The sequence below is a fragment of the Exiguobacterium sp. J17977 genome, from assembly GCF_018616375.1.
GTDB lineage: Bacteria > Bacillota > Bacilli > Exiguobacteriales > Exiguobacteriaceae > Exiguobacterium > Exiguobacterium mexicanum.
Genome location: NZ_JAEQBB010000008.1, coordinates 1 through 57,512 on the forward strand (window position 1 = coordinate 1; position 57,512 = coordinate 57,512).

Annotated in this window: 59 protein-coding genes and 2 riboswitches (1 of these 61 running past the window's edge); of the genes, 19 read left to right on the forward strand and 40 right to left on the reverse strand. The window is 50.4% G+C overall.

All coding sequences use genetic code 11. The features are described from left to right. Window positions 1-400 precede the first annotated feature (400 nt). The gene (locus KNO58_RS13050; protein WP_214754578.1) at window positions 401-1,234 is read left to right on the forward strand and encodes a VanW family protein; all 834 of its coding nucleotides are present in this window, start codon (window positions 401-403) and stop codon (window positions 1,232-1,234) included. A 20-nt stretch (window positions 1,235-1,254) separates the two neighbouring features. On the opposite strand, the gene KNO58_RS13055 is transcribed toward KNO58_RS13050, so the two are convergent. From KNO58_RS13055 to KNO58_RS13080, 6 genes are all read right to left on the reverse strand, one after another. Beyond that, on the reverse strand, window positions 1,255-2,616 hold the full coding sequence (locus KNO58_RS13055) for an NCS2 family permease (protein ID WP_251026253.1): 1,362 nt from the start codon (window positions 2,614-2,616) through the stop codon (window positions 1,255-1,257). 88 nt (window positions 2,617-2,704) lie between these two features. Further along, window positions 2,705-2,806, reverse strand: a riboswitch (purine riboswitch). A 137-nt stretch (window positions 2,807-2,943) separates the two neighbouring features. After that, window positions 2,944-4,467, reverse strand: coding sequence for a glutamine-hydrolyzing GMP synthase (guaA, locus tag KNO58_RS13060; protein WP_251026263.1), 1,524 nt, complete (start codon window positions 4,465-4,467; stop codon window positions 2,944-2,946). Window positions 4,468-4,578: 111 nt separating this feature from the next. After that, a riboswitch (purine riboswitch) is annotated at window positions 4,579-4,679 on the reverse strand. Window positions 4,680-4,718: 39 nt separating this feature from the next. Then, window positions 4,719-6,815, reverse strand: a complete 2,097-nt coding sequence (locus KNO58_RS13065) for a transglutaminase domain-containing protein (protein ID WP_214754582.1) — start codon at window positions 6,813-6,815, stop codon at window positions 4,719-4,721. Beyond that, entirely contained in the window at window positions 6,812-7,879 is a 1,068-nt protein-coding gene (locus tag KNO58_RS13070) for a DUF58 domain-containing protein (protein WP_214754584.1), read from the reverse strand. Before KNO58_RS13070 ends, KNO58_RS13065 begins: the two co-directional genes overlap by 4 nt. Then, window positions 7,876-8,829, reverse strand: a complete 954-nt coding sequence (locus tag KNO58_RS13075) for an AAA family ATPase (protein ID WP_214754586.1) — start codon at window positions 8,827-8,829, stop codon at window positions 7,876-7,878. The genes KNO58_RS13070 and KNO58_RS13075 overlap by 4 nt, the downstream gene beginning before the upstream one ends. A gap of 172 nt (window positions 8,830-9,001) precedes the next feature. Continuing rightward, window positions 9,002-9,607, reverse strand: a complete 606-nt coding sequence (locus tag KNO58_RS13080) for a flavin reductase family protein (protein ID WP_214754588.1) — start codon at window positions 9,605-9,607, stop codon at window positions 9,002-9,004. 262 nt (window positions 9,608-9,869) lie between these two features. Here KNO58_RS13080 and KNO58_RS13085 point away from each other — a divergent pair, with 262 nt between their 5' ends. Then, window positions 9,870-11,708 (forward strand): ATP-binding protein, encoded by a 1,839-nt coding sequence (locus KNO58_RS13085; RefSeq protein WP_251026254.1) that lies wholly within the window; start codon window positions 9,870-9,872, stop codon window positions 11,706-11,708. Between the two features lie 202 nt (window positions 11,709-11,910). After that, a complete protein-coding gene (locus tag KNO58_RS13090) occupies window positions 11,911-12,228 on the forward strand; it encodes a hypothetical protein (protein ID WP_214754590.1) in 318 nt (105 codons plus the stop codon). Window positions 12,229-12,289: 61 nt separating this feature from the next. Here KNO58_RS13090 and KNO58_RS13095 read toward each other — a convergent pair whose 3' ends face one another. Then, complete coding sequence (locus KNO58_RS13095) at window positions 12,290-13,552, reverse strand: tetratricopeptide repeat protein (RefSeq protein ID WP_214754592.1); 1,263 nt, start codon at window positions 13,550-13,552, stop codon at window positions 12,290-12,292. 274 nt (window positions 13,553-13,826) lie between these two features. On the opposite strand from KNO58_RS13095, the gene KNO58_RS13100 reads away from it, so the two are divergent. From KNO58_RS13100 to KNO58_RS13110, 3 genes are all read left to right on the forward strand, one after another. Further along, complete coding sequence (locus KNO58_RS13100; RefSeq protein WP_214754594.1) at window positions 13,827-14,501, forward strand: hypothetical protein; 675 nt, start codon at window positions 13,827-13,829, stop codon at window positions 14,499-14,501. A gap of 57 nt (window positions 14,502-14,558) precedes the next feature. Then, complete coding sequence (locus tag KNO58_RS13105; protein WP_058765666.1) at window positions 14,559-14,810, forward strand: hypothetical protein; 252 nt, start codon at window positions 14,559-14,561, stop codon at window positions 14,808-14,810. Between the two features lie 204 nt (window positions 14,811-15,014). Continuing rightward, on the forward strand, window positions 15,015-16,343 hold the full coding sequence (locus KNO58_RS13110; protein ID WP_214754596.1) for an N-acetylmuramoyl-L-alanine amidase family protein: 1,329 nt from the start codon (window positions 15,015-15,017) through the stop codon (window positions 16,341-16,343). 23 nt (window positions 16,344-16,366) lie between these two features. Here the strand turns inward: KNO58_RS13110 and KNO58_RS13115 are convergent, their stop codons facing one another. Both KNO58_RS13115 and KNO58_RS13120 read right to left on the reverse strand, forming a co-directional pair. Continuing rightward, a complete protein-coding gene (locus tag KNO58_RS13115) occupies window positions 16,367-16,900 on the reverse strand; it encodes a GNAT family N-acetyltransferase (RefSeq protein ID WP_260570892.1) in 534 nt (177 codons plus the stop codon). 26 nt (window positions 16,901-16,926) lie between these two features. Beyond that, complete coding sequence (locus KNO58_RS13120) at window positions 16,927-17,769, reverse strand: CPBP family intramembrane glutamic endopeptidase (RefSeq protein WP_214754598.1); 843 nt, start codon at window positions 17,767-17,769, stop codon at window positions 16,927-16,929. 161 nt (window positions 17,770-17,930) lie between these two features. On the opposite strand from KNO58_RS13120, the gene KNO58_RS13125 reads away from it, so the two are divergent. Continuing rightward, a complete protein-coding gene (locus tag KNO58_RS13125) occupies window positions 17,931-20,288 on the forward strand; it encodes a bifunctional diguanylate cyclase/phosphodiesterase (RefSeq protein WP_251026255.1) in 2,358 nt (785 codons plus the stop codon). A gap of 76 nt (window positions 20,289-20,364) precedes the next feature. On the opposite strand, the gene KNO58_RS13130 is transcribed toward KNO58_RS13125, so the two are convergent. From KNO58_RS13130 to glmS, 6 genes are all read right to left on the reverse strand, one after another. Further along, window positions 20,365-21,510 (reverse strand): mannitol-1-phosphate 5-dehydrogenase, encoded by a 1,146-nt coding sequence (locus tag KNO58_RS13130; RefSeq protein ID WP_214754600.1) that lies wholly within the window; start codon window positions 21,508-21,510, stop codon window positions 20,365-20,367. After that, entirely contained in the window at window positions 21,510-21,941 is a 432-nt protein-coding gene (locus KNO58_RS13135; RefSeq protein WP_114167330.1) for a PTS mannitol transporter subunit IIA, read from the reverse strand. Before KNO58_RS13135 ends, KNO58_RS13130 begins: the two co-directional genes overlap by 1 nt. A 44-nt stretch (window positions 21,942-21,985) precedes the next feature. Continuing rightward, window positions 21,986-23,407, reverse strand: a complete 1,422-nt coding sequence (locus KNO58_RS13140; protein WP_214754602.1) for a PTS mannitol transporter subunit IIBC — start codon at window positions 23,405-23,407, stop codon at window positions 21,986-21,988. Window positions 23,408-23,573: 166 nt separating this feature from the next. Beyond that, window positions 23,574-25,607 (reverse strand): BglG family transcription antiterminator, encoded by a 2,034-nt coding sequence (locus KNO58_RS13145; protein WP_214754605.1) that lies wholly within the window; start codon window positions 25,605-25,607, stop codon window positions 23,574-23,576. Continuing rightward, window positions 25,591-25,860 carry a PTS sugar transporter subunit IIB gene (locus KNO58_RS13150; RefSeq protein ID WP_214754607.1) on the reverse strand — a complete coding sequence of 90 codons (270 nt, stop codon included), beginning with the start codon at window positions 25,858-25,860 and terminating at the stop codon, window positions 25,591-25,593. Before KNO58_RS13150 ends, KNO58_RS13145 begins: the two co-directional genes overlap by 17 nt. A 144-nt stretch (window positions 25,861-26,004) precedes the next feature. Then, window positions 26,005-27,801, reverse strand: a complete 1,797-nt coding sequence (glmS, locus tag KNO58_RS13155; RefSeq protein WP_214754609.1) for a glutamine--fructose-6-phosphate transaminase (isomerizing) — start codon at window positions 27,799-27,801, stop codon at window positions 26,005-26,007. A gap of 413 nt (window positions 27,802-28,214) precedes the next feature. Here glmS and KNO58_RS13160 point away from each other — a divergent pair, with 413 nt between their 5' ends. Next, window positions 28,215-28,550, forward strand: coding sequence for a hypothetical protein (locus tag KNO58_RS13160; RefSeq protein ID WP_214754611.1), 336 nt, complete (start codon window positions 28,215-28,217; stop codon window positions 28,548-28,550). Between the two features lie 31 nt (window positions 28,551-28,581). Here the strand turns inward: KNO58_RS13160 and KNO58_RS13165 are convergent, their stop codons facing one another. From KNO58_RS13165 to KNO58_RS13195, 7 genes are read right to left on the reverse strand one after another with little or no spacing between them, the layout of a single operon-like run. Then, window positions 28,582-29,340, reverse strand: coding sequence for an endonuclease/exonuclease/phosphatase family protein (locus KNO58_RS13165; protein ID WP_214754613.1), 759 nt, complete (start codon window positions 29,338-29,340; stop codon window positions 28,582-28,584). Continuing rightward, complete coding sequence (locus tag KNO58_RS13170) at window positions 29,337-29,882, reverse strand: P-loop nucleotide/nucleoside kinase family protein (protein WP_214754615.1); 546 nt, start codon at window positions 29,880-29,882, stop codon at window positions 29,337-29,339. Before KNO58_RS13170 ends, KNO58_RS13165 begins: the two co-directional genes overlap by 4 nt. Before the next feature lie 34 nt (window positions 29,883-29,916). Next, entirely contained in the window at window positions 29,917-30,387 is a 471-nt protein-coding gene (locus KNO58_RS13175) for a hypothetical protein (RefSeq protein ID WP_214754617.1), read from the reverse strand. Next, window positions 30,380-30,889 carry a hypothetical protein gene (locus KNO58_RS13180; RefSeq protein WP_214754619.1) on the reverse strand — a complete coding sequence of 170 codons (510 nt, stop codon included), beginning with the start codon at window positions 30,887-30,889 and terminating at the stop codon, window positions 30,380-30,382. Before KNO58_RS13180 ends, KNO58_RS13175 begins: the two co-directional genes overlap by 8 nt. Beyond that, on the reverse strand, window positions 30,890-31,333 hold the full coding sequence (locus KNO58_RS13185) for a hypothetical protein (protein ID WP_214754621.1): 444 nt from the start codon (window positions 31,331-31,333) through the stop codon (window positions 30,890-30,892). Between the two features lie 4 nt (window positions 31,334-31,337). Then, complete coding sequence (locus tag KNO58_RS13190; protein WP_214754623.1) at window positions 31,338-31,766, reverse strand: hypothetical protein; 429 nt, start codon at window positions 31,764-31,766, stop codon at window positions 31,338-31,340. Continuing rightward, on the reverse strand, window positions 31,763-32,206 hold the full coding sequence (locus KNO58_RS13195; RefSeq protein ID WP_214754625.1) for a hypothetical protein: 444 nt from the start codon (window positions 32,204-32,206) through the stop codon (window positions 31,763-31,765). Before KNO58_RS13195 ends, KNO58_RS13190 begins: the two co-directional genes overlap by 4 nt. A 199-nt stretch (window positions 32,207-32,405) precedes the next feature. Here KNO58_RS13195 and KNO58_RS13200 point away from each other — a divergent pair, with 199 nt between their 5' ends. The 7 genes from KNO58_RS13200 to KNO58_RS13230 all read left to right on the forward strand — a co-directional run bounded on the left by KNO58_RS13200 (window position 32,406) and on the right by KNO58_RS13230 (window position 37,929). After that, a complete protein-coding gene (locus KNO58_RS13200; RefSeq protein ID WP_214754627.1) occupies window positions 32,406-33,116 on the forward strand; it encodes a GntR family transcriptional regulator in 711 nt (236 codons plus the stop codon). Window positions 33,117-33,266: 150 nt separating this feature from the next. Beyond that, complete coding sequence (locus KNO58_RS13205; RefSeq protein WP_021065301.1) at window positions 33,267-33,614, forward strand: PTS lactose/cellobiose transporter subunit IIA; 348 nt, start codon at window positions 33,267-33,269, stop codon at window positions 33,612-33,614. Then, the gene (locus tag KNO58_RS13210; RefSeq protein ID WP_021065302.1) at window positions 33,611-33,919 is read left to right on the forward strand and encodes a PTS sugar transporter subunit IIB; all 309 of its coding nucleotides are present in this window, start codon (window positions 33,611-33,613) and stop codon (window positions 33,917-33,919) included. The genes KNO58_RS13205 and KNO58_RS13210 overlap by 4 nt, the downstream gene beginning before the upstream one ends. Window positions 33,920-33,934: 15 nt before the next feature. Continuing rightward, window positions 33,935-35,341: a GH1 family beta-glucosidase gene (locus KNO58_RS13215; protein WP_058765650.1), complete on the forward strand. Its 1,407-nt coding sequence runs from the start codon at window positions 33,935-33,937 to the stop codon at window positions 35,339-35,341. A gap of 11 nt (window positions 35,342-35,352) precedes the next feature. After that, a complete protein-coding gene (locus KNO58_RS13220; protein ID WP_214754629.1) occupies window positions 35,353-36,681 on the forward strand; it encodes a PTS sugar transporter subunit IIC in 1,329 nt (442 codons plus the stop codon). A 77-nt stretch (window positions 36,682-36,758) separates the two neighbouring features. Continuing rightward, window positions 36,759-36,905: a hypothetical protein gene (locus tag KNO58_RS13225; RefSeq protein WP_214754631.1), complete on the forward strand. Its 147-nt coding sequence runs from the start codon at window positions 36,759-36,761 to the stop codon at window positions 36,903-36,905. A 58-nt stretch (window positions 36,906-36,963) separates the two neighbouring features. Continuing rightward, window positions 36,964-37,929: a quinone oxidoreductase family protein gene (locus KNO58_RS13230; protein ID WP_214754633.1), complete on the forward strand. Its 966-nt coding sequence runs from the start codon at window positions 36,964-36,966 to the stop codon at window positions 37,927-37,929. 39 nt (window positions 37,930-37,968) lie between these two features. Here KNO58_RS13230 and KNO58_RS13235 read toward each other — a convergent pair whose 3' ends face one another. The 9 genes from KNO58_RS13235 to KNO58_RS13275 form a co-directional block, all read right to left on the reverse strand. Continuing rightward, complete coding sequence (locus KNO58_RS13235; RefSeq protein WP_214754635.1) at window positions 37,969-38,109, reverse strand: hypothetical protein; 141 nt, start codon at window positions 38,107-38,109, stop codon at window positions 37,969-37,971. Beyond that, window positions 38,106-38,423 (reverse strand): WapI family immunity protein, encoded by a 318-nt coding sequence (locus KNO58_RS13240; RefSeq protein WP_214754637.1) that lies wholly within the window; start codon window positions 38,421-38,423, stop codon window positions 38,106-38,108. The genes KNO58_RS13235 and KNO58_RS13240 overlap by 4 nt, the downstream gene beginning before the upstream one ends. 2 nt (window positions 38,424-38,425) lie before the next feature. After that, complete coding sequence (locus tag KNO58_RS13245; protein ID WP_071398941.1) at window positions 38,426-38,686, reverse strand: hypothetical protein; 261 nt, start codon at window positions 38,684-38,686, stop codon at window positions 38,426-38,428. An 84-nt stretch (window positions 38,687-38,770) separates the two neighbouring features. Further along, the gene (locus KNO58_RS13250; RefSeq protein WP_214754639.1) at window positions 38,771-40,123 is read right to left on the reverse strand and encodes a GH1 family beta-glucosidase; all 1,353 of its coding nucleotides are present in this window, start codon (window positions 40,121-40,123) and stop codon (window positions 38,771-38,773) included. 24 nt (window positions 40,124-40,147) lie between these two features. Next, the gene (locus KNO58_RS13255) at window positions 40,148-41,074 is read right to left on the reverse strand and encodes a carbohydrate ABC transporter permease (RefSeq protein ID WP_021065309.1); all 927 of its coding nucleotides are present in this window, start codon (window positions 41,072-41,074) and stop codon (window positions 40,148-40,150) included. A 3-nt stretch (window positions 41,075-41,077) separates the two neighbouring features. Beyond that, window positions 41,078-41,977, reverse strand: coding sequence for a carbohydrate ABC transporter permease (locus KNO58_RS13260; protein WP_021065310.1), 900 nt, complete (start codon window positions 41,975-41,977; stop codon window positions 41,078-41,080). A gap of 62 nt (window positions 41,978-42,039) precedes the next feature. Continuing rightward, window positions 42,040-43,350 carry an ABC transporter substrate-binding protein gene (locus KNO58_RS13265; protein WP_214754641.1) on the reverse strand — a complete coding sequence of 437 codons (1,311 nt, stop codon included), beginning with the start codon at window positions 43,348-43,350 and terminating at the stop codon, window positions 42,040-42,042. Between the two features lie 199 nt (window positions 43,351-43,549). Continuing rightward, window positions 43,550-44,563, reverse strand: a complete 1,014-nt coding sequence (locus KNO58_RS13270) for a LacI family DNA-binding transcriptional regulator (protein WP_214754643.1) — start codon at window positions 44,561-44,563, stop codon at window positions 43,550-43,552. A gap of 146 nt (window positions 44,564-44,709) precedes the next feature. Further along, entirely contained in the window at window positions 44,710-45,582 is an 873-nt protein-coding gene (locus tag KNO58_RS13275) for a TetR/AcrR family transcriptional regulator (protein WP_214754645.1), read from the reverse strand. 155 nt (window positions 45,583-45,737) lie between these two features. Here KNO58_RS13275 and KNO58_RS13280 point away from each other — a divergent pair, with 155 nt between their 5' ends. Next, window positions 45,738-47,237, forward strand: coding sequence for an MDR family MFS transporter (locus KNO58_RS13280; RefSeq protein ID WP_214754647.1), 1,500 nt, complete (start codon window positions 45,738-45,740; stop codon window positions 47,235-47,237). Window positions 47,238-47,281: 44 nt separating this feature from the next. Here KNO58_RS13280 and KNO58_RS13285 read toward each other — a convergent pair whose 3' ends face one another. Further along, entirely contained in the window at window positions 47,282-47,740 is a 459-nt protein-coding gene (locus KNO58_RS13285) for a hypothetical protein (RefSeq protein ID WP_214754649.1), read from the reverse strand. Window positions 47,741-48,029: 289 nt separating this feature from the next. Here KNO58_RS13285 and KNO58_RS13290 point away from each other — a divergent pair, with 289 nt between their 5' ends. Beyond that, the gene (locus KNO58_RS13290) at window positions 48,030-48,539 is read left to right on the forward strand and encodes a glucosaminidase domain-containing protein (RefSeq protein ID WP_251026257.1); all 510 of its coding nucleotides are present in this window, start codon (window positions 48,030-48,032) and stop codon (window positions 48,537-48,539) included. A gap of 244 nt (window positions 48,540-48,783) precedes the next feature. Here KNO58_RS13290 and KNO58_RS13295 read toward each other — a convergent pair whose 3' ends face one another. Both KNO58_RS13295 and KNO58_RS13300 read right to left on the reverse strand, forming a co-directional pair. After that, a complete protein-coding gene (locus KNO58_RS13295; protein WP_214754653.1) occupies window positions 48,784-49,878 on the reverse strand; it encodes a HAMP domain-containing sensor histidine kinase in 1,095 nt (364 codons plus the stop codon). Continuing rightward, window positions 49,875-50,567, reverse strand: coding sequence for a response regulator transcription factor (locus KNO58_RS13300; protein WP_214754655.1), 693 nt, complete (start codon window positions 50,565-50,567; stop codon window positions 49,875-49,877). The genes KNO58_RS13295 and KNO58_RS13300 overlap by 4 nt, the downstream gene beginning before the upstream one ends. A gap of 243 nt (window positions 50,568-50,810) precedes the next feature. On the opposite strand from KNO58_RS13300, the gene KNO58_RS13305 reads away from it, so the two are divergent. Next, complete coding sequence (locus KNO58_RS13305) at window positions 50,811-51,275, forward strand: DedA family protein (RefSeq protein ID WP_214754657.1); 465 nt, start codon at window positions 50,811-50,813, stop codon at window positions 51,273-51,275. 1 nt (window position 51,276) lies between these two features. Here the strand turns inward: KNO58_RS13305 and KNO58_RS13310 are convergent, their stop codons facing one another. Together KNO58_RS13310 and KNO58_RS13315 are read right to left on the reverse strand one after the other, a co-directional pair. Next, a complete protein-coding gene (locus tag KNO58_RS13310; protein ID WP_214754659.1) occupies window positions 51,277-52,290 on the reverse strand; it encodes an ABC transporter permease in 1,014 nt (337 codons plus the stop codon). Beyond that, complete coding sequence (locus KNO58_RS13315) at window positions 52,283-53,011, reverse strand: ABC transporter ATP-binding protein (protein ID WP_214754661.1); 729 nt, start codon at window positions 53,009-53,011, stop codon at window positions 52,283-52,285. The genes KNO58_RS13310 and KNO58_RS13315 overlap by 8 nt, the downstream gene beginning before the upstream one ends. 172 nt (window positions 53,012-53,183) lie before the next feature. Between KNO58_RS13315 and KNO58_RS13320 the strand changes: the two genes are divergently transcribed. Further along, window positions 53,184-53,783, forward strand: coding sequence for a TetR/AcrR family transcriptional regulator (locus KNO58_RS13320; protein WP_214754663.1), 600 nt, complete (start codon window positions 53,184-53,186; stop codon window positions 53,781-53,783). A 17-nt stretch (window positions 53,784-53,800) separates the two neighbouring features. On the opposite strand, the gene KNO58_RS13325 is transcribed toward KNO58_RS13320, so the two are convergent. The 4 genes in view from KNO58_RS13325 to KNO58_RS13340 are tightly spaced (at most 18 nt apart) and all read right to left on the reverse strand, a layout consistent with a single transcriptional unit that may run on beyond the window. Next, window positions 53,801-55,108, reverse strand: coding sequence for a HAMP domain-containing sensor histidine kinase (locus KNO58_RS13325; protein ID WP_214754665.1), 1,308 nt, complete (start codon window positions 55,106-55,108; stop codon window positions 53,801-53,803). Then, the gene (locus KNO58_RS13330) at window positions 55,105-55,779 is read right to left on the reverse strand and encodes a response regulator transcription factor (RefSeq protein ID WP_214754667.1); all 675 of its coding nucleotides are present in this window, start codon (window positions 55,777-55,779) and stop codon (window positions 55,105-55,107) included. The genes KNO58_RS13325 and KNO58_RS13330 overlap by 4 nt, the downstream gene beginning before the upstream one ends. Before the next feature lie 18 nt (window positions 55,780-55,797). Continuing rightward, the gene (locus KNO58_RS13335; RefSeq protein WP_214754669.1) at window positions 55,798-56,949 is read right to left on the reverse strand and encodes an ABC transporter permease; all 1,152 of its coding nucleotides are present in this window, start codon (window positions 56,947-56,949) and stop codon (window positions 55,798-55,800) included. Further along, window positions 56,946-57,512, reverse strand: partial view of an ABC transporter ATP-binding protein gene (locus KNO58_RS13340; protein WP_214754671.1) — the 3' portion only. Its footprint extends 117 nt past the window's final position; 567 of the gene's 684 nt are visible here — the last part of the coding sequence; its start codon lies beyond the right edge, outside the window; its stop codon occupies window positions 56,946-56,948. Before KNO58_RS13340 ends, KNO58_RS13335 begins: the two co-directional genes overlap by 4 nt.

Sequence of the window (57,512 nt, forward strand, 5' to 3'; positions counted from 1 at the left end):
ATGTATTAGGCACGCCGCCAGCGTTCGTCCTGAGCCAGGATCAAACTCTCCAAAGAATTTGATATAGCTCTTTAAAACATGACGAAGCTTGCGCTTCATTCAAAAATTGTAAATCATTTTTGCCTCATCGTTCAGTTTTCAAAGTTCGTCTGTCGCTCTTGGCGACTAAATGATAATAACATTTATCATTATTGTGTGTCAACCAGTTTGTTTACTAAGTTGTAAGCATCGCTGGCAACAGAGATAACTATAGCATCCCCTTCTACCACATGGCAAGCATTATTCTAAAAAAACTTTAAAAGTTTTTTATCCTCTTCATTTTAACTCCTTGATTTCGAGAAGGGCATTATCCCCTGTTGGCGAATACACACCAATACCAACTTAAAGAAGGTGACACTCAATGCTTCAACTGCAGCCAAAGAAACGATCGAACCTGCGCATATGGGCAGGAACCCAGTATTACACATTAAAACGCCAGGCTCAATGGATGACGGACGGGAAACGGTATACCGCTCAACGAAACACTATACCGTTGCCTTATCTTATCCACGAGCATCGCACCCCACTCTACCGAAGATTACGCGACGTCGATCTCGAGATGCAACAGAACAAAGTCATCAATCTCAATATCGCCATCAAACAGTTAAATGGCATCATCGTCTCTCCGAACGAAGTGCTCTCGTATTGGAAAACCATCGGGCGACCTACCAAACGAAAAGGCTATGTGGACGGAATGATTTTGCATTACGGAAAGGTCACGACCGGAACCGGGGGCGGATTGTGCCAATTATCCAACTTGATTTATTGGATTACGCTCCATAGCCCACTCACAGTGACCGAGCGTTACCGTCACAGTTATGATGTCTTCCCTGATTCACGAAGAGATCAACCATTCGGGAGTGGCGCCACATGTTCCTACAACTATTTAGACCTTCAAATCACCAACCGGACGGCGCAGACGTTTCAACTCCTTCTATATATAGAGGGTGATTATCTCGTAGGGCAATGGCGGTCCAATACGCCACCAACCGTTAAATATAAGATATATGAAGAAAACCATCACTTCACGAACGAATGGTGGGGCGGAACCGTTCGGCATAACCAAATATTTAGAAGCGTCCTCTCACAGGATGGCACGTTTATCCGAAATGAGTTCATCACAGAAAACCATGCTTTAACCATGTACGACCCCTTCTTACCTGAAAACACAGCATACAAAAAAGCCGACTCATAAACCGAGTCGGTTTCGTTTCATTACGCGTGTGGCAAGAATATAAAGTAAGCCAAGAAAATCACTAACATGCCGTACATGATTGGGTGGATCTCTTTTGTCTTCCCTTTCGCGATCATCATGAGTGGATACAAGATGAACCCGAGTCCAATCCCCGTCGCAATCGACGAAGTGAGCGGCATCATCAGAATCGTCATGAATGAAGGAATCGCGATTTCTAACTTTCTCCAGTCGATATCGAGTAAAGCCGAAGCCATGAGCACTCCCACGATAATCAATGCAGGGGCTGTGACTGCCGATGTAACGACTGCCAAGAGTGGCGAGAAGAAGAGCGCCAATCCGAAGAACAAACCAGCGAATACAGCCGTCAAGCCCGAACGACCACCGGCCGCTACACCTGCTGACGATTCTACATATGACGTCGCAGTCGATGTCCCGAAGATTGCACCTGCCACTGTTGCTGTTGAGTCAGCCATGAGCGCTTTACTCGCACGCGGCACTTTGTTGTCTTTCATGATTCCTGCTTGACGAGCTACCGCTACGAGCGTACCCGCTGTATCAAAGAAGTCAATGAAGAAGAACGTCAAGATGACGACTAGCATTTGGACTGTGAAAACCTCTGAGAAATTGATGAACGCTTGGCCGAACGTCGATGACATGCTCGGTGGTGCCGAGATGATGTCCGAGATGGCAGTCGGTGTCGGTACAAGATTGAAGATCATCCCGACAATTGCTGTGAGAAGCATCCCGATGAAGATTCCACCTTTAATGTTTCGAACCATTAACAAGGCTGTCACGACAAGACCAAATACTGACAGGAGTGTCGTCCCTGTTCCGAGTGAACCGAGACCGACGAGCGTCGCTTCGTTGGCAACGACGATACCAGCATTTTTCAAACCAATGAAGGCGATAAAGAAACCAATCCCTGCCGCGACCGCCATTTTTAGTGGTCCCGGAATTGCGTTGACAACTGTCTCACGAATCCCTGACAGTGTTAACACGATAAAGAATAAACCAGAAACGAGAACCCCCGATAGTGCCGTCTGCCATGGAATCCCCATGCCGAGAACTACACTATAAGCGAAGAAGGCGTTAAGTCCCATACCTGGAGCGATGGCAATCGGATAGTTAGCGAACAAACCCATCATGAGAGAACCGACGAGGGCAACGAGGCCTGTTGCTACGAAGACAGCACCCATATCCATACCAGTTTCCCCTAATACGTTCGGGTTAACAAACAAAATGTAAGCCATCGCTAGGAACGTAGTGAATCCTGCGACCAATTCCGTTTTGACGTTCGTTCCAAGCTCATTCAATTGGAAGTAACGTTCAATCCGGTTTCCTGATGGTTGGTGATTTGGTTCTTGCTTGAGCTGTGTGCTCATTGGTTTTCCTCCTTGGCTCGCCGTAAAACGAGAAAAGGTCCCCGATTGATAACCGGAGACCCCACGCGAAACATACAGGGACATACGTCCCCGATCTATGTCTCGCCGTAGTGAAATCATTTAAGGTGATTTCGTAGAGACTCTCGGGCCATATTCCCGATATTATACGGCAAAATAATTTTTAATTGTTCGGATATGATAAGAACGTTTTTATCTTAACAACGACGAAATCGAATGTCAACTTAAATGACGGATTTTAATCGATTAATTTGCTTTAATGTTCGGATTTACCAAATAAAAACAGAGGGGATGGCTCCCCTCTGGTGATTATTCCCACTCGATCGTTGCTGGTGGCTTCGATGTGATGTCGTACAAGACACGGTTGACGTGACTGACTTCGTTGACGATGCGAACTGAGATTTTCTCGAGTACATCCCATGGAATGCGAGCCCAATCTGAAGTCATCCCATCAATCGAGGTGACGGCACGGACGCCGACCGCATAGTCGTATGTCCGCTCGTCGCCCATGACACCAACCGAACGAATCGGTGTAAGGACCGTGAAGTATTGCCAAATGTCACGTTCAAGACCGGCTTTCTTCACTTCTTCGCGCAGAATCGCATCTGACTCTCGCACGATTTCAAGTTTCTCTTCTGTGATTTCACCGAGGACACGAATGCCAAGACCTGGTCCCGGGAACGGTTGACGCCAAACAATATAGTCCGGTAACCCAAGTTCCGTCCCGAGTTCACGTACTTCATCTTTAAAGAGCGTGTTGAGTGGCTCAATCAATGTGAAGTTCATATCTTCCGGAAGTCCACCGACGTTATGGTGCGACTTGATCGTTTGAGCCGTATCCGTCCCACTCTCGATGATATCCGTATAAAGCGTACCTTGGGCAAGGAAGTCCATGTCCACAAGTTTCGACGCTTCTTCGTCAAACACGTAGATGAACTCGTTGCCGATGATTTTACGTTTTTGTTCCGGATCCGAAACGCCAGCAAGTTTCGCCATGAAACGGTCCCGCGCGTCAATCTTGATGACTTTCATGTTGAAGCCGTCCGCGAACGTCTTCATGACGCTGTCCGCTTCGTTTTTACGGAGCAAACCATGGTCGACGAACATACACGTCAACTGGTCGCCGATGGCACGATGAACGAGCGCTGCGACAACCGATGAGTCGACGCCGCCTGACAACGCGCAAAGAACTTGCTTGTCGCCGACGATCTCGCGAATCTTCTCGACTTCGATGTCGATGAAGTTCTCCATCGACCACTCACCTTTAGCTCCACACACTTCATAGATGAAGTTTTTCAAGATGTCGTTACCGTACTCAGAGTGACGGACTTCCGGGTGATACTGGACGCCGTACATTTTGAGGTCGTCGCTCTTGATTGAAGCGACCGGACATGACGGGTTCGTCCCATCAACGATAAATCCTGGCGGGGCTTCCATTACAAGGTCGCCGTGGCTCATCCATACCGTATGCTCCACTGGGAGGCCCGTGTAGAGCGCCGACGCTTCTGGTGTCGAGAAAAGCGTCGCTTTTCCGTACTCGCGATGCGCCGCTCGTTCGACACGTCCACCGAAGTGATGCGTCATGAGCTGCATGCCGTAGCAGATTCCGAAAATCGGAATGCCAAGTTCGAAAATTTCCGGGTCACAGCGATAGGCGCCTTCCGCGTACACACTGTTCGGTCCACCCGAGAAAATAATCCCGGCTGGTGCCAGTTCACGAATCTCAGCAGCGGTCATCTTGTGGGAATGAAGCTCACTATATACGCCAAGGTCACGCACGCGACGTGTGATTAACTGGTTGTACTGGCCTCCAAAGTCGAGCACCAAAATCATCTCTTGTTCTATCTTCACAAAACCTCCACCTTTCTGCCTTCTTCTCAAAAAAAGAGCGAGCTTCTCCTACGGATTCACCAAACCGAAGAAGAAGCACGCCCTTTTCTGTGTATACGAAACGTGCTCCTTCATAGTCGGTCCATTTACGGTGGTCCGGTAGAGACTCTCGCGCCAATTCGCGAGTATATACGAAGGAATGCTGTTCAATTATCTAACTAATGCGTCTATCTTACTGTATGCATCCGCCCACTTCAACTCATAATTCGACGAATCATGATTTTCCAATATTCTTTATATTTTGAATTTGGCGTTTTTTCGGCGTAAATACTTTGTTCAAATAACCGGGTCAATCGCGTCATTTCCGTCGATTCATAATAAGCATCGACCTCGGCTGCGAGTTCGGACGGCGTGCGACCGTCAACTTTGAAACCAGCTCCGCGAAGCCGTTTAACCAAATAGCGATGCATGGCAACGAGTCGATTTTCATTCAAGGGACGCCGTGTCCACCAGATCATCATGACGAGGCGTTCAATTGATTTACGATTCCATACGAGAACGGCAACCGTAAAGACAATTACAATCCAGCCCCATACCGGCATATTCCAGTTTTCCGTCGCCGCTTCTCCTGACGTCACATCATCGAGTGCCAAATCTTCTTGTGGACGATTTGTCGGCTCGTCATCTTGCGACGCTTGTGGATCATTGGCCGCTGGATCGTCTGCATTCGCTTCGTCCTCAGTCTCGACTTGAAGCAAGTTGGCATCCGAGAAACTGATGGTCGCCTCGAGCGGGACCCAACCTGCACCCTCCACAAAATATTCTACCCATGAGTGGGCGTGTCGATTCCGGACGGTATATTCTTCTTCCCCTTGGATAATTCCGCGCGCATCGCCCATCGTGAAACCTTTGACCCAACGCGTCGGAACTCCGCTCGCCCGAAGCAGGACGGCAGCAGAGGTCGAGAAGTTGTCGCAGTACCCGATTAACGTATCGAACAAAAATTGATCGACATAATCGGTATCCCCTTCCGGTACGGCCACATCTTCCGTATTGTATTGGAAATCCCCAGATTGGAAGTAGGCTTCGACCGCTTGGGCCTGATCATAAGGCGTCTCGCTGTCGGCTGTGATGTCCGCCGACAAGTCACGGACCCGATCCGGAAGCGAATCCGGCAATTGCAAGTACGCCTGCCGCTCTTCTTCCGTCAACGTCGTCACCGGTTCATTCAATGCCAGTTGCTCTTCTGTAAAGGAAGGAACACTGTAGCGGAGTTGAATCGTCTGAGGCGTCGTCTGTCCATCATTGTCGAACACGATTTTCCCGGACGGTCGGATGTGAATCGTCTCGTTCGGAAACGGTTCTTCGATATTTCCAACTCGGAACTCAGTGCCGTTTTCCGTCTCGGTCGCCTGCGGATATTCCCCGCCGTACGGGACGAACGTCTGGCGCCGGTCAAATCGGAGCAACGCCTGTTCCGGTGTCGTATCGACAGCTTGATCGACGAGTTGTCCCCGGTTATATTCGGAATCGAGAACCGGCGACTCAATCCAGCCTTTCCCTGTATAAATCTCTTTTGATTCGATGCGCCAATAGCGTGCCGGCACACCACGGGCGATGAAGACGATGCCGTCATCTTGCTCAAACGGCCCGCCGAGTTGTTCATCGTTCACCCCATAGCCGACTCGACCGCTGCCTGAACCTTCATCGTTCACCGCGTTTTGAAAACTCGTCGTCAAACGGTCGGACCAATCACCCTCGAGCGTCGGTGACACGCTTGCGAGCGCCAATACGACTGAGGCAAGGAGCGCGATGCTGACGTAGCGAACGAGTGATTTACTTGGTCGCTTCGCCAGGTCGGTGACAAAGAGCAAGAGAAGCGACGCTAAAATCGCGAGTAAAATCTTTCCTTCCCCGTCATAAAGCGTCCACGTGTCAAAGTAAGCCATCAATCCGAGCGTCGAGACGATCATGCCGAGGACGAAGCCGTAGCTTGGATACGTGCGTCCGACCAAGATGGCGAACAGTACCCCAATGAGCGCCATCGCCGAGAAGAAAATCGCTTCTTCTGGCAAAGCCCCGCTCAATACTCCGCTCAAATCATCTAACCACAGACCGAACCAATCCAGGATACTCCCATGGTATACGTACAAGACGATAAAGAAGTTGAAGACGACCACGCCAATAAAACCATACCAAGGCAACAAGCTCGCAAACATCGGAACGAGAAGCAGGAACAAGAACGGCCAGTTGACATCAAATGTCGTACTGCCAACAATCGGTTCGGCCCAAAACGACAACAAGTAGGCGGCAAGCGCCGTATAGACAATTCGCTTTATCCATGCCGTCATGTCGTCACCTCGTTCGCCGTGTACAAGTGATAGCTGCCTTGTGTCTCATTCATGATCTCGCGCACCCATTTCGTCTCAAGCGGGCTAATCAAAATCAAGTTCCCTACTTCTTGTGGCAGGTTGCGCTTCACTCGTTCGACAAGGCGCCCTTCCGGCTCCGGCGTCGCCGTCAACAAGTAATGACCGACCTCGGCGCTTTGGTCCGGCAAATGGAATAGACGGACCTGTTCTTCGATGACGTACAGCTCGAACGGCAGATTTTTCCGTTCGAGTTGTCGGATCGCCCCGACGAGAAGCGACAACGAGCGTTCGAACGCCTCTTCATGCCCGGCCGTGGTCGATGGGACGAAGACGAGCGACAGTTTTTTCTCCTGCTCTTCGTCGAACGTTTTCGTCATTAAATTCCCGCGTCGAGCCGATGCTTTCCAATCGATGCGACCGATGCGGTCACCGGCCGCATACTCACGGACACCGCTCGTCGTATTGGCGACCTCGGTATACGTCCGCGTGCGGCGATACTGCTCGCCCCGCCCACCGACTTGCTCGTCACGCGGCAAGTCGAACGGAAGTTCAGCCGGTGACACTTCGACGACCGTCTCGAGCCGCAACGTCCGTTTGCGGTCGAACAGTCCGAACACATCACGCACGTGAAGGACGGTCCGATCGAATACATGAATGCCTCGACGAATCTGTTCGATTTCGTAATGGACCTTTTCCGTCCGTCGAAAGAAGCGGTCGACTGGGGTAACGATGACGTCCGTCGATGTCGCGAGTCGCGGCGGCGGTGTCTCTTCTAACGTGACGACCCCGACAAGGAACGGGTATTTCCGTTCCACTTGCAACTCCACGTCCATCGTTTGTCCCGAGACGAGCCGTTTCGTCGTCACACGACGTGACACGTTCGCAGCCGTGACCGGATAAATCATAAACATCGTCCAATAGACGGCCAGGACGAAAAATGACCACCAGAGCGTCGACGCGACGATACTCCCTTCAATCCGGGCGAATGCGTAAAGTCCGAATGCCGCCGCCCACACAAGGAACAGCTTCATCCAATTTTTCATACTTCTTTGACCTCACGATCCATCGGCACCGGAAGTGTATCGAGCCAACCTTTGACGAGCTGTTCGGCCGTTTTCCCTTTATAACGCGCTTCGGCCGTCAATAAGATTCGATGGCCGAGTACACTGCCGGCGAGTGCCTTCACGTCATCCGGTAGCACGAAGTCACGGTTATGGATATACGCCCACGCCTGTGAAGCCTTCATTAGAGCGAGTGTCGCCCGTGGACTGCCCCCGAGATACGTGTTCGGATCGTTGCGCGTCTCGTGAATCAAGCGGACGATATACTGTTTGACCGCACTCGAGACGTGCACATCACGCACCTCCCGCTGCATTTGTTCGACTTCATGCTTCGTAATGACGCTCTGTAGCGCCTCAAGCGGTTCCGCTTTCTCAAACCGCGTCAGCAATGCGATCTCTTCATTAAAAGATGGATAGCCCATCTCGATTTTTAGGAGGAACCGGTCTAGCTGGGCTTCCGGAAGCGGGTATGTCCCTTCATGCTCAATCGGGTTTTGCGTCGCCATGACGAAAAACGGGGACGGTAAGATTTTGACTTCACCGTCGACGGTCACGCTGCGCTCAGCCATCGCCTCAAGCAAGGCCGATTGTGTTTTCGGAGAGGTCCGGTTGATTTCGTCGGCCAACACGATATTACCCATCAAGGGACCCGGCCGATATTCGAATTCTTTCGTCTTTTGGTTATACATCGAGATTCCGGTCAAATCGGACGGCAACATGTCCGGTGTGAATTGGACACGCTTGAAATCCAAATCGATGGCTCGACTGAACGTCCGGACGAGCATCGTTTTCCCGACACCTGGGACATCTTCTAACAACACGTGCCCTCCGGCAAGTAAAGCAGTCAAACTCTTTGCGATGACGTCTTCTTTTCCGACGATCACCGTCTCAACGGCATTGATGATTGATTGAATGGCTGGACGATATGACATAGCCGACTCCCCTTTTTTCTCTGATCGTTGACACATTAGTATTTAGAATGTTCTGACTTTATTGTGACACATTCGAGCGCTCGTGTGAAAGAAAAGTATCATGCCAATGGGCTTTCCGTTCTTTACCCGAAAAAAGGCGCCTTGTCTCCGATTTGAGCAGGCGCCAGTGCATTTATTTCGGCCGTTCGATTTCGAACGATTCGCCGAGCGTCGCATAGAAGTTTCCGGCGAGTCGACTCACCGGTGCCAATCGTTCGGCATCAATTCTACCGACTTCATAAAGGGCTGGGTCGATATGGAATCGCACGACTCGCGCAATCAATAAGTCGGCTGTCACTTTCCCGTCATGCTCGATTGGGACGTGATGATGTAGTTTGCACTCCATCCGGATTTTGGCTTCTTTTACGCCTGGCGTCACGATGACATCACTCGGTACGGTCGTGAACGTCGTCCGATCGAGCTCACTTTCCGTTGGTCCTAGATTCGCTGCCGTCTCGTTGACGAGCGCCACATTCGTCTCATCGACGATATGGATGACGAGCTCTTCGGTCGCGACCGCATTGCGCGCCGTATCTTTCATGACACCGTTCTTCCGTTGCACCGATACCGACAGTAGTGGCGGTTCAGAGGTCACAATGTTGAAGTAGCTAAACGGCGCAGCATTGATTGTCTCACCGTTTCGGGTCGTCACGAATGCAATCGGCCGCGGAACGACACTTCCGATTAGAAATTTATACGTATCTCGTTCGGTTAACGCTGATGGTTCAATCGATAACATAAGAGCACCCTCTCCCTTAATCATGTCTTCTCTTTCAAGCTATCCTGTTCGCTTCGTCCGTGTCAATCGGAAGCACATTTGAATGTGTAAGATACGTAAATCCGGGGTATATCGGTCTAGATATAACATTTAAATAGAGAATCTTAAATGACACGTTGTTTGAGCAATTCGGTGTTCATCAGATTTATCTTTATGTATATTTCCGTTATACGACGATGGAATTGGAGATGGTTTTTAGTTAAGGAAGGAAGTAGAGCGTATTATGAGCAAGTGGGTTGAACAATTGAACAGTCGTCAAATTCTCGGCATCCTCTACGGGGTCTGTATCGCCAGTCTCTTTTTAACGGCGACCGGCGCATGGTTCGTCCGGGACAATAACGTCTCACCGACCGAACTGTTGACGTTGCGCTGGATTTGGATGATCGGGCTAGTCATGTTTATCACTGCTATTTTATTAATTGGACGTCCGTTAATTACACGGATGCTCAGACAAAACGAGAAGATGCACGCGAAGCAAGCAGAGATGCAATCGGTGCTCGAGGCATCAAAACAAAACGAGACAAAACTGCAATACCGGAACGAGTTGATTGAAGTGCTCGCTTCAAAAGAATCGTTACTCGATTATTCAGCTGTCATCGAAAAGATTGTCTGGCTGACCGAAGCCGAGTTTGGAGCTGTATTGCTGGTCAAGGACAATGAAATTACCTCTGTCGTACCAAAAGGGATGACGGAAGAGCAACAAGAAGATTTGAAAGTACAGTCGCTCTTGCTCAAACGCGTCATGATTTCCCGAACGCTCGAGGCAAGTTCGAAGAAAGTTGCTGACCAGCTCCATGGCTACCCGTACTATATCCATGAAACGGTCATACCGGTAAAAGACCCGTCAGATGGGACGATGATCGGTTGCTTATATTTGGCTTGTTACGATGAACCGTTCGATGCGAGTGAAACATCCGAATTGAACGCTTTCGCGAACCAGTTAGCCATCTCGCTCTTACGGACACGGCTTTATCGCCAGATGCAGCAAGACCGAAAAGAGACGGCACAGTTAATCAACTCGGTTCGCGAAGCCATACTTTATTTTAACTACGAGGAAGATACGATTGTCGGCAACCGCGCCTTCATTCGTATGTTCGATGAACTTCAATTCGAATACGCGGGCTATGAAGAACTGACAACGTTATCGATTGACATCGAACAGTTCGCTGAACGCGTCGACCAACAAGACCGCTTCATCAGTTATATCGAGCGTGTGTTCGATCAAGAGCCACCAGAAGATGGCCTATCGATTTCATTGGATCAAGGTGATTGCTTCCTTCAGGTTTATGCCGAGAGCATCTACCGAGATGGAAAAATCCACGGCACGATGCTCGTGTTGCGCGATGTGACGGCCGAGACGGAAATCGACCGCATGAAGTCGGAGCTCGTCTCGACGGTCTCTCACGAATTGAGAACGCCGCTGTCATCTATCTACGGATTCACAGAGTTGATGCTTGAGCGTGATTTGAAGGAGAGCCGCCGCGAGCTGTACTTGAAGACGATTCATGACGAAGCAAAGCGCCTCTCTTACTTGGTCAACGATTTCCTCGACCTTCAAAAAATGGAAGCCGGAAAACAGACGTTCGAATGGGAGACGGTCGATTTACTCGAGCTCGCCCGCGATAGTATCAGTTTTTATCAAGAGACGACCGACTTGCATCACCTACACCTTGATGCCGATGTCGGACAGGACTTTAAAATCGAGGCCGACTTGGAAGGCATGCGGCAGTTGCTCGGTAACCTACTCAGTAACGCCATCAAGTATTCCCCAGAAGGCGGCAACGTCCTCGTTTCATTAGAACGATTAGAAGATCAAGTCGTCATGAAAGTTCGAGACAACGGGATGGGCATCCCTTCATCGGCGTTACCGAACTTGTTCGGCAAGTTTTACCGAGTCGATAATTCAGACCGCCGGAAAATCGGAGGCACGGGACTTGGTCTCGCCATCTGTAAAGAAATCGCGAAAGCGCACGACGGACATTTACATGTTGAATCAATTTACGGGGAAGGCAGTACCTTTATTTGTGAGTTGCCGACGTCAAAAGAAGTGATTCATCAATAAACACGACCGGAGTCGTTCCGGTCGTGTTTTTTACGCCGTAGCTTCTATTTTTTGCAGGAATGTTTTGGGATAATCTAGAAAAAGAATAATATCGAGAAGCGGAGGCAATATCGTTGCACCCTTCCTATTTTTCTCGCAGGCTAATTCTAGAAAAAGAGCTATACTAGTAAGGAAGAGACAGACAAGATTGGAGGTCATGAAGTTGGATCACCGCGACCCACCGTTTTCAGAACTAGGCGACTTTAAACAATGGGGACGTTTTGATATAAACGTGCCACTTCAAGGCGGGCAAGCTGAACTGCAAGCTGCCGTATCGATTGTTAGACGTCATATTCCTTTGCGGTTGGGTGGATTTTATATCATCGCGAGTGAAGATGGCATTTTGCGAAGCGGCTCACACGACGCCAATTTGCAAAAACATATCATTCACCTGCTCCAACAAGTTCAAACGGGCCATGTGGAAGATGAAGCATTAATGAACGAACCGATTTGGACGATTCATTATTTCACCACTCCATAAATAACGAGAGACGATTCGGGCGTCTCTTTTTTTGTGCAAAAAAAGAACGCCTGAGGAGGCGTTAATCCCATCGAGACATAATCGCAATGGATTTTTCATAGTATTCAGTGGATAGTTTATACTTCCCATTTTCACGTAACTCACGCGCTAACCAAAGGGCGTATTTGTTTGTGTACAAATAGTCATCGAAAGACTCAAAATATTGGACAGCTTTTTTCAAGCTACTAATCAATTTTAATTTATCGTGCTCTTTATAACAATTTCGATAAACCTCAAAGTGATGATGAAATTCTTCTAACCCTTCATGGTTACCTATAATCTCATATCCATTGCCAAGCCATTTTATAACGCCATTTGAATCCTCTTGTTCAGCATAAACTTCAATCAAAGAAAGTACACTATAGAGTTTGCTTTTAGGATCGGACTTGTAAGACAGACTCTCAAGAAAGTACTCTAACGCTTTTTCTTGATTACCTAACAAAGAATAAATTTCACCCATATTATTATACAACATTCCGTTGTAATACTTTAAATCGGTTGCGCTAGTAACTTTAGTAGCGCGTTCGTAATGGGACAATGATTCTGAATAACGCTTTCTTCTTTTGTAAGAAAGCCCAATAATTAAATGACATTCAATTATTCGTTCTACATAAAAGTTATCTTTAAAATAACCGAGTGCAAATTTAACGTTTTCAATGGCCTGTAAATAATCCGTCGACTTATAGTACAATCCTCCCATGATATATCGCATATCTGCAATCTCCCAATCAGGAATATTAGACGTAGGCAATTGTTCATTTAATTGTTCTAAAAGTTGCAATGAGGATTCTTTATCGTTTGATTGAAAATGAGTCAAACTTTGCATGAGCAAATATCTGATTTTATTATCGCGATCTAATTGGTCTTCGAGCCATCCAAGTTCGTTTAAATAGCGCCCTTTTCCTCCAGGCATCAAATCGAATCTTGCTAATGTAATCAATAGCATGATGTATAATTCTTTTGATTGATTAACTACTGGATTAGAAATGTATTTTTCAATCTGCTTTCTTTTATCTTCATCTTTTCTCGTTAGAACTGCTTCTCTTAGAATAGTTTGAATTTCTTCTCTGACTTTATCAACTTGCTGACTAAAATCAAAATAAACAGGGACATTTATATTTAACTTTTCAAAAATTAATTCTAGTACTTCTTCACTAGGTGTAGTTTGATTATTCTCAATCTTACTTAAATACGATATAGAACAAATACCTCTCGCTAAGACAGATTGCTTCATGTTCCTACGCATGCGCTCTACTTTAATAAGGTTACCGTAGTTATATTCCATCTCAAGTAGTAGCTCCTTCGTCCCAAATATGATTAGTTTTTATATTAATTATTCGCTATTTCCTACCGTTTAGGAAAATGGAAGCTAAAAACCTCAAAAAATCTAATGCTTTTTGCACTAATTTTCCCAACCGAATACTGAACGAATGTCCTAATATACATGTTAAGATTTATATAAGAACTAGTATATTAGTGATTAACTTAGGTCCATTGGTTTATTAACAATCTGCCACCAGAAAAATATGGACATTCAATAATGGAGGTGAATTTAGCATATGGGAAAGTTAAATTTCTTGCTTGCTGAAGACTACATTAAACCAAAAATCTATTTTCAATCAAAACAACAAAACATCTTTGATGCCTCATATTCTTCGTCTGATCGAAGTCAATTTGAAGGATTAGAACATTTAACCCAATTGTTACGTTCATCAACAGGATTTATAGTTAACGCTTTCCAAGTTGATTACTATCAAACTTTACCACGACTCATAGCTAAAACATTGAAAGAAAACAAAATGTACAAGCGCATTTATGTTTTAGGCCCTGAACTATCTCTTTCTATTTTAAAGCGCAGTTCGAAAACCGTCTATGAGAAACATTTCCAAGAATTCGGATATATAAATATAGAACAAGCATATGACAGTGTCCTTAAACAGTGTTTAGCACTATTGAAAGAAGGTCATATTTTATATGTTCTTCCTGAAGCCTCTATTTGTTGGAATCCAGAACCACTTACACAATTTAAAAACAGATTTACTCCTTTATGTAGCACCTTACTCAGTCAAGAAGCAAACGTTCCAATTTTGTCATCTAGCACAAAAGAAAATAATGACAAATTTATTTTACATGAACCAAATATACCTCAACAGTACATTGGTGACTTAGAATCTCGCATTGAACAGCAATCTGATGCGATTTATTCATTGCTAGAATCACCATTTTCTGAGTAAAATCATATTAGGGATCGCAGCTTACAAAATACACCACCCTACAATGGAGGAATTATCATGAAAAAATTAACTGGAATTTTCTTTATTGCCACAGCACTCTTTTTACTCGGAACTTCTTTCAAGCCGCTAGCAGACGATTTTCCACGTTTGACGAAAATCGATATGATTGTAAAACCTGCAGCAGATGACTTTCCGCGTTTAACTAAACTTGAGGCCCCTATTCAAAAATTTGCAGATGATTTTCCACGCCTTACGAAAATCGAAGAGCCTGTTAAAACATTCGCTGATGATTTCCCACGCCTTACTTAATCGTTAAAAGAGACGCCAGAGACGCCCTCGTGCGTCTCTTTTTTTATTTCCGAAACTCTGGAAATGAACGTATTGAAAAAAAGTCAAACAATTTACATATTAACCTCCATTTTTTTCTTGTTTCCTTATATAATAACGGAGACATGATGACGATTTCATTTCACAGCTACTTCACCTATCTATGAATAAAGGAGCGGATCTCGATTGAACCAAACGAAATCATCTTGGAACTTGAAACTGTTGCTTAGCTCTTCCCTTGTCATTGGTGGCATGGCCGTCGCCCCATTCGACTTGACGCCGACCGGTTTCGAATCGAGCCGAGTCGAAGCTGCCTCTACATACACGACAACAGCTAACTTGAACCTTCGCTTAAGTGCCGCTACATGGAGTCCCGTCCTCTTGACGATTCCAAACGGAGCGACCGTCAAATATGTCAGCACGTACGGATCTTGGTACAAGGTCAGCTACGGTGGCAAGACCGGCTACGTCGCTTCGCAATATGTGAAAGTTTCGACTGCCTCGACGATGACGCCGAGCTCAGCCTCGTACTATAAAACGACGGTCAACTTGAACATGCGCTTGACGGCTGCCTCATGGAGCACGGTTTTGACGACCATCCCGAACGGCGCCACTGTGAAATACGTCAGTCGTTACGGCTCTTGGTATAAAGTCAGTTACAACGGTAAGACTGGCTACGTCGCTTCGCAATACTTAACTGCTACGGGAGCCCCGACCACGACGACTTCTACGACGTCATACCAGACGACGGTCAACTTGAACATGCGCTTGACGGCAGCCTCATGGAGCACGGTCTTGATGACCATCCCGAACGGCGCCACCGTTAAGTACGTCAGCAAGTACGGCTCTTGGTATAAGGTCAGTTACGGCGGCAAGACCGGTTACGTCGCTTCCGAATACTTGAAGCCCGCCACGACGACGACACCGACGACCTCAACCGGTACTGGCCGGACGATTGTCATCGATGCCGGACACGGCGGGAATGACCCAGGCGCTGTTTACAGATCCGTATACGAAAAAGTCATCGCTTTCGATATCGCCGCACGCCTTGCGAGCACGCTCTCGAATACATATGGCTATAATGCACGAATGACGCGTTCGAACGACGTGTACTTGTCGCTCGCACAACGCGTCGAATTGACAAAGTCGTATAAAGGTAGCGCCTTTGTCAGCATTCATAACAACTCGTCGACGAACACGTCTTACCACGGTCACGAAGTCCTCGTCCCGACCGGTGAAAGTTATACGACGAACCCGTACATCTCGGCCAGCCGCAGTTTAGGGGCAGCCATCAACCGTGAGCTCGGTGTCCGCATCCCAACGATTCGTAACCGCGGTGTGAAATATCAAAACGTTTATGTCGTCGGCAAGAACAGCGTCCCATCGACGCTTGTCGAATATGGCTTCATCAGCAACTCGAACGACCGCTCGCACTTGACGAGCACCACATACCGGCAACGAATGGCAGATGCCACCGCTTCTGGGATTCATCAATTCATGAGCACTTATAAATAAGCAAGAGACCTGATCGCACGCGATCAGGTCTCTTTTTCATCGGCGGGGCAACACCAAATTTTATGATGCGCCCCCGGCCCCCAATAGTGCTCAATCGTCACGAGCGGCGGGCCGAGTCGCTTCTCCCAATAAGCTTGTGACGTCGGAAAGCCGGCATCTAAATAGAACGCCGTTTGTCGATTCGCCACGAGCTGCCGTCTCAGGTTGTCAATCAGGAAACGACCGACACCTTGGCGTTGGGATCCAGGCGAGACGTACATACATCCGATTTCAGGAACGTTTGGCTCGATGTCGACGTGGGCGGTAATGATGTCGTTCGGAGGTAAAATCGCGGCCGTCCCTACGATGACGTCATCTTGAATCACCACGAAAATTTGAACGGTCTCGTCCTCGAAACTGTCTTGGACGGTCGTATTCAACCGCCCTACTTCCTCATCCAACAAGTCTGCATCCTCAAACTGTTCTCGGCGAATCAAATCACTCAGACTCTCCATAAACAGCCGTTGGAGCGGCTTTACATCTTCACGTTCGAGCGGGCGAAATTTCAATCTGTCCACTTCCCTCTGTTCCTGAATGATACGTGCTAGTCTTTACCCGCGTCCGGTTTTGGCGTAACGTTCGATTGATGCGACCCTTCCACCGCCTCGAGCTGCTCGAGGTGATCGTAGCCGAGATGTCCGTGTGTCTGCCAAATCAAGACGATCGCGGTCGTGACAAGCAATAACGTCAAATGAAGAAAGCCGATTGGGAACACGCCTGGCTCCATTAACGGAATAAGTGCGAAAGAGACGTTGAACATCGTATGAAGCAAGAAAACGGACCATAAATTCATTGTCGTCACGTTATAGAGCCAAGAGATGATGAACGTGAAGGCGAGAATCGCCATGGCGTAAGCCCAAAACGGGATGAGCGCTTGAGCGGTCCCCTCCATCAAAAAGAGTGGTGTATGCCAGACGGTCCAAACGCCACCTACAAACAGACTCGCTTTGATTGGGGTCGTCTTCAATTGACACGCGTCGAGCAAATAACCTCGCCAGCCGTACTCTTCTTGAATCGTCCCGCCAAGGAACAGCATGTAGAAGAACGTCGGCACGATGAGCCATGGACGTTCAAACAATAGCCCTCCTCCTGTGTCAGACCACCAATGGGAAATCAGGAACACTAACGGCAGAAACAATAGGCCGAACGCATAATATTTTCCGGACATTCGCCACTCGAATCCCCGCTTCCATAACGTCGTGACACCTTCCCAACCGTTCTCCCGGAACGCCATATAACTGCCGGCTAGACTTGGACCGAACGCCCCAATCAGCACGATCGCCTGAATCGGCAATCCGGTTGCGGAATACAGTCCCCACCACGCCAGCCATGAGAACCCGAACGCGATGAGGAGAAATAAGATGATTTCTTTCTTTGTCGGAATCACTCGTCTCCCCTCCTTCTATCCGTAGTTTACCCGCTTTCCGAACGACTTCCCTATTTCACGCAAAAAATATTTTCATTATAAAAAGCAAAATGATAGATGGACTTTTGTTTTCCAAGGTATAATGAAAATTACAACAAAATTACATTCATAGTGAGGTATATATGGAACCAGTCGTTGAACACTCAATGAGTCACAATGGTTTTCTTGTGATTCTGTCTTATCTGATTGCCGCCGTTTCCGCTTACGCCGCCATTGAACTGGCGCGTCGTGTCAATTCAGCGAACCGTTCCGTCCAAAACGTCTGGATCATCGCTGGCGGCGCGACGCTCGGTCTCGGCATTTGGTCCATGCACTTTATCGCCATGCTGGCCCATGAGGTGTTGCGACCGATTACGTATGCGGTCCCTTACGTCGTCTTGTCCGTCGTCATCGCCATGGCCGGCTGCGTGTTCGGCTTCTTCATCGTCTCGCGCCGCACAACCCGTCCGGCCCTGATTGGTGCAGCCCTTGTCATGGGAGGCAGTATCGCCAGCATGCATTATGTCGGAATGGCCGCGCTCCAAGGCGTCACGACTTCCTACAATCCATGGTTGGCGGCACTCTCGATTTTAATTGCGCTCGGCGCATCGCTCGTTGCCTTGTGGATCGGTTTCTTTTCGAAATATACCGAGAAAAAAATGCACATCGAATTGAAAGTGTTCTTCTCCCTCTTGATGGGTGTCGCCATCTTCGGCATGCATTTCGTCGGCATGATGGCGGCGACGTTCACGTTTGTCGAGACAGACAGACCGTTCGCCAATGCGATTGAGCCTTCGTTGCTCGCATGGCTCGTGACGGCAATCACGATTCTTTTGTTTGCCATCTTCTTCTTATCACTCACGATTGACCGTCATCTTCGGAAACGGGATTTCATTCAAGCAACGATTCTTGACTCCACGACGGATGCGGTCGTCACGACGACGAAAGACGGGATGATTCAATACGCGAACACAGCGTTCTATCGCTTGTTCGACCAAGTCGAGAAGGATGCATTCTTCCAAGACTATCATCCGTCGCTCACCATCAATCAACCGTTTCATGAACCGAGACGCGTCGATTTCGACGACCGGACGATTGAAGTGACGAGCTATCCGCTCAAAGGGGAAACGATGGACCAAGTACTTTGGTTCATGCGCGACGTCTCGGAGACGATTGCCTCACAGCGGCTCGTCGAACATATGGCGTATCACGATACGCTCACAAATTTGCCAAACCGGCACAAGTTGGAACAAATTTTGGCTGAGCATATCCGAATCGAAGATCCGGTCGCTTGCCTCTACATCGATATCGATCGTTGGCGCTTCTTGAGCGATATGCTCGGGCATCACGGATCGGACGAACTGACGATGCAAATCGCGGAGCGTCTACAAGTGACGATTCATCCGGATGACATTTTGACACGCGTCGGTTCATCCGAGTTCATCATCTTGCTATTCGACAAGCGCAGCACGCTCGCCAAACAGAAAGCCGAAAAGTGTATCAAGGCGATCTCGCAACCGTTCGATATCGATGGCACGACTGTCGATCTGACGCTCAGCGCTGGAATTAGTCATTATCCAAACGATACGAAGTCGGCTGAAGAGCTCGTCCAGTACGCGCGTCTCGCCGTCCACGAATCGAAACGGACCGGGAAGAACCAAATCAAAGAGTTTGAAGACGAGTCGAAACATCAAATCCTGCGCACCGTCGAAATCGAGAAGGGGCTCGCTCAAGCGCTCGACCGCAACGAGTTTTCACTCGTGTACCAGCCAAAAGTGTCACTCACGCAAAATCGACTCGAAGGGGTCGAGGCGCTCCTCCGTTGGAACAATCGGGAACTCGGTTCTGTAGCACCGGACGACTTCATTCCGATTGCAGAGAACACCGGCCTGATTCATCCAATCGGTGGCTGGGTCATGCGTGAGTCCTGTCGGGCATGGGTCCGTTGGAAGAAGTCCGGCGTGAAACCGTTCACCCTTTCGGTCAACGTCTCGCCGCTCCAGTTCGCGCGGGAAGATTTCGTCGAGTCGCTTCAGGCCATCTTGGATGAGACCGGGATGGATCCGATGTTCCTCGAGCTCGAAGTGACGGAGTCGTCGATGCTGTTTTATGAGGCATCGACACGGGAGAAACTTTCCCAACTGCATCAGTTTGGGATTTTAATCTCACTCGACGACTTTGGGACGGGCTACTCATCGTTCCGTCAATTGCGTGAGCTGCCGGTTCAAGTGTTGAAAATCGATCGGTCGTTCATCGTCAACTTGTTCACCGACCGGAACCAGGAAGCCATCGTTCGCTCGATGATTCAGCTCGGCCACAACCTCAATATGAAAGTGCTCATGGAAGGTGTCGAGACGTCAGATCAGCTTGAATGGTTATTGAACGAACAGTGTGATTATGTCCAAGGTTATTACTTCAGTCGTCCACTTCTTGAAAAGGACGTCGTGAAACATGTCAAATCGGTCACAACGTATATTGAGTTCGGAAAGACCCGTGCTTGATCAGACTGTAGCCCCTGCGCTACAGTCTTTTTGTATGCAAAAATTCTCCCATGCCACCAGGCACGGGAGAATTGGTTTACGAGACTTGCGCTTTTTCTTGCTCGCGAATCAAGTGGTATTGCTCGAGAATCAGCTTTGTCAGCGTATCGTCCTCATGCAATTGGAGATATTTTTCTACCGTTGAGACGATGCCGTCTTCTTCGATGGAAAGATTGAGTTCAGAAGATTCTGAATCCTCAGGGTTGTAATAGGTTAAGGCAGCCGCGATTCCGTAGGCCAGTTCATTCGGTTCGATGCCGTTATCGATGAGTTCGCGGGCCGGTTTGACGAGCCGATCACTCGGTCCGAGCTTACGAATCGGTGAGCGGGCGACACGTGAGACTTCATCTTTCAACTTCGGATTCTCGAATCGTTTGATGATCTTTTGAATGTATTGGCTGTGTTCTTTCGCCTCGAACCCGTATTTCTCGAGGAGGAGCCAACCGGTCTCATACAACGCGCCTTGCACGACTTGGCGGACACGGCGGTCTTTCAACGCCTCGTCAATCGTCTCTTTCCCGAACAAGGAACCGATATACGATGCGATGGCGTGGCCGGTGTTGACCGTGAACAGCTTCCGCTCGATGTATGGTCCAATCTCGTCGACCCACGTCACACCTCGAAGCGGCGGCCGCTCGGCCAATCCGTTCGTCTCAATGACCCACTCGTAAAACGTCTCGACCTCGACGAATAGCGGGTCTGCGTGCTGTTGCAGCGGGACAATCCGGTCGACGGCCGCATTCGGGAACGAGGCATTTGCTGTTCCGACACCGCCAGACGCTTCGATGGCTTGGTGCAGCGATGCGCTACCGCCAATCATGTTCTCGCAAGCAATCACATAAACTGGTGCCGACGTCTCGCGTTCACGGAGTCCTTCGCTGATGAGTGGCGCGACTTTCGGTAACAGCGTCGGCCCGACCGCGGTCGTGACGAGATCGGCCTCGGCGATGAGGGCAATGACACGCTCCGGATCCGTCAAGCTGTTGACCCCACGGACTCGGTCGACGACGACGTTGTCGACGCCTTCTTCGGCGAATCCTACCTCATAAAATCGCTTTTCTTCTAACGCTTGGATGACGGTATCGTTAATATCGACGAACGTGACCTCGTAACCACTCTGATTGAGCAACAATCCGATAAAGCCACGGCCGATGTTCCCTGCCCCAAAATGTACGGCTTTCATTACGCCACCTCTTCCATGAATAGCGACAAAATCTCTTCTTTCGTCTTCGCCTGTACGAGGCGTTCGACGTTATCCTCATCGGAACAGATGACCGCGATTTGGGACAGGAGTTCCAAATGTTCGTCATCCACACCGGCAATCCCGATGACGAGTTTCGCCGTCTGGCCACCGAAATCGACGCCGGCCGGCACTTGGAGGATGGAAATCCCCGTCTTTTGAACAGCGGATTTCGCTTCCTCGGTCCCGTGCGGAATCGCGACGTGGTTCCCGATATACACGCTCGAGAGCGCTTGACGTTCGTGCATCGCTTGGACGTAAGCCGGCGACACGCACCCGGCTGCTTCTAACACTTGACCGGCTGCGTCAATTGCTTCGGCCGACGTGTTGAACGATTGGTTGAGTCGAATCATCTCTGTCTGAATGAATGGCATTTTAGTTCCTCCTATACCTTAACCCTTGTCTCTGTCTACTTGTGTTATGAGATTTTGCTGCGTTCTGCTTTAATTTCTTCGATCAATTGATCGTAATAGTCGGCGTTCAAGAAGTTCGTGACCGAACGGTGAATCGCATCCGGCACTTGTGCCTCGGCCCGGTCCGTCAAATCCTCGTGGGTGATGATGAATTGAGCGTCTTTCGGCAATTGACTGATTGACGTGTTCGTGACTTTGATTGGCAAATTCGCCTTATTCACTTTATTGCGAAGCACCGACGCGCCCATCGCGCTCGAACCCATCCCGGCGTCACAAGCGAAGATGATGTGATCGACTTTATCGAGACGGTCGTGGACGAGAGCCGACGCATACGACTGCTTGCCTTTCATCGCGCTGACGTTCTGTGTCGCTTCTTCGAGTGACACTTCTTCTGCTGCGCTTGATTTCAAGATGACACTCGCCACAGCGAACGTGACCGCTGCGGACAAGAGAATCCCCGCAATCAATCCAACGTAAGAACCGCGTGACGCCATCGCGAGAATCGCGAAGATACTACCTGGTGACGCTGGTGCGACGAGACCGACATCGAACAAGACGAATGTGAACACGCCTGTTGCGCCCCCAGCGATCATTGCCAAAATCAAGACTGGCTTCATCAAGACATATGGGAAGTAAATCTCGTGAATCCCACCGAGGAAGTGAATGATGGCAGCTCCTGGTGCTGTGCGTTTGGCCGCCCCTTTAGCGAACACCATGTACGCGAGCAGTAAGCCAAGACCTGGTCCTGGGTTTGCTTCAAGTAAGAACAAGACCGACTTCCCAGCGTCTGCCACTTGGTCGACACCGAGCGGGCTCAAAATCCCGTGGTTGATTGCGTTGTTCAAGAACAAGATTTTCGCCGGTTCAATGAACAAACTTGCGATTGGCAACAATTTCGCGCCGACGATCCAGTCGACACCGGCCGCCATGACTTTATCGAGGCCGCTCATGATTGGCCCGAACACTTCGAAGCCACCAATCATGAGAAGACCACCGATGATACCGACCGAGAAGTTGTTGACGAGCATTTCGAATCCAGCTTTGACTTTACCTTCGATGAGACGGTCAAACTGTTTAATGACATATCCGCCGAGTGGACCCATGATCATCGCACCGAGGAACATCGGAATGTCCGTCCCGACGATGACCCCCATCGTGGCGAGTACCCCGACGACTCCGCCTCGTACGTCATGAATCAACTTACCGCCGGTGAAGCCGATTAAGAGCGGTAACAGATACGTGATTGTCGGACCGACGAGTTCTGCTAATTTTTCATTCGGCCACCAGCCCGTTGGAATGAAGAGGGCGGTGATAATCCCCCAGGCGATGAAGGCACCGATGTTCGGCATGACCATCCCGCTCAGGAAACTCCCGAACCGTTGTACTTTGACTCGAACCCCGCCCGAGCCAGCTTGCGCATTCGCCATGTATAAAACCTCCAGTCGATTATTGTGAAAGGTAGATTGTTGTAGTGTAGCTAACCGGTTTGTGCTCTACACTCGTATTGTAGTCCCAGCGTAAGCGCTTTCTCAATTCAATTCAGTTCATACTTTGGCAACATTCTATGCCAAATAAAAAAATGACCACGGCGGGTCATTTTTCGTGCAACGTCTCTTGAATCAGTTTCTTCATACATTCATGGAGCAACAGACGCAGTTGTTGCGTTGAACCGGTACTATATACATTCATATGTTGTTCGCTCTCAATCAACGAGCCGCTGACGGCACTGAGGAACTGAAGTTCGACGTCGTCTGCCTCTTCCGGTGCGAGCAGGACGAGCAGACGTGACACCGGCTCGGTCGATTGATCCATCATCAGAAGTGGAATCGACTGTTTCAAATCGAACGCGAACACACTCGCCCGCTCGATTGACGCATGACGTCCGTGGAATAACGCCAGCTTCGTGCCGGGAATCCCGAGACCGGCCACTTCATGACGCCGGAGCAATTGGGCCGATAACTGGATGCCGCTTTGGACGAGACCCCGTTCTTCGAGGTGCGTCCCAATATCGAGCAAGATATCTTCTAATCGGTCGCTATTATCGAGCGTGACGAGATCGAACTGCCGGTCCATCCGTTCGAACGTCTCGACAAGGGCACCGAGTTCGTTGAAGTCGAGCATCGTCGAGTGGCTCTTCTCTTTCGTCTGGAACGACTGTGGGAGCGATAACAGCAAATGGCGGACGCGTTGCACTTCTTCGTTCGTCAACAACGGATTGACGATGAGCGTCGGTACGGACAACGGTGGCAACGGGACTGTCGATAAGATGACGTCATAGTCGTCGAGCCGATGCTGCTCGAGCCCGAACAACGAGGAGTTGACGACGTCCTGCATCTCCGGAAACTCTTGTTTGACCCGGTTGACGAGCATCTTTGAGGAACCGAGACCGGCCGAACAGACGACAAGGGCCCGATATTCGCGACGCCGGACCGGTTTGACGAGCGCGGCGGCGAAATGCATCGCCCAAAACACGGTCTCTTCTTCCGTGAACGTATTCGTCCCGAAGACGATATCGGCCGCCTGCTGGATGGCCGATCGCAGATGCGGATAGTCACGGTCGATGTGGGGACGGACCGTGTTCGTATCAGGCAGGGCTTGCGTGTTCATACTCGACAAGATGTGGGCGAGGAGCCCTTTCTCGAGCGCGGCATCGTCCGTGAAGGCGAATCCGTGAATAAGCGAGACGTGATGGATGAGTTTATGCACTCGGATCTGCATGACCCAGCGCTCTTCCTCATCTTCTTTCATCTGTTCTTTTAACGAACGGAGTCGGTTCGCTTCCTCGGCAAACCAGACGCGCTCCGCCATCGAGAACGGCGTCCCGAGTGCCGTCTCCATGTCGTGTGCGACTTTCAAATAGTCGTCTGATCGTCCTTTCGTATACATCTCTAAGAAGAAACCAGCGTCGAGACGGGCTTGTTGTACGCCATAGGCGAACGTCACCCGCATGATGGTCCGGTCGTCCATCCGCTCATACGGATGTTCCTTTAGATAGTCATAACCGTCACGGAGCGCCTCAAGCATGACATCACACGGAACCGTCTTTAAGAACGCCGGGATATAGTCATCCTCCCCGCGCACGAACCGATAAAACGCGAGCGTGTCCCAATGGGCGAGGAGCGCATTGATCATCAGCTTCCGCTTCTCGGCTTCGAGGCCGAGGACGCGAGCCCCGACCCCTTTCTTCCGTTCGACTTCTAGATGATACTCATCGAACCAACGATCGAGTTTCTCGAGGTCTTGTGTGAGCGTGCTCGGGGAGACGTGCATCTGTTTCGCGACCGCCTGCAGCTTGAGCGTGTCTTTTTCAAACAGTAGCCGCCAGGCGAGCTCGAAGATACGGTCCTCGGCCGTCGGAATCGCCTCGGCCGACAAAATCAAATCTTCGCGTAACTGCTGTTTCGCATCGGAACGACCGATGAGACTGAGACCGTGCCCGCGCTGCCAAGCGAGTTCCAACTCGAACTCGCGCAAGATGCCCTCGAGCAGTTGACGCTCCCGTTGAATCGTCCGCTCAGACAAATTGACCGCTTGCGCGATTTCCGCGAGCGGTGTCGACGTCTCCGTTGCCAATAGATGTAGTAAAATCGAGCGCTCCCGCGCGCTCCACTCATGTTTCATATCCATTCACCCATTCCTCGACGAGTTGTCGATATTCCGTGAGCGATAACATGTATCTGACCGAGCGAACGTGCGCGGTCGGATGATCGATCGTCGCAGTCCCGGCTTGATAGATAATCCAATCCACGTCTTCCGGAATGTCCCGATACGTGCCGTGTTGAATCACACATGACAATTTTGCCGAACACGCTTCAGCAAACAGCTTCGCCGCCATCGCGCTCGTGACGAACCCGCATGGACAGGCAATATATACGTTCATGTCAGACCTTCTTTCATCGCTTATCTTTATATAACCATACGATGGAACCGCTTACTTCACCTACTATTTTGCTTGTTGGCAAAAATATCGGCAAGCAGTAAAAAGCACCCCTCTGTTTAGAGAAGTGCTTTGATGATAGATTGATTATTCAACCGTCACTGATTTCGCCAAGTTACGCGGCTTGTCGACGTCACAGCCACGTGCGAGCGCGGCGTAATACGCCATCAATTGGACCGGTAACACCGTGATGAGCGGCGCGAGAATCGGTTCGACGTGCGGCAAGATGAACTCGTCGTTCTCGTGCTCGACGCCTTGCATCGAGATGATACACGCGTTCGCACCACGGGCGACGACTTCTTTGACGTTGCCGCGAATGTTCAAGTTCGTCTTCGGTTGCGAGATGAGCGCGATGACCGGTGTACCGTCTTCAATCAAGGCAATCGAGCCGTGTTTGAGCTCTCCACCCGGATACCCTTCCGCCTGGATATACGAGATCTCTTTTACTTTGAGCGCGCCTTCGAGACAGACCGACGCATCGAGGCCGCGTCCGATGAAGAACGTGTTCGGCGTCGTCTTCAGGTAGCGGTCCGACAAATCTTCAAACAGTTCTTTTTGTGACATGATCGAGTCCATGATCGTCGCGACGCGCGCGAGTTCCGGCATCAACTCGAACGGCAAGTCTTTCCCGTTCGCACGGGCGATATCGTACGCGAGAATCGCGAGCACGGCGATTTGGGCCGTGTACGCTTTCGTCGACGCGACCGCGATCTCCGGGCCGGCGTGGAGGAGCATCGTCTCGTTCGCTTCACGCGAGAGCGTCGACCCCGGCACGTTCGTCATCGTGAGTGCCTTGTAGCCGCGCTTCTTCACTTCGACAAGGACGGCACGGCTGTCAGCCGTCTCTCCAGACTGTGACAAGAAGACGAAGAGCGGACGTGAACTTAAGAGCGGCATATTGTAGCCGAACTCTGACGAGACGTGAACCTCGGTCGGGATGCCGGCAATCCGCTCAAGGATGTCTTTTCCGACGAGCCCAGCGTTATAGCTCGTGCCGCAAGCGACGATATAGATGCGGTCGGCTTCCGAGACGAGCGAGCGCACGCCTTCCGTGAGCTCGATGTCACCGTTCTCGTTCTGGTAGTGCTGGATGATGTTGCGGATGACGGCCGGTTGCTCGTCCATCTCCTTCAACATGTAGTGCGCGTACGTGCCCTTCTCGATGTCTGACGCATCGATCTCGGCCGTGTACGGCGCACGCTCGAGGATCTCGCCGTCGAGCGTCTTGATCGTCGCCGACTCGCGCGTCAAGATGACGATCTCGCCGTCGTGGAGCTCGAGGTACTGGTCCGTCACCTGGAGCATCGCCATCGCGTCAGACGCCACGACGTTGAACGTGCCGTCGCCGAGTCCGACGAGGAGTGGCGACTTGTTCTTGCCGATGTAGAGACGCTCTTTGTCCTCTGAGTCGATCATCGCGATCGCGTATGAGCCGTGAAGCTCAGCCAACGTCTTGCGGAACGCCGCCTCGACGTCCTTGAGCACGACGAAGTTCTTCTCCATCAACTGGACGATGACTTCCGTGTCCGTCTCTGACAAGAACGGGACGTCGAGTGTCGCTTTGATCTGCTCGTCGTTCTCGATGACGCCGTTGTGGACGAGCGTGAAGCGGCTCGTCGTGCTCTGGTGCGGGTGGGCGTTCGGGACGCTCGGCACGCCGTGTGTCGCCCATCGTGTGTGGCCGATGCCAATGAATCCTTCCGCTTCGACCGGTACGATGTCACGAAGTGCGGCGATGCGACCTACTTCTTTGAACACATGGACATCATCACCGACGAGCGCGATTCCGGCTGAGTCATAGCCTCGATACTCGAGCTTCTCCAACCCTTTTAATAAAATCTCTTTCGTTCCAACTTGACCAATCATTCCTACAATTCCACACATAACAATTCTCCTCATCGATTCGATTTCTCGAAAAAGGAAACGGGCTTTTTAGAGTGCTGTCAACGTGTTCTTCGTTGTCCGTCCGGTCACCCGAACGTTTTAAAAGAACACTTGTAGTCGTGACAGGCGACTAGGAGGCATCCGCCGAAACATCGATTACCCCCACCTCGTCAACTCCGCAGAGTTCTGGCGCTTTCCCTTCATAGCTGGCCGTTTCTCCAGATACCCTTTCATGCTAGCCGGTCTCAATTGAAACCGAAAGCGTTTATGTCACAACAGAATCCAATACTTTTTTACTGTTCATGTAAAAGTCACCACTTTCACTAAAAAGCTACTTTTTTTGAACAGGCTTGTCCCGGCGAGCTCGTTCGGTCATGATGGAAGTATCTATTAGATGGAGTGGAGGAATGGCTATGAATATCGTCTTTCTCGTCATCGGCATCATCTTATCGACCGCATCCAAATGGTTGCAATTCGAAGGACAGAGTGAACTTGGAGATTTACTTGTGTTTCCCGCCGCTTCGTTTTTGGCGCTCGCGCTCATGTTCAGCTTCCCGTTTTTTAAAGAGTGGTGGGACGACCCGTCGCTCCGTCCGAAAGCGTACCGCTTTGCCGGGTTTGCTACTGCAGGCGTGTTGTCATTTCAACTCTTCGCCTGGCTCGTCTTCGGACAAGGGGAATGGCTCGGGGCACTGTTCCTCATCCCGTTCCTGATTTGCCTCTACTTCGTCATCCGCACGTTTAAATGAAAAAGGGGGAGCGCCTAGGCGTTCCCCTTTTTTACGTGATGTCGAGGTCGAGTTGCACCCCATAGTGATCACTCGGCAACACGTCGGTGTCCGTGACGGACGTCTTTCCAAACACGCCCACGTTCAAGATAAGCGGAACGTCCTCTTCGTCGTGACGCAATAACATCCAATCATAGCGTGCCGGTTGTTTCTGCAAGGAATCCTGCTTCAAATATGGGTTGTGTACATAATCCAGCGTCGGCTCATCCCCACCACGACCACACATGGCGACATCGATCCAACGATGTGCGGTCAAATCACGATAGATTTCCGAGTGTGGGTCGTCATTGAAGTCACCACATAGCAGCTCGTAACGTTCTCCCGCACCGATCCACTCGCGGACGGCCCGCACTTGCGTTTCCCGAATGTCCGGCGACCGCCAATTCAGATGGACGTTCGTCAATCCGAACGCGTGACCTCCTGCTTGAAACGTCACCCGCATCGCACAGTAGTTCGCTTCTTCTACCTCGTGGTGCCAAATCGCATCATTCGTATCGAGCGGAATATGACTTAGGATTGCGAGCCCTTCATCGGGTGAATCCGGATAGGCGAGAAATACGCAAAACGGATAGCCCGTTTCGTTGGCGATATGCCGCGCGACATCGATTCCTTGCTCCCCTTCCACATACGTTTTGACTTCTTGAAGCGCCAGCACATCGGCGTTAATCATCTTCACTGTGGCACAGATGGATTCGATTCGCTCGGACCATAATGTCGGATTGTTCCAAATGTTGAACGTCGCAATCCTCATGTGTCGGTCCCACTTTGATGCATATCTGTCAGTATGAACTGTTCGCTTTCTTGAAGCTGTTGAATCGTCTCGCTCAATTCGCCTTCCGTGTTATCCAAGTAGTAGCGTTCTGGTGCACCCGAGCTTCGAAACTCGTTCCGTAATATGAGGACCCGCTCCCCCATCTGCGCATCGCTCGGCCGGTGCTGATCGCGTTCGACATGAACGTCTTGATCTGCCCATAAGATGACGTAGCGCACTTCGATGCCTTGCTCGATCCAGTGCGCCGTGTAGCGCTTCACGTCTTGCCAAAAGGCGACCCAGTCCACGACGACGTCATAACCTGCCTCAAGAAAATTTTCGGTCAACGCGACGATGTTTTTCCACACCAGGTCGTTCGCCCGCTCGGACTCCCACGGTCTTTCACGACCGGACACCGTCATATGACTAATGTCATCGCCTGACACGTATGCACTCTTCTCGATACTTTGAGCGAGCCGTCTCGCCGTCGTCGACTTTCCGACGCCAGCTGGTCCCGATATGATCCATACTTTCCTTGCCACACGTTCTCCCTCCTTCATATAGAAGAGGAAACGCCTAAGCGCTCCCCCACTTTTGTTCTTCTCGCAATTCAGCCTCGGTGACATAGTTGTCATCGAGTTGAACCATGTGCCGCTCGTACAGACGATGCTCGAGAATGGCGAGCACGTATGCCCCTAGCCCAATCAAAGCGAACGATTGGAGTGAAATGAGATCTGTGAACAATGCGTAAACCCATAATAGGAAAAATGGTAGCGTCACAAGTCCGAAGATGGAGTTAAGATGGATGAGCCGTTTTGCTGCTTCCGACTTTAAAAACTGCTTTTTGATGTTCTCGCGTTGCCACATCTTGCGAAAATCAGGTAGACCTGCCGCGATACTGAGGAAGATGACCGTCATGGGTGATAGCCAATTATACTCCAATGAGAAAAAGAGAAGTGCGGCCAACACCGCTGACAAGAACACGTGTGTGGAATGTTTTCTCTGGTCGAACGCCGTCAATTCACGCATTTGGCTCCGTTTATCCATGACTTTGCTCCTTTTCGATATCGCGTGCTTCCCGAATCAGCTTTAAATCCGCCCCCGTTAAATAATGATCGTCATGCTTTTGGATGATGCGGTCCAACCATTTGCCGAAAAAGGCGGCTCCCCAGAAAAAGGCTTGCGACAACAAAAAGGCTTGGAACGTTTGCGGTTGTGGCGTCTCATAGAATACGACAATCCCGTAGTATCCGATTGCGCTAACCCCAATCAAATAAATCGTATACCGGAGCGTAAGCAATTTCCGTGCCTGTCCATTTTTCACGAACCGACGCCACATGAGAAATCGAGTCGTTTCGATGCTAATCATCAGAGCGAAAACCGATACTAAGAGCACAAGGATAAATGACTCGGGCATGTCCCAATACGATGCATAAACGAGCATCCCAACGACTGCAGAAACGACCAGGATGCCGAAGCCCCAACTCGTCCACTTCTCAAATCGAAGAATCGTATCAATCTGTTGCTTTGAATGTGGTGACAGTTCCATTTAGCTCATCCTTTCAATCAATTCTTCATATGTCGGTACATGAGGATCATGCCTTTTCAACTGACGTTCAATGAATCGTTTCCGATAATTTGCAGTTAACCCCCAAATCCCAAATAGAAATCCAATCCCAATGCCAAGCGACTCCATTGTTAATAACGCCGTCATAAACGTGCCCATCAACAGCGCGCTAATCCACGTATCCGCATATTCGACCTTTAGCCACTGTAAGCTTTTTGGGTGCGTCGAGACATGGCGAAGGAGACGGTATTGTTTATGCCCCATGACAATCAGAAACACAGAGACGGTCCACATTAAAGGAATCAATAACATCTTTTCGAATAGAAGCGCAACAATCATTAGTAGAATGTAGATGCCCAGGACCGCGCCGCGAAAGCGTTGAATTCGTTTAATCGATTGGACTTCTTGTTGAATAGAATATTCCATCCGCTCACCCCCTAAGCTGTTCATATGTAGGAAGCCACACATCCTCTTCTTTCATCCGCTTTTCGATTCGTATCGTCAACAACCCTGCTACTATAAGCATGAACAGCCCACTTAGATACAGAACGTTCGACTCAAACAACTCACCGCCATTTAAAGCGATAAAGAAGGCGATCGTATTGAAGCAGTCACTTCTTAATTGTTGGCGATAGCGCTGCGCCAATTGTGGATTCAATGTCCGTCGCATCCGGGACCGTCGAATATACATGACATTGACGGGGACGAGCGCTAGTCCGGTATAGACAATTCCCCAAAACAGATGATCCGTCCACGCTATAACTGGAAGGACGACAATCAAGAACACACCGACAATCCCAAAGATGAGTTGATGGAACGAACGAAACCACGCCCGTTCCTGTTCGATTCGTTCCCTCATCGCGCTTCCTCTAATTCAAGGGCGCGTAACATCGGGTCATGCGCCTGTAGCACACGATTCAAGCGACGCGACACGACCTCGGTAATGATTCCCCAAATGACGACCGCGAACGCCCAATAGAGGTTATCTCGACTAAAAATCAATAGTCCGCCGACCATGATGATGAGTACGCCCGTATTTACGACGTCGTATCCTAACTGCCAACGAAGCATTTTTTGTGCGGCGGACTCGAACAAAAACGACCGTCTCATTCGATATTTTGCCACGTCTGAGACGAGCAGGGCGACGCCGACCAGGCCGAGCGGGACGGTAATCCACGTTGCCCGTCCAAAAAACATGAAAGCGAACGCCAGAATGACCACCGCCAATAAAGCGTAGCCGATGCGTGTATGTCGTCGCTTCCATTCTCGTTCCCGTTCCATCCGAACTGATTGTGTCATACGCTTCTCCTCCTCACTCTTCTCCTTTTCTATACGAATCCCTTTCTAATTCGTTTCGCTGTTTTCAAGAATCACCCTCACAATCGTTCGACGTTTTTCAACAAATGCCGAAGGATTGTCCTCCACCGATATCTAATTTCTGATATACTGATAGCGTATTCATACCTACAAATTTTTGTTGTGAAAGGTGCAGACAGTCATGGGTCCAAAGTATAAACAAGTTGCCGAACAGATTGAGACGGATATTATGAATCACGTCTATCAACATACGAACAAGCTCCTCACCGAGGAAGAATACGCCACGAAATACGGCGTCAGCCGCAACACCGTCCGAAAAGCGATTGAGATTCTCGTCAACAAAGGGTACGTCTATCAAGTACAAGGCAGCGGCGTCTTCGTCCGTGATCATTATATGAGTGATTACGTGAACCTCGAGAAGTTACAAGGTCTCACGAGCGACTTCAGCGGACGAAAAGTCGAGACGCGTGTGCTCGATTTCGAGTTGACGACAGCAAACGACGAAGTGGCTGAACGGATGAAGTGCAACGTCGGGACACCCGTTTATTACGTCAAACGTCTCCGTCTCGTCGATGACCATCCGTTCTCGGTCGAGGACTCGTATTTCCGAAAAGACCTCGTCGTCTATCTCGATCGGAACATCACCGAGAAGTCGATTTACAACTACTTCCGCAACGATCAAAAGCTCGCCATCGGTTTTGCCGACCGTGTCATTTACGCCGATTTTTTAAACGCTGCAGATGCTGAGCTACTCGGGTTGAACGAGAACGACCCGGCCCTCCTCGTCGACAACACCGTCTATTTGACGAACGGGCAAATCTTCGACGTATCGCGCTCGACACATCATTTCCGCCATGTTAAGATGCTCAAAGTCTCGAACATCAAGTCTTAAACGCGCCCGAGAGATTGTTCTCGCGTGCGTTTTTTTCGTTCGTATATTTTATAAAAGAAAGGGTTTACATGTAAGCGGTATCGTGCTACTATCAATTTGTAGAATTTGTACCTATGAATTTTGGTTATCCATACAAAAAGGAGAGATACTATGGTTTCTGAAACAATCGAAATTACACCCGAAGATATTTTCGGTTTAATCGCTCTTTCAGGCGACGCCAAAGCGAGCTACCATCACGCGATGCTATTGATGCAAGAAGGCAAAGCAGAGGAAGCGGCTGAAGCGGTCAAAGCTGGTGACGCGACATTGAAAGAAGCACACGCCATCCAGACGAAATTCGTCACACTCGAAGCACAAGGGAAAACGGCTACGGTCGGCGTCCTCATGGTGCACGCGCAAGACCACTTAATGAACACAATCCTCGTCAAAGAGATGCTCGGCTATATGATGAACATGCAAAACGAAATCAACCAATTGAAAGGAATGGATCAAAAATGATGAAAATCGGACTCTTCTGTGCAGCAGGTATGTCAACAAGTATGTTAGTAGAAAAAATGAAAGCGGTTGCCGCTGAACGAGGCCTTGAGGCTGAAATCGCTGCTTACCCAGAATCAGAAATGGAAACGTACGTGGACAACCTCGACGTCGCCCTTCTCGGACCACAAGTCAAATACTTGCTCGCGAAAGGCAAACAAATCTGTGAGCCTAAAGGCGTTCCAATCGACGTCATCAACACAGTCGACTACGGCATGATGAACGGAACGAAAGTATTAGACCACGCGTTAAAACTCGCGAATAAATAAACTGAGGTGACCACTTTGAAAATGCCAAACAATTTCTTGTTCGGCGCCGCATCGGCTTCTTACCAAGTCGAGGGTGCATGGAACGAGGACGGGAAAGGACTCTCAAACTGGGACGTCTTCTCGAAAATTCCTGGAAAAACATTTGAAGATACGAACGGCGACGTCGCAGTCGACCACTACCACCGTTATAAAGAAGACATCGCGCTCATGGCAGAGATGGGACTCGAATCATATCGCTTCTCGATCTCATGGCCGCGTGTCTTCCCGAACGGCACAGGTGAAGTGAACGAAAAAGGACTCGAGTTTTACAACAACTTGATTGACGAGTGCTTGAAGCACAACATCGTCCCATTCGTGACACTCTACCACTGGGACCTCCCGCAAGCGCTTGAAGAAAAAGGCGGCTGGAAAAATCCAGAGACGGTTGACGCATTTGTCCGTTTCGCCGATACTTGCTTCCAATCGTTCGGCGACCGTGTCCGTCACTGGATCACGTTCAACGAAGCGGTCATCTTCTGCTCGCTCGGCTACTTGACTGGGGCACACCCGCCCGGCATCGAAGGCGACGTCAAAGGTTACTTCCAAACAACACACCACGTCTTCGTCGCTCACGCTCGTGCCGTCGAGTTGTTCAAACAAAACGGATACGTTGGCGAAATCGGAATCACACACGTGTTCAACCCGGCTTTCAGCATCGATGACGCCGAAGAGAACAAGTTCGCTGAAATGCACGCGAACGCTTACTCGACGCATTGGTTCTATGATCCGATCTTGAAAGGTGAATACCCAGCGTACGTGGTGAAAGGACTCGAGGAGCAAGGCCTTCTCCCTGAAATGACAGATGAAGAACTCGACCTCTTGAAGCGCACGGCTTCGATGAACGACTTCATCGGCCTCAACTACTACAGTCCGCAACGCGTCATGAAAAATGACTCGGCGCTCGTCATGGCCGGTGGCCGCGAGAACTCGACAGGCCGCCCGGGTAACCCTTCATTCGATGGCGTCTATAAGACGGTCATGATGGATGACAAAGTGTACACGAAATGGGCTTGGGAAATCTCACCGGAAGCGTTCCTTGACGGCATGCACATGCTCAAAGATCGTTACGGCGATGTGAAAATCTACATCACAGAGAACGGTCTCGGTGATGTCGACCCGATCGTGGACGGCGAAATCGTCGACGACGCTCGTATCGAATACATCGAAGGCCATATCCGCGCCGTGAAACATGCTGTCGAACAGGGTGTCAACGTCGCAGGTTACTACGCTTGGTCGGCAATCGACCTTCTCAGCTGGCTCAACGGATATAAGAAGCAATATGGCTTCATCTACGTTGACCACGCTAACGGACTTGCTCGTAAGAAGAAAAAATCGTTCTACTGGTACAAAGACATTATCGCTACTCGCGCTGAAAACCTATAAGGAGGTTCCCCATGAGCCGCTTAGAAACCGTATTTGAAAAATTCACGCCAGGGTTCGTTCGTTTCGCGAACGCCAAGCCCGTCCTTGCAATTAAGGACGGGTTCATCCTGACGATGCCGATGACGATCATCGGGTCATTGTTCTTACTCATCCTTGCTCTCCCAATTCCAGGTTGGGCTGACTTCATGTCAGGATTGTTCGGAGCCGATTGGACGCTTCCACTCACGCAAGTCGTCGGTGCGACGTTCGACATTCTCGCTTTAATCGGTGTATTCGGAATCGCTTACTCGTATGTTAAAAACGAAAAAATCGAAGGTGTACCAGCTGGTATCCTCGGGATTATCTCGTTCTTGATTATCACGCAAGCGTCTGTCCTCTCTGAAGGCGGAGAAACAGTCGGCGGAGTCATCCCGAAAGTATGGACAGGTGGACAAGGTGTCCTCGCTGCCATCGTCGTCGGATTGGTCGTTGGATTCATTTATTCGCAGTTCATCAAACGCGGCATCAGCATCAAAATGCCTGACGGTGTTCCACCAGGCGTATCGAACTCATTCTCAGCACTCGTTCCTGGTCTTGCGATTATCACACTTGCGGTCGCGACATTCGCGATTTTCCAAGCGGTTGCAGATCGTACGTTCACAGAAGTCGTCTATGACGTGCTTCAAGCACCACTTCAAAACTTGACAGACACACTTGCTGGAGCCGTTATCATCATGGTGCTCATGTCAGTCATGTGGTGGTGTGGAATTCACGGTGCTGCCATCCTCATGGGGATTATGGGACCACTTCTTACAGCTAACGCGCTTCAAAACCAAGCACTCATCGATGCGGGTGAAACACTCGTTGCCGGTGAGAACGCGAAAATCGTTACAATCCAGTTCCTCGACGTCTTCACGAAGCTCGGTGGATCAGGAATCACAATCGGTTTCATCATCGCGACACTCATCGTCGCCCGTTCGGCTCACTTGAAGCAACTCGGTAAGCTCTCGCTTGCACCAAGTCTCTTCAACATCAACGAGCCGGTCATCTTCGGGATGCCGATCGTGTTCAACCCGATCATGTTCGTACCGTTCGTTATCGTTCCTGCCATCGCATCGTTCATGGTGTACTTCTCAATCCTTTGGGGCTGGGTCGACCCGTTCAACGCACTTCAAGTGCCATGGACAACACCACCGATCATCTCTGGTTTCTTAATCGGCGGATGGCGTGCAGCGCTCTTGCAGATCGTTACGATCGCAATGGCCGTAGCCGTCTACCTCCCGTTCGTTCGCATGCAAGACCGCGTCTCGTACGGTGAAGAGTTGAAAGCACAAGAAGACGCAGACAAAGCGTCAGCCTAAGCAAATAACGACAGCCCTTCTCAGCGATGAGAAGGGCTGTTATATTTAGGAAAATGAGTATGAGAGTTGGTACATAGATGAAACGAAATTATACGGTCGCGTTCTGCTCCCTCATGAGCGCTTCCTTCCTGGCCGGGATTGCTCTTGAATCAATCATCCCGTTCGTGCTAGGAGTCGTCTTTCTGTTCGCAGCCGGTTATCAGGTAGCTCAACGTCCAGCCTAACGACCTGTCATCGCAGTATGCTATAGTGGTCATGACTTTTAAAGAAGGATGTGAACGTATGAAGGCACTCGTATTTCATCAGTTTGGTGGTCCAGAAGTGTTGTCTTATGCCGATATCGCAACACCGACAATTCAAGCAGATGAGGTGCTCGTCCGCATGAAAGCGGTTGGTTTAAATTTTGCTGACGTGTATCGACGAAAAGGTAACTACCATTTAGTGGGAGAACCACCTTATGTCCTCGGTTACGAAGGGGCGGGAATCATCGAGGCGGTCGGGACCGACATCACCTCGCTTCAAATCGGAGACAGGATTGCGTTTGCCGATGTCCCGCACGCCAATGCAGAATTCGTTGCTGTACCGTCGGAGAAAGCTATCCCTCTCCCCGACTCCATCTCCTTTGAGACGGCTGCCTCCATCATGTTACAAGGGTTGACCGCACATTATCTAGTACACGACAGCTATATGATTCAACCAGGCGATGTCGCAGTCGTCCACGCTGCCGCAGGCGGTGTCGGTCAATTGCTCACGCAAATGATTCAACTTCGTGGCGGTTCCGTCCTCGGACTCACGTCATCCGAGGAAAAGAAAAGAACGATAGAAGCGCTTGGTGCGAAATATGCTTGCCGTTACGATGCAGATTGGGTCACTGAAGTGCACGCAAAGACAGACGGCGCCGGGGCTGACGTCGTCTACGATTCTGTCGGCTCGACATTGCGCGACAGTTTCGAGGCGACGCGCATCGGTGGAACGGTTGTATTTTATGGAATGGCGGGCGGTGACCCCGAGCCGATTGACCCCCGCATGTTGATGGATACGTCCAAGACGTTGACCGGCGGAGATCTTTGGAACGTGCTGACGTCTAGAGAAGAGAGAGTCCGTCGCGCGAATGAATTATTTAGTTGGGTGCAAGACGGCGCCTTACTCGTTCAGGCTCCAACGACGTTCGCGCTGAGCGATGGAGCTTCTGCCCACCGGTTGTTAGAAAGTCGACAAAGCCAAGGAAAGATTTTGCTTTTCCCATGACAAAAGGCCAGCTCCCAACAAGAGCTGGCCTTTTGTTTGTTAGACGTTTCGAATCGGATATGCGTCGGCAATGTCCTGTAACCCTTCTATAAAGCGCGCTACATGGCTTACGGACGTCTCAAACGTGAACGCAAGCTCCTCAGACTCCCCTTCAAGCGGATGTTCGACATACCCCTTCACCGTGACCTCATCTCCATCTCCGTCTCGTCTCGTCTCGTCACCGTCAAGCTGACGAACGGTTCGGTCGGCTCAAACTCGACTTCAGACAAGTCGCCCGCTACGAACGACGCGAACATCGGTATGTAGTGAGCCACGAGCAGACTGTCGAGCATGACGTCATCGAAGGTGATGCGATGGTCCGGCGTATGGAGCCCGACCCAATTACGATGCCAGGCCGCGTCATGGATGTTGTCGGCGTCAGGATAGGCATACGCATAACTCTCGATTGTCACATCACAGGACTCGTCTCGTGACATCAGTTTGGCAATGGGCATCGTTACCCGTCCTTCCTGAGCGAATAACCGTCAATCTCTTGCAGACGCATCCGTTTCTGATCGACGGCCGCATGGACGATGACCGTCACGCCTGGATTGAGCTCCATCATCTTCTTGATTTTCGTCAAGTCGTCCCCTTTGATCTCGACCGGCAAGACGAACTCACCTTCCTTCAAGTGGATGAACTTGATTTTCCCTTTGTCATCATAGCCTGTCACTTCGTACGTCGCATACTCGCGTTTCATTTGAACGGCCCCTTTCATACGTTGTCCTCTTCTATACGTTCCCCGCATGAATCGGTTCCACACAAAAAAAACCACCCCTGTAGCGGCAGGGATGGATTTAGCTTACGCCTCGACGCTATCCGCGTGTTTGGCTTTATGGTCCGCGATGACACCAGCGTACCATTTTGCGCTGTCTTTCCAGACGCGCTCTTGCGTGTCGAAGTCGATGTAGAGAATGCCGAAACGCTTCTCGTAACCGAAGCTCCATTCGAAGTTGTCCATCAAGGACCAAAGATAGTAGCCAGCGATGTTCATGCCTTCATCATTCAAATCAGATACGGCTGTGAGGTGCTTTTGGACGTAGTCGATCCGTTTATCGTCATGGACTTCGCCGTTCTCAAGCACGTCGTCGTATGCGGCGCCGTTCTCGGTGATGATGATTGGAAGGTCAGTGTACTCGTTACGTAAGCGACGGATCAGGTCTTTGAATTCGTTCGGGGCGATATCCCAGCCCATGCCCGTCTTGTCGTAATCGGAGTAAGCAGCAACCGTCATGAAGTCGTTGGCCGCGCTGAACTCGACGAGTCCACGGCTATAGAAATTGATGCCGAAGAAGTCGCACTCGGTCGAGATCGTCTCCATGTCACCTGGTTTGATGAAATCGTACGTGTGAACGTATTTCGCGAACAAGTTCATCATGTCGACCGGATACTGACCTTTGAATACTGGATCGAGGAACCAGCGATTCGAGTATCCGTCCGAGTTGTTTTGGGCGAGACGGTCGTTCACCGAGTCCGTCTTCGCATAGACCGGTGACAAGTTGAGCGTGATGCCGATTGGCGTCGTCGACTTCAACTCTTGTTTCAACAGTTCGACCGCTTTCCCGTGCGAGAGAAGCATATGGTGCACGGCGCGAACCGCTTCGTTCATATCACGATGGCCCGGTGCGTGAACGCCGAGATGGTAGCCGAGGAATCCGGCACACCATGGCTCGTTGTGTGTGATCCACGAGTCGACGATTCCGTCGAGCTCATCGAAACATACTTTGGCGTAGTCGAGGAACCAGTCGACCGAGTCGCGGTTCACCCAGCCGCCTTCTTCGTGCGCCCACATCGGGAGGTCCCAGTGGTAGAGCGTGACGGCCGGCTTGATGCCTTCCTCACGGAGGCGTGTCGCCAGCTTCTTGTAGAACGCCATCCCAGCCGGGTTGAACTCACCCTTCGCCGGGAAGATGCGCGGCCAGGCGATTGAAAAGCGATACGTATCGACACCGAGCTGTTTGATGTGCTGGATGTCTTCTTCGAAGCGGTGGTAGTGGTCGCAGGCGACGTCACCGTTATGCTTCTCGAACACGCGTCCGTCGATGTCGCAGAACATGTCCCAAATCGACGGGGTGCGCCCGTCTTCGTTATGCGCGCCTTCAATTTGATACGACGAAGTCGCGGTCCCGAAGACGAAGTCTTTGTTAAACTGCATAGTCTATTCCTCTTTTCTCTCTAGTTATTCTTTGACCGCACCAGCCGAGATACTGCTGACGATATATTTCGACAAGAACAAGAAGGCGATCATGATTGGCACGACCGAAATGGCGATACCGAGGTAAAGGGCACCGAGGTTCTCGGCGACTTGTGAACCTTTCAAGAAGCCCATGAGTACCGGCAACGTGTACTTCTCTGGTGAGAACAAGAGCACGAGCGGCATCAAGTAGTTGTTCCACGAGCCGATGAACGTGAAGATCGACATCGTCGCGACGGCCGGCATCATCATCGGGAGCGCAATCGTATGGAAGATGCGCAGTTCGCTCGCTCCATCGATGCGCGCCGCTTCAATCATGCTGACGTGCAACGTCGCTTGTGTATACTGGCGGATGAAGAAAACGACGAACGGACTGGCGATTGACGGGATGATGAGCGGGATGAACGAATCGAGAATCCCAAGCGTCTTCGAAATCTCGTAGAACCCGATGAGTCCGAGTTGCCCTGGAACCATCATCATGACGAGCATGAAGATGAACATCACGTTTTTGCCTTTAAAGTTATAGAAGGCGAATCCGAATGCGGTCATCGCTGAGAAGTAACCAGAGAGCAACGTCACGAGCACCGCAACAATCAAACTATTTTTAAAGCCGGTCCAGATGTTGATATAGTCGCTCAAAATCGCATAGTTGTCGACGAGCGCCGATCCCGGGATGAGCGAGAAACCAGACATGATTTCACCGTTCGTCCGAGTCGCGTTGACGAGCATCATCAAGAATGGGATGAAACAGACAATCGTTAAGATAATCAAGCCCGTGTAAATCAAGCCACGGCTGAACCATTTCTTTTTCGGTTTCTTACTGGGCGGTAGCACACGGAGCGGTTTCTCCTCGCGCGGCGGCTGAACTTCGCTGTCGGCGAGCATACGCCGTGATTCTGCATTTTGTTCCATTGCTTATGCTCCCTTCTGCGCAGCGCGTTCTTTACGGAACATACCTTTGAAGACGATCGCCGAGAAGACGAGTGTAATCAAGAACAAGCCGTAAGCGACCGCTGCCGCATAGCCATAGTTGTTATATTTGAATGCTTGGTTGTACAAGTAGAGAACCATCGTGTTCAGTGAGCCATCTGGGGCGCCGATTCCATCCGTCAATAACAGCGGAAGATCGAACAGTTGGAGACCACCGATGAGCGACGTGATCATGATGTACAAAAGAATCGGTTTGAGTAATGGGACCGTGACGTTCGTGAACATCTGCCAACGGTTCGCGCCATCGATATGGGCGGCTTCGAAGAAATCTTGTGAAATTCCCGATACACCGGCCATGACGATGATGAACGAGTGACCGAACCACATCCATGTCAAAATGAGTGAGACGGACAGTTGTGCCGTCACCGGTTGCGATAACCAATTGATCGGGTCAGAGATGATACCAAGTTTCAAGAGCATCATGTTGAGTGATCCATGTTGCCAGTCGAGCAAGATTCCGAACAAGAGCGCGACCGAACTGATTGTAATCAAGTTAGGAAGATAGAAGAATGAGCGGAAGAACGCGAGGCCCTTCAACTTCAAACGTAAATCTGAGAACAAGAGCGCGAGTGCCAGTGCGAGACCGATTTGCAAGACAAAGTTTATTCCCCAAATCTTGATCGTATTGACGAACGCCTCGATGAAGTATGTGTCTGTCAACAGGCGCGCGTAGTTCGCAAAGCCGACGACCTCTTCTCCTTGGCTGCCGGTATAGTTGGTGAAACTGTAGTACAGGGTCAAGAAGACCGGGTAGATACTGAATGTCAAAAAGACGACCCAAAATGGGGCAATAAACGCATAGCCGTAACGGTCTAGTTTTTTCACGTCGTGTTACTCCTTCCATAGCAACCCTTCAGGGGGGAAATCCCCCCACGGGTTAGCTTGCTTCAGTCAACTGTAATGTCTGGGTAAGCGTTCTTCGCTTGTTTTTTGAACTCTTCGATTGCTTCTTCTTTCGACTTCTTACCTTCTACATACTGAAGGACTGAAGCGCCGTAGAGCGTGTCGAGCTGTTGGTCGTATTTCGTGACGATTCCTGGTGTGATTTCATCCGCTTGGTCGAGGAAGAAGTCGTAGTTGTTCTGTCCGCCGAGGAACTCATCGCTGAAGTCGTCTTTGATTTTGTCGGTAACTGGTTTGTAAGCGAGGACGTCGCCTGTCTCTTCAGCCCAGCCAGTCAAGAACTCTTCGTCTTGTGTCATGAGCTTAACGAAATCATATGCAGCTTCTTTGTTCTTCGATCCTTCATAAACGCCGAGCCATGTGCCACCCCAGAAGTACGGGCTTGGACCGTTCGTGACTGCCCAGTCACCGGCTGTGTCTTTCGCGCTGTCTTTCAAGACGCTGTGGAGACCCCATGTTGGGAGGACATAAGAGAAGACTTGTGTCTCTGTCTCTTTGCCGCCTTCTTTAACTTTGATCGGCTTCGACATGCCTTCGAACCAAGATGGTGACCATTCTGGAGCGAGTGCCGTGTATTGTTTCTCACGAAGTTCTTTCGCGTAGTCCATGTAGTTGATTTTGTCTTCTGTCAACACGAGTTCGTTGTTGTCGTTTACCCATGCTTCTGGGTTCGCGCCTTGTGAGAACCAACGGATCGCGCCTTCGTCTGGGAACATTTTGTAGCCTTTTTGCTTCATCTTCTCAGCAACTTCTAAGACGCCGTCCATCGAGCTCATCATGTTTCCGATTTCAGTCGGGTCATCTGTCCCGAGGACTTCTTTCGCTAAGCTACGTTTGTAGTAGACGCCACCTGGTGTCGTTTGCCACGAGAGAGCGCGCACGTTGCCATCTTTGTCTTTCCCGAGGTCGAAGACGTAAGGGATGTAGTCGTCTGAGATTTCATTGACATTGTAAGGCTCGTCTGAAAGGTTTTCCCAGTAGCCTGCGTCAACCCATTGCTTGAGGAACGCGATTTCGCCTGTGAAGACGTCCGGTGCCCCAACGCCGCTTTCAAGTGCCGGCTTAAGTTTTGTCGGATAGTCCGCGATTGGAACGATTGTCAATTCGACTTTGACGCCGTTCTTCTCTTCGTATGTTTTGATTGGCTCTTTGAGTTCATCCGTGAACGACCAAACTTTGAGAACGTCGTCTTTTCCGTTTGACGATTCTGAAGAACCTTCATCGTTTGAGCATGCACCCAAGACGCCGACTGATAGTGCTCCGATAGAGAGTAAGCTAACTAATTTTTTACGCATGTGTGAACCATCCTTTATAAGTAGTTTTGAGAAAGCGTTTGCAAGAAGAGGTAATAATTTGTCGAAAGCGCTTTCGAAAACATCAAAAATAAAATATCGAAAGCGGTTTCGATTTAGGATGAATGATTTTCGAAATCGCTCTCTTCTCTCCATTCCGCTGAAGCGAACAGAGCGACTTCGAAAGATCATCGTGACTTGTTTACTTTTTGACCGGCGCGCATGACGCCCGTTCAATCAAGCGGACTGGGATGACGCGTCGTTCGGTGCGTCGTTCTTTGGCCGTCATCTGTTCAATCAACAGTTCAGCAGCCGCTTCCCCGATTTCGTCTGTATCTTGACGAATCGTTGTCAGCTTCGGTGTGATGTACTTAATCATCTCGATGTCATCGTAACCGATGATGGAAATGTCTTCTGGCACCCGGAGGCCGTGTTCATGAACGGCTTCAATCGCGCCAATGGCCATTTGGTCACCTGCGACGAAGACGGCAGTCGGCGGAGATGGGAGTTGCAGCAGCTTCTCCATCGCTCGCTTACCTTCCTCGACCGAGAAGAACCCGGCGTTGACCAAGTACCCTGGTTGAATCGGTAACTCGAGTGCTTGCATTGCAAGCTCATATCCTTTGACGCGGGCCGCACCGGCATCAATCGACGAATCTCCGGCGATGTGTGCGATGGCACGGTGGCCCAGCCCGTACAAGTACTCGACCGCAAGGCGAGCTCCAGCCGTGTTGTCCGAGTAGACGACGCTGCAATTGGCGCTGTCCATGTCGACGACGACGATCGGGATGTCGCTTTGCATGAGCTCTTGAACTTGCTCATCCATCCGGTCCGAGCAAATGACGACGATGCCGTCGACCGCTCGATGTTTAAAGTGTTCGAGGTAACTCATGTCACGATTGCGGAGGTTCCGTGAGGCGAAAATCAAATCATAGCCATGTTCCTCGGTGGCGTGACGGAAACTTTCAATGATGCCGTTAAAGAATGGATGCTTCATTCCGACTTCATTCGCCTCTGAGAACATGACGCCGATCGCCCACGATTTCTTCGTCGATAACGACTGTGCGTGCGCGTTTGGCAAGTAGTCCATCTCAGCAGCAGCTTGTAATATTTTGGCTCTCGTCTTCTCACTAACGTCCTTGTAGTTGTTTAACGCTTTGGAAACGGTCGTGATGGAAAAGCCTGTTTTTTTCGCTAAATCATAAATCGTACCCATGTCAGTCTCCTCTTCCCGAAAGCGCTTTCGGTAATTTGATTGTAGCGCATGAATTTGTAGGAATCAATTCTTTTTCGTGGAATATTTTGAGATTTATTTTCGTACCGTTTTTCTTCTATATTACTGCATCCAAACACTTTTTGTCGTTAGTGTGTCCGTGTATACAGCCAAACGAGATTCGTAAATTTCTGTACTTCCGTCTCTCCCGTTACACCTTTGAACAGACGTTGGAACGGTTTGAGCAATTGCTCGATGACAATCTTCCGCAACCGGTCTTGATGCAACTCATACGTGATCGCCTCAAACAAATCCGCTTGTTCTTCGGTCATCTTGACGTGTGCATGAATCCGTTCCGCCATCTCAATCAACTCGTCTTTCGTGACGAGGTTTTTATCCGTCGTGCCGCGCATTTGGTCGACCGTAACCGGATTTAAAATATGCTCGTTCGTCTCAACCATGCGGGCCGCCATCAGCTCGACGTACGCGTACAAATTCCGAATCAATTTCTGAATCGAATAGGCCGTGTTCGTGATGCGGAGCGTGAACAGGATATGTTGCAACATCCCATTGAAGAGCACCGTCAACTCGACCGAGTACGGGCGAATCTCCTCACCGATAATCTCGGTCAAACGCATGGCAAGCCACTCAATCTCATAGACTCGGTGCTGCAAGACGAGCTTCTTCAGCTCGGGCTCGTTCGCCGACATGATTGACTCGAACAAGGCGTGAAGGTTCCGCTCTTCATTCAGTTGAATCAGAATCGAAATCTGTTCGATAAAGACGTCCTTGTCACGCTTGTCCCGTCCCATCTGCATCTCGATGCGGCGTTGGCCGGCATCATAGCGCAAATTCTCGAGGATATTGGCGACACAGTCCGTCTTCGAGGCGAAGTAATTGTAGAATGTCCCTTTCGAGATGTTCGCCCGCTCAATGATTTCTTGGACCGACGTCTGTTGGACCCCGTTCTCAATGAAGAGGTTCATGGCGACATCGGCAACTTTTCGTTTCTTATCTTTCATATCGTTTCCTGCTCCGTTCTGTTTCATTTATAGATTCAGTATATCATTTTGAACTGATAGTACAAAATGGTTGATTTATTTATACGACGGGTATAAAATCATCACATCGACACTTACTAGTATATAACTATTCAGAACATAAAGGAGCAATTCGTATGAAACCAGAATTCCAAAAGAAACCGCCGTATCTCATGCTCGCGGTCCTCTTTGCGGGGGCGTTCATCGCCTTCCTGAACAACTCTTTACTTAACGTCGCGCTCCCATCGATCATGGTCGATTTGGAGATTGCCGACTACTCGACCGTGCAATGGCTCGCGACAGGCTTCATGCTCGTGACTGGTGTGCTCGTCCCGGCATCGGCCTACTTGATCACCCGGTTCTCGAACCGAAGCCTCTTCATCACCTCGATGGCGATTTTCGCTATCGGGACGGCCATCGCCGCCTTTTCACCGAACTTCGGTGTCTTACTCACCGGTCGGATGATTCAAGCGGTCGGTGCCTCGACGATGGGTCCACTCCTCATGAACGTCATGCTCGTCAGTTTCCCGCGTGAAAAACGTGGAACGGCGATGGGGATTTTCGGTCTCGTCATGATTTCCGCACCAGCCATCGGACCGACGCTTTCAGGTTATATCGTCGAGTATTACGACTGGCGCGTCTTATTTGAGATGATTCTCCCACTCGCTATCATCGGTCTCGGTCTTGCCATTTGGAAAGCCGAGAACGTCATGGTCCAAAACAAAGAACAATCGCTCGACTATCTGTCACTCGTCTTGTCGACGATTGGATTCGGTGGCGTCTTGTACGGTGTCAGCTCAGCGAGTTCGGATGGCTGGGACAACCCGATCGTCTTGACGACGATGATTGTCGGATTCGTCGCGTTAATCGCCTTCGTCATCCGTCAGCTCAACATGGAGAAACCGCTACTCGACCTTCGGGCGTACAAATACCCAATGTTCGCGCTTGCCTCGATCATCGCGATGGTCAACGCCGTCGCCATGTTCTCTGGGATGATTTTGACACCGGCCTACGTTCAAAGCGTCCGCGGCATCTCGCCGCTCGACTCTGGGCTGATGCTATTGCCGGGTGCCATCATCATGGGAATCATGTCGCCAATCACCGGGAAACTGTTCGATAAGTTTGGACCGAAGTTGCTCTCGATTACAGGTCTCACTATCACCGCAATTTCGACGTATATGCTCGCCCACGTTCAACTCGATTCGACGTACACGTACATCGTGACGACGTATACGCTCCGCATGTTCGGGATGTCGATGGTCATGATGCCGATTATGACTAACGGTCTTAACCAGTTGCCGACGAGCCTCAACCCGCACGGGACGGCCATCAACAACACGGCCCAACAAGTATCCGGTGCAATCGGTACGGCCGTCCTCGTCACCATCATGAACTCGGTGACGCGAACCGAAGCCGAATCGCTCATGACCGGCGTCGACCCAGCGACACTCACCGAGAGTGCCATGGGCGCGTTGACTCAGCAAGCACTCCTCTCAGGGATTCAGTACTCGTTCTATGTCGCACTCGGCATGAACATTTTGGCGCTCGTCCTCGCCTTCTTCGTGAAGCGCGTCGATGTGAAGAACCAAACGTTTGCCGAAGATGCTTCGAATGAAGAACTCAAAAAAGCGAATTAACACAACAAGCCGTCCTGTCCAAACAGGGCGGCTTGTTTTTTCGTTTATCCTTTTGTAAAACTCAAGTCATGCCGACTCGGATGTTCCGGGTCGAGCTGGCGAATCTTGCGTTCGTAATACATCGTCGTCGCCGCTTGGCCCGCAACCGCCCCAAAGAAAATCATCATCCATAAGAATAGATTTGACTGGAATCCGTTCTTAAACAACAAACAGAACCCGATGGCCCCGAACAACGAGACGGCGTTGCGGCCGAGATACGTGCGGCGAATGAACATCTGGACGGACGGTTCGTCTGTCAGTCGTTGCATGAATTGGCTTTCGCGCCACTCCAAATAAATCAACACGACGAGCGCCGCCAAGAAGGCGATTCCATAACCCGTTTGAAATTCGTTCATGACCAATAACGCAAATGACATCCCGACCGCGATGACGACGGATACGTGTAAGGGCATCCATCTTTTTTGATACGATTGAATCGAACGCATCCGTGCTTGTTTCTCCATTCCCATCACCTCGTTTCTATTTACGTAAGCAAATTGATTTAAGTTTCGTGAAAAGTAATGCTCCATAATTTAACTTCATAAATTTGGATGATTCATCCCGCTTAATCAAAATGAAATAATTTAAAACCCTAATATATGGTATTATTTGCATAGTTTATTTACTGATTAGGGAGGAACAAGGATGAAAAACATGTTCGTTTATTCGATCGGAATTGCTTTAATCCTATTTTCGTTGATTATATCGATGCCATCCGTTTCAGCTGCGTCAAAAAAAGAAAATCGTGCTATTATGGGAACATCAGCATTAACACCTCAACAGATGGCGGACTTTGTCAAAAAGAAAAATCCGAAAAACGTCCGGCTTGAAGGTGTGACCGTCGAAGAGCTCGCCAAGTTGTTCGTCGTCATCGGAGCAAAAGAAGGTGTCCGTGGCGATGTCGCGTTCGCGCAGGCGTTGAAGGAGACCGGCTACTTCAGTTACAAAGGGGACGTCCTCCCGAGGCAACACAATTATGCGGGCATCGGAACGGTGGGTAATGGGGTAAAAGGCCATACGTTCCGCTCGCCTTTCCAAGGCGTCACAGCCCATATTCAGCATTTGAAGGCATACGCTTCGAAAGACAAACTGAACATGAAGCTTGTAGACCCTCGCTTCCGTTACGTGAAACGAGGATCCGCACCAACATGGCCCGCCCTACAAGGCAAATGGGCGATGCAGCCGAGAGGCAACTATGGCAACGACATCCTTGCAATCTACAAAGAGATGGAACGGACAAAACTTCGCGTCGCCAAAAAATGAATGACCTACAATGACTTACAGGGGTGAAAGATAGTGACTTGCAACCAAGTACGATTGTTTAGCGGACTCGCACTTCTCGTGACCGGCGTCGCTTTACTACTTAAACGTTAACAAGCATTCGGGGTATTCGCCCCGATGCTTTTTTATTTTACTTATAAATCTCGATTTGGCGGTTGCCTTGAATCAATGCATGGACGAATTTTAAATGGATCACTTGTTGAGGAAATCGTGATTCGAAAAAACATCAAGTTCTGTCAGCATCGCTTCCTCGTTCAATCGGAAAGCTAGCTTCAAAACAAATTCGGTTATCTCCCGATGCATACGCTGTCAGCATGCCTTCGTGCAGAAGCATGATTTGCCGGGCGATTGACAGGCCGAGCCCATCCCCCGGCGTCTCGCCTCGTGATGCGTCCACCCGATACGTCCGGTCAAATAAATGGTCGATGGATGCAAGCGTCCGCGGTGTCGTCTCGTTACACAATTGCCACAAGACATACTCATCTCGTTCGACGAGCGTCAATTCGATCGGTCCATCCGGTGTTGCGTATTTCAATGCGTTCGACATCAAGTTCTGAAAGACGCGAATCAGTTGGTCTTGATCGGCTTCGATGTAGAGATCGGGCTGAACATTGATCGATACACGATACCCTGCTTCTTCAAACAACGGACCCATCTCATGGACGAGTTGCGTCGTCAACAGACTGATGTTCATCCGATGTTTCAAGAGCGTTACTTGAGATGAGTATAAGCGATTCACGTCCATCAACTGATCAAGCAATTGTTCGAGCTGAGCCGTTTTCTCATTCAACACGTTAAAATGATTCTGTTCGACGTCCGTCATGACACGTTCGCTTTCTAGCAATTGCAGATACCCGCGAATACTTGTCAGCGGTGTCCGCAAGTCGTGAGACAGGTTAGAGAACAACTGGTTCCGTTCTTCTTCATAGGCACGTTCTTTATCGAATAATTCTTGCAGTTGCTGTGACATTTGATTCACACTTTGCCCTAGTGAAGCCAGCTCGTCCCGTCCTTCCACCTCGACCGTCCGACCGAGGTCGCCACTAGCGATTTGCTCAATCTCGCTCGATAAGTACGTGATTTTGCGTAACGTTTTGCGCATCATCAACGAGAAGCCAATCACAAAAATGATAATCGTAATGAACGTCACGCTTAAAAACGCCAAATTGGACGTCAAAGGGTCAGGCGTGGTCTCGTTCCGAATGTAATACATACTGATCGAGTAGCCCATGATTAAAAACGCAATCGTCGCAATCAGTGCATTGATCAAGATAATCCCAATCAGCTTGACGAGTAATCGGTCCCACTGTCGCTGTCTCATAACCGGTACCCTACGCCCCAAACCGTCTTGATAAACGATGGTTTCCGAGGCGTATCTTCTATTTTCTCGCGAATTTTCGTGATGTGCACCATCACGGTATTATCGACCTCAAATGCATCCTCGCCCCACACGGCCTCATAAATCTGTTCGACCGTCAGCACTTGATTCGGATGCCTCATGAAATAGGCGAGAATATCAAACTCTTTTGGGGTGAGGCGAATCAGCGTCTCGCCTTTTTGACATTGTCTCGTCTGCACGTCGAGCGTCAATTCTTGAAACATGAGTTTCCCAGACTGGCTCGCTTGATGTGCCCCATAGTCACGATAACGTCGGAGCAACGACTTGACCCGAAGCGTCACCTCGAGCGGATTGAACGGCTTTTTCATATAGTCATCCGCTCCGACAGAAATCCCTTGCATCAAATCCAGGTCACTCGTTTTAGCCGTTAGCATCAAAATTGGCATGAACTGTGTCTTCCGGATTTCGATGCATGTGGAAATGCCGTCCATGACGGGCATCATCCAATCCAAAATGAGTAAATCGATTGGTTCATGCGCGACGATGTCGAGCACCTCTTGGCCGGTTTTCGCAAACCGAAGCAAATACCCTTCATTCTTTAAATAAATCGCGAGCAGCTCGCGAATTGCCTCATCGTCATCAGCAATCAAAATGGTCGGTTGTGACCGCATGATCTTCCTCCTTGCCTGAGTTACGCGTTATCATGGACGTCCTAATCATCGTCTCGATTGAATCTAGCGTAGCATCTTTTTTCCGCTTCTGTTCCATCCTACACGTCAACTTGTCTATTTATCTTAAGGATACCGAGCAGATTGCAACGATTTCTGTGGTACTTCTTAAGATTTCTTAAGATGATGCTAAAAACTCCTTACGTTTGTCGGGGAATACTAGACAAAGGTAAGGAGTGAACGAATATGGATATATTGACGCAATACGTAATGCTCGCCATCGGTATCATGTTTACCCCACTATCAGACGACGTATTGATGATTACCCACCTGACCGTCGCACCTTCTGGTTGGGCGCTCTTCTTCACGACGTGGGTTGTCTTTACGCTCGCGTTCAGCTGGTTTTATCTTGTCGGTCGCGGCCTTCATCGCGTGATCCCGTCTTCCAAGCGCGATTCTCGATATTTGAATCGGGCGAAAGCACTTTATGAAACGTACGGCTCACGGATTGTCCTCATCTCTTATTTCATTCCCGGTTTGCGCCATCCGCTCCACTACGTCGCCGGATTCACATCGCTCAAGTTTCGGACGTATGTGCTCTATAATGCCATCTCGGCCTTTCTTTATACTGGCGCTTGGTTCATCGTGATTCGCTTGGCCGGACAGGTACCAGCATTTCAACAGTTCCAAGATTGGGTGCTCGCTTTATGACTCAATGCCCTCGATATTTCCCGAGTGCTCGCATGTTGAGCAAGTAGAGTACCCCGGCATAGACGACCAAACCGAGCACGTAGACCCAGATGCCAGAGAAGCCGCTGCCGTACACCATGACTTCTTTAATCGCGGTCGCCCCGTAAAAGATCGGCATGATATAGCTCAAATTGCCTAGTCCGTACGGAATCAAGTCGAGCGGGATTAACCCTGAGAAAAACACTTGCGGGATGATCGTGAACGGAATCATCTGGACGACTTGGAGCTCAGAACGGGCGAACACCGAAATTGTTGCGCCGAACAAGACGGCTGTCCCCGCCATTAAAATCATCACCAGAAACACCCAACCGATATTGCCGAGCGAGGTCAGCCCGAGCACGTAAATCGTATACAGAACGATGAAGACGGATTGAACGACCGCGAACACGCCGTAGCCGAGCGTATACCCTAAGATGACCTGTCCACGTTTGATTGGTGTCATCAGGAGCCGTTCGAGCGTGCCACCGCTCCGCTCTTTGACGAGCGCCATCGCCGACAGGATGAAGACGAAGAAGAACGAGAACAGCGACAAGAACACGTAGCCGAACGAATCGAACGTCGATTGGCCTTCTTCCCCATATACATAGTTCATCTCGATATCAGCCGCCGGATTCAATGCCGACAACGCCGCTTGAATCTCTCGTACCGCCTTCGAAGACTTCGTCGAAGGTTCTCGGAGCGTGATGGTCGTCCCTTCCTGAGTCACTTCAAAAATCGCATCGACGTCTTTATTGTCCTCTAAATACCCGAACGGATTGTCGACCGTATCCAACCGGACGTCGAGTGTCTCGGCTTCGAACGCTTCGACGAGTTGCGTTTGTGCGTTCTCATCGAGCACGACGACCGGCACATAATCCGAGTCCCCGAGCAGGAAGTAGACGAGCGTCAAGATGAGGAGCGGCGCAATCAAAATCAAGGCGACACTCCGCTTATCGTTAAGCGTCTGAAAGATGACGCGTTTCGCCAAGTTACGCATGATCCGTCCCTCCTTCTCGACCGGCGATGAGGAACAGTTCCTCGACGCGACCGTTCTCCGTCTGGTCTAACAGATGTGGCACCGTATCATAGGCAATCAAGCGACCATTATAGATGAGCGCGGCCCGGTCACACTCGAGTACTTCATCCATGACGTGCGTCGAGACGATGATGGTCGTCCCGCTCGCCCGAATCGCTTGAAACTGATCCCAAATCTGACGGCGTAAGATTGGGTCAATCCCGACCGTCGGCTCGTCTAAAAACAAGACGTCCGGCTGATGCAGGATGGCGATTGCGAGCGACAACCGTTTTTTCATCCCGCCTGAGAAGTTTCGGACGAGCTTCTTGCGGTCGACTGTCAAATCGACGAGCGTGAGCACGTCGGTGATGCGTTGTTCTAACTGTGTCTTCCCAAGTTTATAAATGGAACCGAAGAACTCGAGGTTCGCCTCGGCCGATAAGTCATCGTACAGCCCGTCGTTTTGCGGCATGAAGCCGATGTTGTGCAACATGCTCATGTTTGGCATGATCGTCTCCCCGATTTGAATCGAACCTTGGTCCGCGGCCAACGCACCAATCATCAGTCGAATGAGCGTCGTCTTCCCCGAACCGGACGGGCCCAGCAAGCAACAGATGTCCCCTGAGTTGATGGTGAAGCCGACGTGGTCGATGGCCAATTGGTCACCGAACGATTTGCTGACGCCGTTCAGTTGAATGTCCATAACGATTCTCCTTTTCGATGCCCGATTCATATACACTTGACTAATAGACACCGTGTTGGTTTATATGTTCAGTATAGACCTCGTCCGACAGCCCAACAATCGGCAATATCGGGCATCGTGTCGGTTATCAGACAGTCCGCACTCAAGTGTTGGATAAAGGAGAAAAAAACAGATGGGACATGAAGATTTACGCATCATACGAACGAAACAATTGATCAAGCATGCCTTTTTGGATTTGATTGACGAGCACGGGTTCGAGGCGGTCACGGTGAAAGCCATCACCGAACGGGCGGGTATCAATCGCGGGACGTTTTACAGCCACTATGTGGATAAGTTCGACTTGATGGAGAAACTGATTGAAGTCATCTTTCACGAGGCCGAACAGAAACTGGTCAAACAGATTCCACGCGTCTTCGGTGACCAACGCGGACCCGCCGCTCATGAGTTGCTCGTCCCGTTCATCCGGTTCATCGAGGACAATAAAATCTTGATGAAACCGCTCCTCGGACCGAACGGTGACCCGCAGTTCCAGGCCCGGCTCCGGTCGTACATGCATGCGGCGCTGTTCCAACGTTCCCCGACGGTGTTGTTCGATGCGACGAAAGCGCTCGTGCCGGCCGATTATCTGGTGTCTTACATCTCGTCGGCCCATATGGGGGTCATTTACGAATGGCTGTACAACGACCGTCCCGAAACGGCCGAGGACATCGCCCGCATCATCTATACGATCACGTTCGAAGGACCGCTGACCGCAGGCGGCTTGAAACCATAAAAAGAGACAGGTCATTATCACCTGTCTCTTCGAAGTGGCAACGTGACGGTCACCGTCGTTCCGACGTGTACCTCACTGTTCACCTGAATCTGTCCACCATGCAACGTGACAATCTTTTGAACGATGGCCATGCCGAGCCCCGAGCCACCTTGATGTCTCGAGCTATCGGCCTGGTAAAACCGTTCGTACATGCGACTCACTTGATCCGGTGTCATCCCTTCCCCCTCGTCTTGAATCTCACATACGATTGCTTCGGACGTCTGCGTCAAGTGGACGCGCAACATCCCATCCTCATAGGCATGAGTCATCGCATTTTGAAGCAGGTTCATCCACACTTGTTGCAGTAGACCTGCATCCCCGACCATGTCGACCTCATCCAATTCAACGACCCAATTCAATCGCTTCCGAGTCGATTCGCGCTCGAACGATAGGATACTTTCCCGAATCTGTTCGGTGAGCGAGAAACGGGTCAGGTCCAAACCGACGACCGTGTGATCGAGTTTGGCGAGACGGAGTAAATCGCGAGACAATCGCGACAGCCGCTTCCCTTCCTGCTCGATCATTGTCGCATAATCGATTCGTTTCTCGGTCGAGACGTCCCCCCGTTTCAACATCGTCGCATACCCGAGAATCGAGGCGACAGGCGTTTTGAACTCGTGGGCCATAATCGACGTCAGCTCTTCATTCTTCGATTCATTCGTCGCGAGCGTCTCGGTCATCTGATTGAACTGACTGGCCAATTTGCCAATCTCATCATTCCCACCGTCTTGGACCCGTACCGTCAAATCGCCAGAAGCGACCCGGCTCACGGCTTCCGTGACCCGATCAATCCGACGCGTCATAAGCCGTACCGCGAGTAGGACGAACCCGCTCGAGACGAGCGCCGTCAACAGTAACGTCTGGAGGGATAGATTACGGAAGATAGAGATCGGGTTGTCTTCCGCATTCGGCGTCAACGTTACAATCGTCTCGTCAATCAACAAGACGACTGCGGGCAACCGTTCATCGCGAACCGTTAATGCGTCTCCTCGTTCTAAGCGAGCACGTTCGGAGACGGACCACTCAGCGGCGTCATACCGATCCGTCGCCATGATGAGCGTCTGTTCCGAGAACAGCTCGACGACCTCATCAGCCCCGAGTTCGTAGCGTTCGGATGCCGTCCGCATGCTGTCGGCCCGTTCGACGAGCATCGTCTCGACTTGCGTCGTCAATGAATTGAACTGGAACGTCAGGAAGAGTGCGAGCGTCAACAGAATCGGGATGAGCAACAGCCCGAAGAAGATGATCAGGAAGCGGCCATAGATGGAACTGAGGAACCGCTTCATGACTTCAACTCCAACCGATAACCGAGACCCCAGGCCGTACTGATTTGGAACGCCTCGACATGCTTCAAACGACTGCGTAACCGGTTGATATGCACATCAATCGTCCGAACATCACTCTCCGTCTCATAGCCCCAAATCCGATCGAGCAACTGTTGTCTCGTGAACACTTGGTTCAAGTGCGTCGCCAGATGGTACAACAGCTCGAACTCTTTTTTCGGCACTTCAATCGTCTCGGACGGCGTGACCACGGTGAGCGACCGTTCGTCGAGCACGCAGTCGTTCAATTGAATCTGGTGCTCCCGATAGATGTTGGCCCGCCGGAGCATCGCCTCGATGCGGAGCTCAAGTTCTTCCAAATCGACCGGTTTGACGAGATAATCGTCCGCCCCGGCTCGAAACCCTTTCTTCTTATCCGGTAACGTCTCGAGCGCGGTCAACATTAAAATCGGGAACGTGTATCCGGCATCGCGCAACTGTTCCGTCAATTCACGGCCGTCGAGCCGAGGCATCATGATGTCGGTGACCATCAAATCGATTGGTTCCCGTTCGAGCACGTCTAGCGCCGCTTCTCCGTCGACCGCCAAGTGGACGCGGTAACCCGACGTCGTCAAATATTCATCTAATAGACTCCCGAGCGCCGGGTCGTCTTCGACCAGTAGGATGGTGACCATCGTGAACCCCTGCTTTCCTTATGCGTTTCGTAACGCTTCAATCGGTTGTAAATTCGACGCCTTTCGGGCTGGAATATAACCGAAGACGACGCCGATGAGAATCGAGAATCCGAGCGCGAGCCCGATCGTCGAACTTGCGAGTGTGAACGGCACACCCATGACGAGCGTCAACCCGAACGCGAGCAGTCCGCCCACGACCACACCGACGAATCCGCCGAGCAGCGATAATAGCACCGACTCGAACAAGAATTGTTGGCGAATCTTGCCGGGTGTCGCCCCTAACGCTTTTCGTAAGCCGATTTCGCTCGTCCGCTCCGTCACGGAGACGAGCATCATGTTCATGATGCCAATCCCACCGACGAGGAGTGAAATGGAGGCGATCCCGACGAGTAACATACTGAGCAAGGCGTTGATTTGATCGATCGAGGCAAGCGCGTCCTCAAAGCTCGTGACGGTAAACGTGTCGCGGCCGTTGAAGGCGGTCGTCAGCTGTTGCGTCACCGCTTCGTTCACCGTCTCCGACTGTCCGGTATCGGTGTAAATATCGAATGACGCAATCGTGTTTTGGTGAAACTGTTGGAGTGCGGTCGTCACCGGAATGATGACCGCATCATCGGTCGACATCGAAAATTCAGATGACGGGGCGAGTGTCCCGACGACCGTATAGCGAATGCCACCTATGACAATCGTCTCTCCGAGCGGCGAGGTCGTCGGGAACGATTCTTTGGCGAGCGTGTCTCCAAGCAAGGCAACATGCGTCTGTTGCGAGACGTCGACCGGTGTGAGGCCACGACCGGTCGCGACGGTGGAATCATCGAAATAGGAATTGCTCTTGCCGATTACTGACTGCGTCGACGTCTGGCCCGTCACATAAACGTCCGTCTGTTGGGTCGTCGTTGGTGAAACCGAGCTTACACCGTCGATGGCTTCGAGCCGGTCGAGTTCAGCGACGCTGACGCCGTTCTTGCTCACGTCTTCGATTTGAACGGTCATCCGATCCGCCCCGAACGTCGCCACTTCTTCATTGATGGAATCGGTCACCCCGGAGATGATCGTCATCAAGGCGATGATGGATGCCGTCCCGATGACGATTCCGAGAATCGTCAAGAAGGAACGCATCTTATGACTGATGACCGTCAACCAGGCCATGCGTATATTTTCTCGAATCATCGTACCCGTTCCTCCTTTTCAATCTTCCCGTCCCGCACATGGACGATGCGTGTCGCTTCTCTCGCGATATCGATGTCGTGCGTGATCATAATAATCGTCTTCCCTTCGGCGTGCAGGTCATGGAACAATTTCATGATTTGGCGCCCGTTCGCTTGATCGAGCGCACCGGTCGGTTCATCAGCCAACAGTAATGACGGATTCGTCACCAACGCCCGCGCGATGGCGACCCGTTGTTGTTGCCCGCCGGACAATTGGTTCGGGAAGGCGCCTAACTTGTCACCGAGTCCGACGCGCGTGAGCATTTGCTTCGTCCGCGCTTGGCGGTCTGCTTTCGAGCTCCGTTGGTAAATGAGCGGCAACTCGACGTTCTCGTACGCCGATAGGCGCGGCAACAGATTGAACTGTTGAAAGATGAACCCGATTTGTTTGTTTCGAAACAACGACAGCTCGTTCTCAGACAATCCTGTCACGTCCTTATCGCCGAATCGGTACCGCCCACTCGTATATCCATCCAGGCAACCGAGAATGTTTATGAGCGTCGACTTGCCGGACCCCGACGGCCC

Coding starts and splice junctions, on each gene's coding strand:
- KNO58_RS13050 (WP_214754578.1), top strand. CDS start 401: ATGCTTCAACTGCAGCCAAAGAAACGATCGAACCTGCGCATATGGGCA.
- KNO58_RS13055 (WP_251026253.1), bottom strand. CDS start 2,616: ATGAGCACACAGCTCAAGCAAGAACCAAATCACCAACCATCAGGAAAC.
- guaA (WP_251026263.1), bottom strand. CDS start 4,467: ATGATTTTGGTGCTCGACTTTGGAGGCCAGTACAACCAGTTAATCACA.
- KNO58_RS13065 (WP_214754582.1), bottom strand. CDS start 6,815: ATGACGGCATGGATAAAGCGAATTGTCTATACGGCGCTTGCCGCCTAC.
- KNO58_RS13070 (WP_214754584.1), bottom strand. CDS start 7,879: ATGAAAAATTGGATGAAGCTGTTCCTTGTGTGGGCGGCGGCATTCGGA.
- KNO58_RS13075 (WP_214754586.1), bottom strand. CDS start 8,829: ATGTCATATCGTCCAGCCATTCAATCAATCATCAATGCCGTTGAGACG.
- KNO58_RS13080 (WP_214754588.1), bottom strand. CDS start 9,607: ATGTTATCGATTGAACCATCAGCGTTAACCGAACGAGATACGTATAAA.
- KNO58_RS13085 (WP_251026254.1), top strand. CDS start 9,870: ATGAGCAAGTGGGTTGAACAATTGAACAGTCGTCAAATTCTCGGCATC.
- KNO58_RS13095 (WP_214754592.1), bottom strand. CDS start 13,552: ATGGAATATAACTACGGTAACCTTATTAAAGTAGAGCGCATGCGTAGG.
- KNO58_RS13100 (WP_214754594.1), top strand. CDS start 13,827: ATGGGAAAGTTAAATTTCTTGCTTGCTGAAGACTACATTAAACCAAAA.
- KNO58_RS13105 (WP_058765666.1), top strand. CDS start 14,559: ATGAAAAAATTAACTGGAATTTTCTTTATTGCCACAGCACTCTTTTTA.
- KNO58_RS13125 (WP_251026255.1), top strand. CDS start 17,931: ATGGAACCAGTCGTTGAACACTCAATGAGTCACAATGGTTTTCTTGTG.
- KNO58_RS13130 (WP_214754600.1), bottom strand. CDS start 21,510: ATGAAAGCCGTACATTTTGGGGCAGGGAACATCGGCCGTGGCTTTATC.
- KNO58_RS13135 (WP_114167330.1), bottom strand. CDS start 21,941: ATGCCATTCATTCAGACAGAGATGATTCGACTCAACCAATCGTTCAAC.
- KNO58_RS13140 (WP_214754602.1), bottom strand. CDS start 23,407: ATGGCGAATGCGCAAGCTGGCTCGGGCGGGGTTCGAGTCAAAGTACAA.
- KNO58_RS13145 (WP_214754605.1), bottom strand. CDS start 25,607: ATGGATATGAAACATGAGTGGAGCGCGCGGGAGCGCTCGATTTTACTA.
- KNO58_RS13150 (WP_214754607.1), bottom strand. CDS start 25,860: ATGAACGTATATATTGCCTGTCCATGCGGGTTCGTCACGAGCGCGATG.
- glmS (WP_214754609.1), bottom strand. CDS start 27,801: ATGTGTGGAATTGTAGGAATGATTGGTCAAGTTGGAACGAAAGAGATT.
- KNO58_RS13160 (WP_214754611.1), top strand. CDS start 28,215: ATGAATATCGTCTTTCTCGTCATCGGCATCATCTTATCGACCGCATCC.
- KNO58_RS13165 (WP_214754613.1), bottom strand. CDS start 29,340: ATGAGGATTGCGACGTTCAACATTTGGAACAATCCGACATTATGGTCC.
- KNO58_RS13175 (WP_214754617.1), bottom strand. CDS start 30,387: ATGGATAAACGGAGCCAAATGCGTGAATTGACGGCGTTCGACCAGAGA.
- KNO58_RS13180 (WP_214754619.1), bottom strand. CDS start 30,889: ATGGAACTGTCACCACATTCAAAGCAACAGATTGATACGATTCTTCGA.
- KNO58_RS13185 (WP_214754621.1), bottom strand. CDS start 31,333: ATGGAATATTCTATTCAACAAGAAGTCCAATCGATTAAACGAATTCAA.
- KNO58_RS13190 (WP_214754623.1), bottom strand. CDS start 31,766: ATGAGGGAACGAATCGAACAGGAACGGGCGTGGTTTCGTTCGTTCCAT.
- KNO58_RS13195 (WP_214754625.1), bottom strand. CDS start 32,206: ATGACACAATCAGTTCGGATGGAACGGGAACGAGAATGGAAGCGACGA.
- KNO58_RS13200 (WP_214754627.1), top strand. CDS start 32,406: ATGGGTCCAAAGTATAAACAAGTTGCCGAACAGATTGAGACGGATATT.
- KNO58_RS13205 (WP_021065301.1), top strand. CDS start 33,267: ATGGTTTCTGAAACAATCGAAATTACACCCGAAGATATTTTCGGTTTA.
- KNO58_RS13210 (WP_021065302.1), top strand. CDS start 33,611: ATGATGAAAATCGGACTCTTCTGTGCAGCAGGTATGTCAACAAGTATG.
- KNO58_RS13220 (WP_214754629.1), top strand. CDS start 35,353: ATGAGCCGCTTAGAAACCGTATTTGAAAAATTCACGCCAGGGTTCGTT.
- KNO58_RS13225 (WP_214754631.1), top strand. CDS start 36,759: ATGAAACGAAATTATACGGTCGCGTTCTGCTCCCTCATGAGCGCTTCC.
- KNO58_RS13230 (WP_214754633.1), top strand. CDS start 36,964: ATGAAGGCACTCGTATTTCATCAGTTTGGTGGTCCAGAAGTGTTGTCT.
- KNO58_RS13240 (WP_214754637.1), bottom strand. CDS start 38,423: ATGCCCATTGCCAAACTGATGTCACGAGACGAGTCCTGTGATGTGACA.
- KNO58_RS13245 (WP_071398941.1), bottom strand. CDS start 38,686: ATGAAAGGGGCCGTTCAAATGAAACGCGAGTATGCGACGTACGAAGTG.
- KNO58_RS13250 (WP_214754639.1), bottom strand. CDS start 40,123: ATGCAGTTTAACAAAGACTTCGTCTTCGGGACCGCGACTTCGTCGTAT.
- KNO58_RS13255 (WP_021065309.1), bottom strand. CDS start 41,074: ATGGAACAAAATGCAGAATCACGGCGTATGCTCGCCGACAGCGAAGTT.
- KNO58_RS13265 (WP_214754641.1), bottom strand. CDS start 43,350: ATGCGTAAAAAATTAGTTAGCTTACTCTCTATCGGAGCACTATCAGTC.
- KNO58_RS13270 (WP_214754643.1), bottom strand. CDS start 44,563: ATGGGTACGATTTATGATTTAGCGAAAAAAACAGGCTTTTCCATCACG.
- KNO58_RS13275 (WP_214754645.1), bottom strand. CDS start 45,582: ATGAAAGATAAGAAACGAAAAGTTGCCGATGTCGCCATGAACCTCTTC.
- KNO58_RS13280 (WP_214754647.1), top strand. CDS start 45,738: ATGAAACCAGAATTCCAAAAGAAACCGCCGTATCTCATGCTCGCGGTC.
- KNO58_RS13285 (WP_214754649.1), bottom strand. CDS start 47,740: ATGGAGAAACAAGCACGGATGCGTTCGATTCAATCGTATCAAAAAAGA.
- KNO58_RS13290 (WP_251026257.1), top strand. CDS start 48,030: ATGGGAACATCAGCATTAACACCTCAACAGATGGCGGACTTTGTCAAA.
- KNO58_RS13295 (WP_214754653.1), bottom strand. CDS start 49,878: ATGAGACAGCGACAGTGGGACCGATTACTCGTCAAGCTGATTGGGATT.
- KNO58_RS13300 (WP_214754655.1), bottom strand. CDS start 50,567: ATGCGGTCACAACCGACCATTTTGATTGCTGATGACGATGAGGCAATT.
- KNO58_RS13305 (WP_214754657.1), top strand. CDS start 50,811: ATGGATATATTGACGCAATACGTAATGCTCGCCATCGGTATCATGTTT.
- KNO58_RS13310 (WP_214754659.1), bottom strand. CDS start 52,290: ATGCGTAACTTGGCGAAACGCGTCATCTTTCAGACGCTTAACGATAAG.
- KNO58_RS13315 (WP_214754661.1), bottom strand. CDS start 53,011: ATGGACATTCAACTGAACGGCGTCAGCAAATCGTTCGGTGACCAATTG.
- KNO58_RS13320 (WP_214754663.1), top strand. CDS start 53,184: ATGGGACATGAAGATTTACGCATCATACGAACGAAACAATTGATCAAG.
- KNO58_RS13325 (WP_214754665.1), bottom strand. CDS start 55,108: ATGAAGCGGTTCCTCAGTTCCATCTATGGCCGCTTCCTGATCATCTTC.
- KNO58_RS13330 (WP_214754667.1), bottom strand. CDS start 55,779: ATGGTCACCATCCTACTGGTCGAAGACGACCCGGCGCTCGGGAGTCTA.
- KNO58_RS13335 (WP_214754669.1), bottom strand. CDS start 56,949: ATGATTCGAGAAAATATACGCATGGCCTGGTTGACGGTCATCAGTCAT.